This window comes from Roseomonas elaeocarpi, from assembly GCF_042433915.1.
In the GTDB taxonomy this organism is placed as follows: Bacteria; Pseudomonadota; Alphaproteobacteria; order Acetobacterales; family Acetobacteraceae; genus Roseomonas; species Roseomonas elaeocarpi.
The window spans coordinates 512,212-569,536 of record NZ_JBHLUN010000002.1; the positions used below are offsets into that span (position 1 = coordinate 512,212).

Sequence of the window (57,325 nt, forward strand, 5' to 3'; positions counted from 1 at the left end):
GCTGCGTGTCGGAGTACGACAGCGTCCGGCCCTGCAGCATCTTGTCGTCCGAGAAGTCGATGCCATCCACCAGCACGCCGGTGCCGAAGGCGGACTGCTCGGTCTCGGCGAAGAAGTTGTCGACGTTGCGGTCGAGCACCATGCGGCCGATCTTCAGCAGCGGGAACTTGTCCTCCGGCCAGCGCTTGGTGTCGTCCAGCGGGTCGAAGTCGAGTTCCGGATGCGGGCCGTCGGACATCACCTGCACGCAGAACTCCCATTCCGGGTAATCGCCGCGCTCGATGGCCTCGTACAGGTCCTTGGTGGCGTGGCCGACCTCTTCCGCCTGGATCTTGGCCGCTTCCGGCGAGGTCAGGTTCTTCACGCCCTGCTTGGGCACCCAGGAGAACTTGGCCAGCACCGCCTCGCCCTGGGCGTTCACCAGCTTGTAGGTGTTGACCGAGGAACCTTCCATGTGCCGGTAGTCGGCGGGGATGCCCCAGGGCGACTTCACCCAGGTGACCATGTGCAGCGCTTCGGGGTGATGCTGCACGAAGTCGTAGAAGCGCCAGGCTTCCTGCCGGTTGGTCACCGGGTCCGGCTTGAAGGCGTGGATCATGTCGGGGAACTTGATGGCGTCGCGGATAAAGAAGATCCGCAGGTTGTTGCCAACCAGGTCCCAGTTGCCCTCGACGGTGTAGAACTTCACCGCGAAGCCGCGCGGGTCGCGCGCCGTCTCAGGGCTGTCCTTGGAGCCGATCACGGTGGAGAAGCGCACGAAGAGCGGCGTCTTCACCCCCTTCTCCGTCAGCACCTTGGCACGGGTATACTTGGTCGCGGGCTCGTCACCGATGGTGCCGTAGGCCTCGAAGTAGCCGTGCGCGCCGGTGCCGCGGGCGTGCACCACGCGCTCGGGGATACGCTCGCGGTCGAAATGGGTGATTTTCTCGATGAACTGATAGTTCTCGAGTGTTGCCGGGCCTCTCTCGCCAACCGAGCGGAGACTCTGATTGTCACGAACTGGATGGCCCTGACGCGTGGTCAGGATCGAGTTGCCGCTGTTGGCGGTCGCATCGGCCATGGTTTCATCTCCCTCGGCTGCGTGGGCTCCGGGACTCAATGATCGACGCCGTCAACCGGTTGCCACGCGCCAGCACATGTTGGCGCGCCGCCGGCCATCGCCGCAACAAGGCGCTGTCGCCGCGATAGTTGCGAGTGCTTCGCGTTATCTTTCAGCCGGCGACCGCGACTGCTGCCGTCATCAACCGGCCTTGCGGCCACCGCGCCTGGCCTCGCTTTCCAGCCGGTCGAGGCGGGTCTGCACGCGGCGCAGCGCGGCGGCGAAGATCTGCTTGCGCTGGGTGGCGCCGCGCGCCTCCTCGGGCGTGTTGCGGTTCTGCGGGGCGTCGTCCTTGCGGCGCAGCCGGTTGCGCTCGCGCGTCAGCTCCCGCGTGGCGTCGAGCTGCGTCCGCAGCACGGCTGCCAGCGACTGCAGCGCCGCGGTGTCCAGCTCGGCCAGCGCGGGATAATGGGACGGCGCGACCTGGGCGAACTCCGCCTCGCTCAGCAGCTTCTTCTCGCCGGCGATGCTGTCGGCCATGGGGGATATCTCCGGAAGCGGTTCGGTGGGTCGGACCGGCACGGCGGCGTGCCCGCCCGACCGCGCCGCTCATGCCGTGCGGCCCCGGGAAGCACAAGGTTTCGCCCGGAGCTTGCCGCGATCGCCGCCCAAACGTTGCGCAGGGCGAAAGCGCCAGGGATATGCCCCTGGGATATGTCCTTTGCGTGATCGCGGCACGAGACCCCTTGCTTCCGGACCGGGGATGGCGGAGGCGGGGCCGGGGCCAGGAAAAGGTTGGGAAGCTTGAGTCCGAACGAGTTGCTGCAAACGGAACCGCGTCCGGAATCGTACCTCGATGACCGGACCACGCGGGCGCCGGGTTTCCGTCCCTCGCTGTTCCGCTCCTTCTTTCTCGGCGGCTTCGAGTGTTCCAGCCACCGGCGCGGCGACCGCTCGCGGATCGACATGATGGAAGCCACGCGCCACGACGTGCTGGCCGAGAACGACTACCGACAGCTCGCCGGCTACGGCATCCGCAGCGTGCGCGACGGGCTGCGCTGGCACCGCATCGAGACCTCGCCCGGCCGCTACGACTGGTCCGAGGTGCTGCCGATGCTGCGCTCGGCGGAGCGGCTGGGCACGGAGGTGAGCTGGGACCTGCTCCATTACGGCTGGCCCGACGACCTCGACGCCTGGAGCGGAGAGTTCGTGGACCGCTTCGCGCGCTACGCCGCGGCCTTCGCGCGGCTGCACGGGGAGGAAACCGGGCGGGCGCCCACGGTGTGCCCGGTCAATGAGATCTCCTTCATGGCCTTCGCGGCCGGCGACCGGGGCTGGATGAACCCTTGGGGCATCGGCCGCGGCGGCGAGTTCAAGCGCCAGATGGTCCGCACCGCGCTGGCCGGCGCGCGGGCGGTGCGCGAGGCGGCGCCGGGCGCCCGTATCCTGGCGATCGACCCCATCATCAACATCGCCCCGCGCGACGGCGACGATCCGGAGCCGGTGGAGCGCTACAACGGCGGCCAGTACGAGGCCTGGGACATGCTGTTCGGGCACATCGCCCCCGAGCTCGGCGGCGGGCCCGACGCGGCGGACGTGATCGGCTTCAACTTCTACTGGAACAACCAGTGGATCGATAATTCCCACCCGCTGTCGCCCTTCGACAAGCGCTACATCCCCCCGCGCGAGCTGTTCCGCCGCACCTGGGAACGCTACGGCCTGCCGATCTTCATGGCCGAAACCAGCATCGAGGGCGACCGCCGCCCCGGCTGGCTGCGCTTCATGGGCGAGGAAGTGCGCGCCGCCATCCGCGACGGCGTGCCGATCGAGGGCATGTGCCTCTACCCCGTGCTGTCGCATCCGGGCTGGGACGACGGCCGCTACTGCCCCAACGGATTGCTGGAAATGGCCACGGAGGGCGACGGGCGCGTGGTGGACGCGCCGCTGCTGGCCGAGCTGCGCGAGCAGCAGCGCCTTTTCGCGGCGATGTTCGGGGACTGAGGGCGCCAGGCGCCATCGCCGGCAGGGGTTCACCACCCCGCCGGCCGCTGCCCTCCCCCGCACGCGCGGCGGGGGTGTCCGGGCGAGCACGAGCCGCCGGAAAACCTCGCCCTTCCGCTCCAGCCCGGGCGCTCTCCGACAGCGCCCCGCCTGTTCTTTGAGACGAAACGATCTTGCGGCGGTCCCGTGTCCCGGATGACATGCGGGGGATGGTGCCGACTCTGGGAAGCCTGAACATGCGCCGCTTCCGCCATGGCGGAGCGGACGGCGCATCCCCTGCGCCCTCGCGTTCCGTGGTGGCGCTGGTGGCGAGCGGCGCGGTGCTGGGGCTTCTGGTGGCGCTGGGCGCCGCCTCGCTGGCCTGGAACCTGCGGCAAAGGCAGCTCCAGGAAAACGGCGAGGACCTGGCGCGGCTGTCCTTCGTGCTGGCCGAACAGACCGAGCAGTCGCTGCAATCCATCACGCTGCTGCAGCGGCGTATCCTCGAGGAGGTACGCAACGGCCAGATCGACACACCCGAAGCCTTCCGGCAGAGGTTCGGCAGCCCTGCCTTCAACCAGGCACTGCACGACCGCATCGACGGCCTGCCGCAGATCAACGAGCTGGGGATCGTCGACAACACCGGGCAGTTGGTGAACTTCTCGCGCGGGTGGCCCATCCCAGCGGTGAACGTCGGCGACCGCGACTACTTCCACCGGCTGAGCGGCGAGGCCGCACCGCCCTACGTGATCAGCCGCCCGATGCGCAGCCGAAGCTCCGGCAACTGGACGATCTTTCTTGCCCGCCGGGCCTCGGCGCCCGACGGCACGCTGCTGGGCCTGGTGCTGGGGGCGATCGAGCTGAGCTCCTTCGAGAAGCTTTACAGCCGCATCGCCACCGAGGAAGGGTTGGCCATCACGCTGGTGCGCCGCGACGGCGTGCTGCTGGCGCGCTTCCCCGCCCGGGGCGAGATCACCGGCCAGGCCGTGGGCACCGCCGAGCGCTTCCAGCAGCTGCTCGCCGGGGGCGAGCACAGCGTGACGATCCAGAACAGCCTCATCGACGACCAGAGCCGGCTGATGGCCGTGCAGGCCCTGCCGAGCTACCCGATGGGGATCAACGTCAGCCAGACCCTGCACGCGGCGCTGGCCGAATGGCGGCAGGAAGCGGCCGCGCTGGCGCTGGCGGTGCTGCTGATCGAGGGCGGGATCGCCGGTATGGTGGTGCTGGGGCTGCGGCAGCTGCGGGCCCAGGGGCGCCTCGCCGAGGCCTGGGCGGAGCGTGCCGAGGCCGGACGCGCCGCCGCGCTGGCCGAGCTGGCGCTGGCGCGCGAGCGCGAGGCCGCCGAACGGGAAGCCCGGCTGAAGGACCGGCGCTTCGCCCGCGCGCTCGACGCCATGGGCCAGGGCCTGTGCATGTTCGACGCCGCCGGGCGGCTGCTGGTGCACAACGCCACCCTCCACGCGATGCTGCAACTGCCGCCCGAGGCGCTGCAGGCGGGCATGCCCTTCGAGGCGCTGGAAGCGGCGCTGTCGCGCTCGACGATCCTGCGGCCGGGTGACGCGGCGGCGCTGGTGGCCCCGCTGCGGGAAGCGTCGCGCGGTGGCCGGCAGGGCAGCTTCGTGTGGCGCTGGGCGGACGGGCGTTCCTTCGCGGTGACGGTGCAGCCGGCGACCGAGGAAGGCAGCTGGCTCGCGAGCTTCGAGGAGGTGACGGAGCGGCTGCGCGCGGAACAGCAGATCCTGCACATGGCGCAGCACGACGCGCTGACCGGCCTGGCCAACCGCACCCTGCTGCACGAAAGGCTGCGGCAGGCTGCCGCTGCCGCGGCGGCTCGCGGCGAGCGGTGCGCGCTGCTGTGCCTCGACCTCGACCACTTCAAGGTGGTGAACGACACGCTGGGCCACCCGGTCGGCGATGCCCTGTTGCAGGAGGTGGCGCGGCGCCTCGGGTGCTGCGTGCGCGACGCCGACACGGCCGCGCGCCTCGGCGGCGACGAGTTCGCGGTGTTGCAGACCGGGATCAGCCAGCCCGGGGAGGTCGCGCAGCTGGCGCAGCGGCTGATCGAGGAGCTGTCGCGCCCCTACGAGATCGGCGGCCGGCAGCTGGCGCTGGGGGTGAGCATCGGCAGCGCCCTGGCGCCGGAGGACGGCGAGACCGGCGAGACGCTGCTGCGCCACGCCGACTTCGCGCTCTACAGCGCCAAGGCGGAAGGGCGCGGCCGGCACCGCGTCTTCGAGCCGGCGATGAACACCCGCATGCAGGCGCGCCTGGCGCTCGAGGCGGAGCTCAGGCGGGCGCTGGAGGAAGGGGAGTTCCACCTCCTCTTCCAGCCGCTGCTGAGCCTGCCGGACCGGCAGGTGGTGGGCTTCGAGGCGCTGCTGCGCTGGCGCCATCCGCGGCACGGGCTGATGGCGCCCGACAGCTTCATCCCGCTGGCCGAGGAAACCGGGCTGATCGTGCCGATCGGCCACTGGGTGCTGCGCGAGGCCTGCCGCGAGATGCGCCGCTGGCCGGGGCATTGCCGGGTGGCGGTGAACCTGTCGCCGGTGCAGCTCGCCGACGGGCCGGCGCTGTTGCGCAGCGTGGAGGACGCGCTCGCGGCCTCCGGCGAGCCGGCCGGGCGGCTGGAACTCGAGATCACGGAATCCGCCATGCTGCGCGGCACCGAGGAGGTTCTGGACACGCTGCGCCGCCTGAAGGAACGGGGCGTGCGGCTCGCCATGGATGATTTCGGGACCGGCTATTCCTCGCTGGGATACCTGCGAACCTTTCCCTTCGACAAGGTGAAGATCGACCGCTCCTTCGTGCGCGACCTGCCCCACGACGGCGAGAGCCGGGCCATCGTCCACGCGGTGATCGGGCTGTGCGGCACGCTGGGCCTGACGGTCACGGCGGAAGGGGTGGAAACCGAGGAACAGCTGGCGCAGCTGCAGCGGGAAAACTGTTCCGAGGTCCAGGGCTACCTGTTCGGCGCCCCGCAACCGGCCGAGGAAGCGCTGCGGCTCGTGCGCGGTGCCGCGGCCCGGCGGCAGGACGGCGGTGCCGCGGGCACGGCGCAGGTGGCGGGCTTGGCGGCGGACGAGGCGCGAGCCTGAACCACGCGCGCCCTCCGGCGCACCGGACCGGCACGGGGCTCCGGAAGCGGGCGGCTGCCCGCTGGAAGCGCCCGTCAGAACCCCGCTTCCTGCCGGAGTGCGGCCCGCTGCTCCCGGCCCGCACCCTTTGGGTCCCCCGGTTCAGGCCCCTGGTGCGGGACTGAAGCCGGGGGTGCGGCGGCTCAGCGCACCGGCGTCACGTTGTTGAAGCGGTCCAGCAGCGTGGCCGCGGCGTTGACGCAGGCCTCGGTGGACTCGTTCTCGGCGCAGCGGACGCGGAACTCGGTGTCGCCTCGCTCGAGCCGGAAGCTGGCGGCGCGCGACGGCGGCGGCCCCCAGCGGTGCGGCCCGCCCGGTCCGTGGAAACCGGGCATCCCGGGCCCCTGCATGCCGGCGCCCGGCATCCCGGGCCCGCCCATGACGGGTCCGTGGCCCCAGACGCCCGGACCGCCCGGCGGCCGCGGTGCTTCCGTGGGTGTGGCAGGGGGTGGGGCGGGCGGCGTGGCGGGGGCGGTTGCGGGCGGCACGGGCGCTGCCGGCGGCGTCTGGGCCAGCGCGGTTCCGGCGGCGACGGCGCCGGCGAGAAGCAGTCCGGTACCCAGCGAGAGCAGCGTTCTCATGCGGGGAGTTCTCCTTTTCCAAACCTGCGACGTCCGGACCCACGACGGACCCGCGCGGCGCGGACCCACCCGGCGGCGCCGGGTTTCGTGGCAGTCGGTGGCAGTACCGCCGCAATAGCACCAGGGAAACCGCGGTTCAGCAGGCAAGTTGCGACGGAGTGTTTCGTGCCGGCACTACGGTAATACAGGCGTGAACCCACGCCATTTTCTTGACGATTACTGCCACAATCTCGCCCCAAGCTGGGCCTTCTCTCCGCCGGGTATGGAACGGTCGTATCGAAAGGGTGGAAGCCCGAAGGCACGGCCGCCGTTATGGAGTGGCTGATGATGCGAGATCATGGGGGAGGACTGCGGTCGTGACTTCTCGATCGGTGCGGGAACCGGCGCGGAAAACCATTCCCGCCGGGGCGGCGCCGCTCCTGCGGAAGCTGGCGCTGGGCCTGGCGCTCACGGTGTCCGCGGTGGCGCCGGCACTGGCGGCGCCGGGCTTCGCCACCGGCAACGTCAATCTCCGCGCCGGCCCAGGCACGGCCTATCCGCAGGTGACGGTGCTCGGGGCGGGGCAGCCGGTGGAAATCTTCGGCTGCCTCGAGGGCTACAACTGGTGCGACGTCGGCGCCAACGGCACCCGCGGCTGGGTGGCGGGCAGCTACCTGCAATACGTCTACGAGGGGCAGCGCGTGCTGGTGCCGGACTACGGCCCCAGGATCGGCCTGCCGATCGTGGGTTTCGCCTTCGGGGATTATTGGGGGCGGTATTATCGCGGGCGTTCCTGGTACGCCGATCGCGACCGCTGGGGTGGCCCGCCGCCTCCGCCGCGTCCCGACTGGCGCGGCGGTCCTCCGGGTGGCCCCCCGGGTGGCCCGGGCTGGCATGGCGGTCCGCCGGGCGGTCCGGCTGGCGGCCCCGGATGGCGCGGTGGCCCGCCAGGTGGCCCCCCGGGCGGCGGTCCCGGCTGGGAGCACGGGCCGGGTCCCGGTGGACCGGGGCGCGGCCCCGGCCCCGCGAATTTCGGCGGTCCCGGTGGGCCCCGGGGTGAAGGTCCAGGCGGCCCACGGGGTGAAGGCCCGGGCGGCGGCCCGCGCGGTCCCGATGGTGGCCCCGGCGGGCCGCACGGTCCCGGCGAGGGCCCAGGCGGCCCGGGACGCGGGCCTGGCTGAACCACGCATTTCCGCGCGACGGATCGGGAAAGGGCGGCAGGAGCCGCCCTTTTCCATGCGCACCCCTCGAACAGCCCGCCGGAAGGGCCGGCGGGACGCAGGGCTGCCGCCCGGCGGGCCCGCGCAGCCTGGGCGCCCGGGGCCGGCCCCGCTATAGTCCGGGTGGCCCGCCGGACCGGGCGCCCCTCCCCTTCCCCGCCGCAGGACAACACCGCCGCATGACCATCGCGATCGAACTCGGCACCACGGTCGCGGGCGCCCCCGCGACGCTGGACCTGGAGGAGCTGATCGCGACCCGGCTGCTGGTGCAGGGCAATTCGGGGTCGGGCAAGTCGCACCTGCTGCGCCGCCTGATGGAGCAGAGTGCGCCCTGGGTGCAGCAGGCGGTGATCGACCCGGAAGGCGATTTCGTGTCGCTGGCCGACCGCTTCGGCCACCTGGTGATCGATGCCGCCGCGCAGACCGAGCGGCAGCTGTCACAGGCCGCCGAGCGGGTGCGCGAGCACCGCGTCTCCGTGGTGCTCAACCTCGAGGGACTCGACGCCGACGGGCAGATGCGCCGCTCCGCCGCCTTTCTCGAGGGGATGTTCGAGGTCGGGCGCGACCTGTGGTCGCCGATGCTGGTGGTGGTGGATGAGGCGCAGATCTTCGCCCCCGCCGCGGCGGGCGAGGTGTCGGACGAGGCACGCCGTGCCTCGCTGGGCGCCATGGCCAACCTGATGTCGCGCGGCCGCAAGCGCGGCCTCGCCGGCATCATCGCGACGCAGCGGCTGGCGAAGCTCGCCAAGAACGTGGCGGCCGAGGCCTCGAACTTCCTGATGGGCCGCACCTTCCTCGACATCGACATGCAGCGCGCGGCCGACCTCCTGGGCATGGACCGCCGGCAGGCGGAACAGTTCCGCGACCTGCCGCGCGGCTCCTTCGTGGCGCTGGGCCCGGCGCTGTCGCGTCGCCCCCTGCCCTTACGGATCGGTCCGGTGGAAACCGCCACGCGCTCGGCCGGGCCGAAGCTGATGCCGCTGCCCGAGCAGGTGGCGGAGGAGGTGCGCGAAGCGATCCTGGCGCCGGCACCGGAGCCAACCCGCGCCGTGCCGCGCCGCCCGCCGCCCCCGCCGCCGGTGGACATCCTGGCGCAGCTCGCCGCCCATCGCCCCGCCCCGGTGCACGAGCGCGCGGCCGAGCCCGCCGCCCCCACCGCCGAGGAGATCGAGGCGCGCGAGCGCAAGCTGGACGAGGTTCTCCGCGCGCTGCTGGAGGATCCGGAAGCCGCCTTCCGCCCGGTCAGCGTGTTGTACGGCGATTTCCTGGTGCGCTGCCGGATCCGCGCGGTGGGCGGCAAGCCGCTGGAGCTGCCGGAGTTCCGCCGCCGCCTCGCCGCCGCCAAGGCCGGCGTCGGCGCCGCCGAGGAAGGGAGCGCCGAGTGGGAAGAGATCCGCACCCGCGCGGCCGCGCTGCCCGAGGACGTGCAGGGCGTGTACCAGATGCTGGCCCGCGCGGCGCTGCTGCGTCTGCCCTGCCCCTCCGACGCCGCGGTGGCGCAGGCCTACGGCACGCGCTCGCTGGGGCGGGCGCGCCGGGTGATCACCTACCTGGAGGAACAGGGCATGGTGGTGGTGCAGCAGGGGCGCGAAGGCCGGCGCGTGGCGCTGGTGGAGCTGGGCTGGGAAACCGCGCCCGGCGACGCGGATGCCGAGGCGGCGTGACCCCGCGCCCCGCCGCCGTTCGGGCGGCGGGGGATTCTGGTACCGCTATTCCGCCGCCACCGGCACCGCGCGCTGCGGCGCGCCGGTCCGCGCGTGCGTCGCGTAGAGCATGAGCCCGGTAAAGGCGAGGCCGCCCACGATGTTGCCGAGCAGCGTCGGGATCTCGTTCCAGATCAGGTAGTCGCCGATGGTGAGATGGCCGCCCATGATGATGGCGGAGGGGAACAGGAACATGTTCACCACCGAATGCTCGAAGGTCATGTAGAAGAACACCATGATCGGCATCCACATGGCGATCACCTTGCCCGGCACGGAGGTGGAGATCATCGCCCCGATCACCCCGGTGGACACCATCCAGTTGCACATCATGGCCCGCACGAAGAGCGTCAGCATGCCCGAGGCACCGTACTGGGCGTAACCGAGGGTCCGCGCCTCGCCGATGCCGCCGATGAACTTGCCGACCGCGTTCGGTTCGGTGGCGAAGCCGAAGGTGAAGACGATCGACATCATCACCGCGACAATGAGCGCGCCGGCGAAGTTGCCGACGAAGACCAGCGCCCAGTTGCGGGCGACGCCGCCCACCGTCACGCCGGGCCTGCGGTCGAGCAACGCCAGCGGGGTGAGCACGCAAACGCCGGTGAACAGGTCGTAGCCCAGCAGGTAGAGCATCGAGAAGCCGACCGGAAACAGCAGCGCCCCGATCAGCGGCTGTCCGGTGCCCTGGTTGATGGTGACCGCGAAGGCGGCGGCCAGGGCCAGGATCGCCCCCGCCATGAAGGCGCGGATCACGGTGTCCCGGGTGGCCATGAAGACCTTTGCCTCCCCGGCATCGATGGCTTTGCGCACGAACTCGGCGGGCGGCAGGTAGGACATGGGCGGTTGCTCCGGAAAGCTCAGGGCCAGTCCTGGCCCGGCCAGTTCCGGCATCGATGCAAACCGCATGCCGCCCGCCACCCTCAGGGTTCCGCGGGTCCCTCGCTCCGCCCCCGAGGATAGTGCGGCAGCCCCGGCGGCAGCCCGACCCAGGGCAGCCGGCTCGCGGTCCAGACATGGTCGCGCGGCGGCACCCGCGCCGGGTCATCCAGCGTGGCGGTGGCGATGTCCATCTCGTCGGGCTGGTCGTCGTTGCGGAAGGTGATGGAGCTGCCACAGCTGGCGCAGAAGCCTCGTCGCCCATGCAGGCTGGAGGCGTGTTCGCGCAGACCTCCGCGGGTCAGTGCGAAGTCCCGCGGGTGGATGCTGAACCACGCCACCGCCGCGGCGCCGGCCGAGCGCCGGCAGTCGGTGCAGTGGCATACGGTGCTGTTGAAGGGCGTGCCGGCGGCGCGGTAGCGGACGGCGCCGCAAAGGCAGCCGCCTTCGAGGGGAATGGGCGTGTCCATCGGGTCCTCGCGCGAAGGTGCGCTCCTGGAAGAGCCGCCGCAGTGAAGATGGTCTGCCCGCCCCGTGGCAAGCGCGGCGTTGCGGCTCTAGCTTCCCGCCCCATGGATGGATGGCTGATCGGCGTGCCCACCCCCGGCGACACGGCGGGCGTGGGCGAGGAACGGTACTTCGCGGCCTGGGTCGCGGAGGAAGCGGCGGCGCTGCGGGCGGTGCGCGACCACGTCGCGGCGCCGGGCGGCGAGGCCGCCGGCACGCCCAGGGCGGTGGAGCCGCTGGCGGAAACGGCGCTGCGGACCTACGGCGCCGCGCCGGGCGGCGTGGTGGAGGTCTTGGCCCCCACGAGCTGAGCCGCGCCGGCCGGGGGGATCGCCGGGGCCAGCCGCCCGGTTCGATCGTCCCATCAGGCCGTTCGGCTGAGCCGTCCAGGCAGGTCGTCCCGGCGGGCCGTCAGGCCAGGCCGGGCCGGAGCCGTGCGACCGCAGCGGACCGGCTGAAAGCGCTCGGCTGAGGCGGGCCGGAACAGGGCCGACCGCCCACCCCGCAAACCCGTGCCCGCCCGTTCGTTAGCCTCCGGACTCGGTCAGGAGAGGACGGACCATGCGGGAGCTGAAGGGAGCGACGGTGGTGATCACCGGCGCGTCGAGCGGCATCGGGCGGGCGGCGGCGCAGTGCTTCGCGCGCGAAGGCGCCAACGTCGTGGTTTCGGCCCGGCGCGCCAGCGTGCTGGAGGAGGTCGTGGCCGAGTGCGAGCGGCTGGCCACCACCAAGGGCGGCGGCGTGCTGGCCGTGGCGGCCGACGTGGCGGATGCCGGCGCGATGAAGGCGCTGGCGGAACAGGCGGTCGCGCGCTTCGGGCATGTCGACGTCTGGATCAGCAATGCCGGTGTGGGCGTGGTGGGCGACTTCCCCGCCGCGCCGATCGAGACGCACGAGCAGGTGGTGCGCACCAACCTGCTGGGCGTGATGAACGGCGCGCACGCGATCCTGCCGCATTTCCGGCAGCGCCGTCAGGGCGTGCTGATCCACACCAACTCGCTCGGCGCCTGGGTGCCGGCGCCCTACGCCGCCTCCTACTCGGCCAGCAAATTCGGCATCCGCGGCTTCTCGGAAGCGCTGCGGGGCGAGCTCGGTGCCTGGCCGGGCATCCAGGTCTGCGAGGTGTATCCGGGCTTCGTGGACACGCCGGGCATCGCGCACGCGGCCAACCACGTCGGCCGGGCGCTGAGCGTGCCGCCGCCGGTGCTCAGCCCCTTCGAGGTGGCGGAGACGATGGTGGCGCTGGCCCGGCGCCCGCGCCCGGGCGTGATGGTCGGGGCCGCGGCCTGGGCCTCGCGGCTGGGCTACGCCGTGGCGCCGGGGGCCGTGCGCTGGGGCATGGGGCGCTTCATGGAACGGTATTTCCGCCAGGCCGAGCGCGTGCCGGTGACGGACGGGGCGCTGTTCGCCGCGCCCACGCGCCAGCCCGGGGTGTATGGCGGCTGGCGGCGGCAGCGCCTGGGCCGCAGCCCGGTGAAAACCGGCGCGCTGGTGCTGGGCGGCGCCGCGCTGGCGCTCTGGCTGGCGCGGCGCTCGACCCGCGCCTGAGGCGGACGCGCGCCGCCGTCCGGCACGGCGGGGTGGGCAGGCCGCCCTTTCCCGCCGCGCCGAGGCGCCTTACTCCTCGTAGGCCACGACGCGCTGCTGTTGCTCGCCCAGCCCGGCGATGCCCAGCCGCATGGTCTGGCCCGGGCGCAGAAAGACCGGCGGCTTCAGCCCCATGCCCACGCCGGGCGGGGTGCCGGTGCTGATCACGTCGCCCGGGTGCAGCGTGATGAAGTGCGACACGTAGGACACGAGGTGCTGCACCCCGAAGATCATGGTGGAGGTCGAACCGTCCTGGCGCCGCTGCCCGTCGACCTCGAGGAACAGCGACAGGTCCTGCGGATCGGGCACCTCGTCCGCGGTGACCAGCCAGGGGCCGAGCGGGCCGAAGGTGTCGGCGCCCTTGCCCTTGTCCCAGGTGCCGCCGCGCTCCGATTGCCAGGAGCGTTCGCTGACGTCGTTGCTGACGGCAAAGCCCGCGACGTGCGACAGGGCATCGTGCACCGCGACGTTCTTGGCCCTGGTGCCGATGATCACCGCGAGCTCGACCTCCCAGTCGGTCTTGCTGCTGCCCTTGGGGATCACGACGTCGTCGTTGGGGCCCTGCAGCGCGCCCAGCGACTTCAGGAAGATGATCGGCTCCTTGGGGATCGGCGCGCCGGTCTCGGCCGCGTGGTCGGCGTAGTTCAGGCCGATGCACACGAAGTTGCGCATCCCCGACACCGGCGGGCCCAGGCGCGTGCCCGGCGCGACGGCGGGCAGCGTCGCGGGATCGAGGGCGCGCAGCCGGTCGAGCCCGGCCGGCGACAGCGCCTCCCCAGCCAGGTCGGGGATCACCGCCGACAGGTCGCGGATCGTGCCGTCGGTGTCGAGCAGGCCGGGTTTCTCGGCGCCCGCGGGGCCATGTCGCAGCAGTTTCATCGCTGTTCGGTTTCCTCGTGCTTTCGCATCGCCGGGGACTCTCCGCCTCGGCCGGAGGGGTGGCAAGAGGCACCGCCACTCGGTGCGCCGGGGCACCGAACCGGCTCCCGCCCGGCGGCTCTCCCTGCTGGCCTCCTGGCGCGCCCCTGGCGCCCCCCTCGGGAACAACCGCCGCTTCCTTTCCCTCGACGAAGCGGCGGCCGATCCGGCTCAGCTCGCGCGGGCCATCACGCCGTGCGGCCCCGCCCGGCCGGTCTCGTCCGGCTCCGCGCCCGGCGGCGCGGCATCGGGGCCGCCGCTCATCTCCACGTGGCGTGCCTCGCGCCCGATCGCGGCCATCAGGCAGAAGACCACCGCGCCGATGCCGACCGTGATGCCGAGCGCCAGCCCGTAATTGCCGCCGAAGCTGTCCGCCAGCGCCGACTGGATCGTGGCGTTGGCGGCGGCCAGCATATTGCCGAACTGGTACACGAAGCCCGGGAAGGTGCCGCGGATCTCGGGCGGCGAGATCTCGTTCAGGTGCGCCGGCACCACGCCGAAGGTGCACTGCACCAGGAACTGCATCAGGAAGGCCGTGGCGGCCAGCGTCACCACGCCGCTGGCGGTGGACCAGAAGAACACCAGCACCACGGCGCAGATCGTCGCGATCATCAGCTGACGCCGCCGGCCCCAGAGCTGCGACAGCGTGCCGCCGGCGAGGCAGCCCAGGATGGCGCCGATGTTGTAGATCACGGCGACCGTGGCGACCTCGTGCACCGAAAGCCCGTGCTGCACGCGCAGGAACACGGGATACAGGTCCTGCGTGCCGTGGGAGAAGAAGGCAGCCGCGGTCATCAAGAGGATCGCGTAGCCGACGAGGCGCCCGTGCTGGCGCAGCGCGCCCAGCATCGAGAGGCCCGCCCCCGTGCCGGGCTGCCGCGCCAGCCGCTGCCGCCGCTCCCAATCCGGGCTTTCCGGCACCACGCGGCGGACATAGAGCACCAGCAGCGCCGGGATCAGCGTGACCACGAACATGCCGCGCCAGCCCAGGCTCTCGTAGAACAGCCCGTAGAGCAGCGCCGCCAGCAGGTAGCCGAAGGAATAGCCGGACTGGAGGATGCCCGACACCAGCCCGCGCCAGTGCGCCGGAACGCTTTCCATGGTCAGCGAGGCGCCCACACCCCACTCGCCGCCCATGGCCACGCCGTAAAGGGCGCGGAACAGCAGGAAGATGCCCAGCGTCGGCGCCAGCCCCGAGGCCGCGCCCAGCACAGAGAAGATCAGCACGTTGGCGATCAGCACCGGCCGCCGTCCCCAGCGGTCCGCCGCCCAGCCGAAGATCGCCGCCCCCACCACGCGCAGCGCCAGGGTCAGGGTGATGGCCCAGGTGATGTCGGTGATGCCGACGCCGAAGGTCTTGGCGACGTCGCCCACCACGAAGATCAGGATAAAGAAGTCGAAGGCATCCACGGTCCAGCCAAGGAAGCAGGCCAGCACGACATGGTAGGGATTGGTGGGGCGCGAAGCGACCGTGCCGCCGCCCCCGGAGCCGGCCGGCGGGAGGCCCCCGCCGTTGCGCTGCCCGAACGGCAGATTCGCTGGTGACCCTGACATACGACGTACCCCTCCCCCACGGCCGGGGTCTTCGCCCCTGATCCGGATCGTTTCCTAAGGAGAGGATGTCGCCCGCCGGACCTGGCGCCAAGTGAAAAGCGAACCATCCGGTTACTTATTGTGGGGATGTGGCCGGGATCCGCTGGGCAGCGGGGATGATCCAGGCCGGCGTGGCGACGACGGGTGGGGCAGCGCCGTGTCGGAACAGCGAAGCACGGCGCCGGTCCAGGCGGCACCGTTGCGGGCCGGCACGATCAAGCCTGAGGCTTATCGAACCCAGGATGGGTAACCCCGGGCCAGTCGAACGAGGTCGGTCGAACCGAGGTCAGTCGAACCGAGGTCGGTCGAACCGAAGCCGCTCCGAGATGAAAGGCACGCCGGAAAGCCTTCTCGGCGTGAAGTCCGGAAAGCAGCGCCTCCGGAAGCGGAGCCGCGGGCGGGCCATCGCGGCCCGCCCGGACTCAGTCACTCCTGCTCAGCGAGTTTGCATCAGTGGTTGTGCCGCGCCTCGCCGCGCGTCTCGATGATGTTGAGGTAGACCGTCGCCGGCTCCAGGCAGGCGCCGGTGCCGAGCTGCCCCACCATGGAGCGCTGGATTTCCTGCCAGGGCGTCTGGCTCGGCGGGATCACCGGCTTCCAGGCGTCGCGGCGGGCCTGCAGCTCCTCCTCGGGGATCAGCACGTCGACCTTGCGGGTGTTGAGGTCGATGCGGATCGGATCGCCGGACTTCAGCAGCGCCAGCCCGCCACCCACCGCCGCCTCGGGCGACACGTTGAGGATCGAGGGGCTGCCCGAGGTGCCGCTCTGCCGCCCGTCGCCCATGGTGGGCAGGTTCTCGATGCCGCGCTTAATGAGTTCCGCCGGCGGCCGCATGTTCACCACCTCCGGCGCCCCCGGGTAGCCCACCGGGCCGACGTTGCGGATCACCAGCACCGTCCTTTCGTCGATGCCCAGCGAGGGGTCGTCGATCGTCTCGTGGTACTGCTCGGGCCCCTCGAACACCACGACCTTGCCGGTGAACACGCCCGGCGGGTCGCTGAGGAAGCGGGCGCGGAAGGCCTCGTCGATCACGCTGATCTTCATCACCGCGTTGTCGAAGATGTTGCCCGACAGGATCGCGAAGCCGCCGTGATGCTTCATCGGCTGATCGAAGCGGCGGATCACCTCGTGGTCGGGCTCGGGCACCGGCTCCAGGTTCTCCGCGACCGTCTTGCCGTTCACCGTCATGGCCCCGCCGTGCAGCAGCCCGGCGCCGTGCAGTTCCTTCAGCACGCCCTGCACGCCGCCCGCGTGATAGAAGCCCTCGCCCAGGAAGCGCCCGGCCGGCTGCACGTCGCACAGCAGCGGCACGTCGTGGCCGATACGGTCCCAGTCCTCGATCTTCAGCTCCACGCCCATGTGGCGGGCGATGGCGATCAGGTGCGGCGGGCAGTTGGTGGACGCGCCCAGCGCCGAAGCCGCGACGATGGCGTTCTCAAAGGCCTGGCGCGTCAGGATGTCGGAAGGGCGCAGGTTCTCGTGCACCATGCCCACGATGCGCTTGCCGGTGGCATGGGCGATCTGCCCGCGCTCACGATGGGCTGCGGGAATGGCGGCGCAGCCGGGCAGGCTCATGCCCAGCGCTTCCGCCAGCGAGTTCATCGACAGCGCCGTGCCCATGGTGTTGCAGTGGCCGACCGAGGTGGCGGACGACGCCACGAGATCCATGAACTCCTCGTAATCGATCTCGCCCGCGGCCATGCGGCGACGGCCTTCCCAGATGATCGAGCCCGATCCGGTCAGCCGTCCCTGGTAGTGGCCATCGAGCATCGGCCCGCCCGACAGCACGATCGCCGGGATGTTCACGGTGGCGGCGCCCATCAGCATGGCGGGCGTGGTCTTGTCGCAGCCGGTGGTGAGCACGACGCCGTCCAACGGGTAGCCGTGCAGCACCTCCACCAGGCTCAGGTACTGCAGGTTGCGGTCCAGCGCCGCGGTGGGGCGCTTGCCGGTTTCCTGGATCGGGTGGACCGGAAATTCCAGCGGCACGCCGCCGGCGTCGCGGATGCCGGCCTTGACCCGGTGGGCGAGGTCGATGTGGTGGCGGTTGCAGGGCGCGATGTCGGAACCGGTCTGGGCGATGCCGATGATCGGCCGGCCATCCTGAAGCTCTTCGCGCGTCAATCCGAAGTTCAGGTAGCGCTCGGTGTAGAGGGCCGTGAGGTCCGGATAGTTACGGTCATTGAACCAGCGGCGGCTGCGCAGGGTTCGTCCGTTCTGGTCGTTCATTGTGCTTGTTTCCTCACCTCTGGTCGTGACGAAGCGTTTCGGCAACGATTGGGCAGATCCTCGGTGTAAACTTTGGGCTATACTGGGTCGGAACGCACCCTCCCGATGCTGATCTTTCGCGGAATACGAGCCATGCCGCCTGCGCTTCGTACCTCGCCCATCCTGGGCCTGCTCCTGGGTTCCCTGGCAAGCCTCGCCTCCACGGCAGGCCAGGCACAGGAGGCGGCGTCGCCCAACGGGCGCGGCGGAGGCGGCGCGGGCGGCGCACCGGCCGTGGCGGTGGCGGTGCAGCCGGCCACCGTCGGCTCGGTGCCGGTGGAGGTCACCACCAACGGCGTGGCCGAGGCGCCCTCGGTGATCTCGGTCCGCTCCCGCGTGGACGGGCAGGTCGAGCGCGTGCTGGTGAACGAGGGCGACACGGTGCAGGCGGGCCAGGTGCTGTTCACCCTCGACAGCCGGGTGACCCAGGCGCAGCTGGCGCAGCAGCAGGCGAACCTCGATCGCGACCGCGCCACCGCCGCGCGCGCCGCCAGCGACGCGCAGCGCTACGCCTCCTTGCGCTCGGGCGCCTTCGCCTCGGTGCAGCAGGCCGACCAGGCGCAGGCCGAGGCCGTGGCCGCCGCCGCCACGGTGCGCGCCGACGAGGCGATGCTGGCGCAGACGCGCCTCAACCTCGACTTCGCGACCATCCGCGCCGAGGCGCCGGGCCGGCTGGGCGCCCTGCCGGTCAAGGCCGGCAACTTCGTGCGCGCCTCCGAGGGCGTGGTGCTGGCCACCATCACCCAGACCAACCCGATCCTGGTGAGCTTCTCGGTGCCGGAAGGCTGGCTGGGCGAGCTGCGCGCGGCCCAGGCACGCGGCGAGAAGCCCAAGGTCCTGGCCAGCCGCCCGTCGCGGCAAACGGCGGAACAGGGCGGCGCCGCTGGGCCGGGACAGCCCGCGGTGGGCGAGCTGGTCTTCGTGGACAGCGCGGTGGACAGCACCACCGGCACCATCAAGCTCAAGGGCCGCTTCAGCAACGAGCCCGCGCGCCTCTGGCCCGGGCAGTTCCTCGAGGTCGCGCTGGTCCCGCGCGAGGAACCCAACACCCTGTCCGTGCCGGCCGAGGCGGTGCAGCGCGGCCAGCAGGGCGCCTTCCTGTTCACGGTGCACGACAACACCGCGCGCCGCGTCGGCGTGCGGGTGGTGCGCTACGTCAACGGCCGCGCCGTGCTGGCCGACGCGCAGGTCGCGAACGGAGAGCCGGTGGTGACCGAGGGCGCCGTGCGTCTGCAGGACGGCATGCGCGTCGCGGTGCGCAGCCCCGAGAACAAGAACGGCGGGGCCGGGGCGACCGTGACCGGCGAGGCCGCGAAACCGGACGCGCCCCGGCGGGAGGCGTCGCGATGAAGGGCCTGTCCGCACCCTTTATCCAGCGGCCGGTGATGACCTGCCTCTTGATGGCAGCCATCGTGGTGGCCGGCATCGTGGGCTACTTCAACATGCCGGTGGCGGCGGTGCCGCGGGTGGACTTCCCCGTGATCACCGTCACCGCCACGCTGTCGGGCGCCAGCCCCGAAACCATGGCCACCTCGGTCGCCCTGCCGATGGAGCGCGAGTTCTCCACCATCGCGGGCATCGACCAGATTTCCTCGACCTCCGGCCAGGGCTCGACGCAGATCACGCTGCAGTTCGTGCTCAACCGCAACATCGACGCGGCGGCGCAGGACGTGCAGGCGGCCCTCACCCGCGCGCAGCGCAAGCTGCCGGCGGAGATGACGACGCCGCCCTCGTATCGCAAATCCAACCCGGCCGACGCGCCGGTGCTGCTGCTGACGCTGCGCGGCGGCGACACGCCGCTCTACAAGCTCAACGACATCGCCTCGACCCTGGTCTCGCCCTCGCTGTCGCGGGTGCCGGGCGTGGCGCAGGTGCTGACCTTCGGCGAGCAGCTCTACGCCATCCGCGTGCAGATGCGGCCCGAGCGGCTGGCCTCGATGGGGCTGACGCTGGACCAGGTGAGCAGCGCCATCGCGACGGCCAACTCCAACACCCCGGTGGGCACGCTCAGCGGCAACCGGCAGCAGCTGGTGCTGCGTTCCAACGACCAGCCGCAGGACGCCGACGCCTTCTCGAAGCTGGTGGTGGCCGGCCGTCCGGGCGCGCCGGTGCGGCTGGGTGACCTGGCCGATGTCGAGGATGGGGTCGAGAAGGACAAGATCGCCTCCTTCCGCAACGGCGAGCGCGGGCTGACGCTGGCCGTTCAGCGCCAGCCCGACGCCAACACGGTGGACGTGGTGGACGGCGTGCGCGCCGCCCTGCCCGCCCTGCGCGCCGCCCTGCCGCCCGGCGCCTCGCTGGACGTGAACCTCGACCGCTCGCTCTCGATCCGCAGCGCGGTGCACGACGTGCAGGAAAGCCTGCTGATCGCCATCGGGCTGGTGGTGCTGGTGGTGTGGCTGTTCCTGCGCCGCCTGATGGCGACCATCATCCCGATGATCGCGGTGCCGGTCTCGCTCGCGGGCACGCTGGGGCTGATGTACCTGCTGGGCTACGGCATCGACAACGTGACGCTGCTGGGCCTGACGCTGGCCGTGGGCCTCGTGGTGGACGACGCCATCGTGATGCTGGAAGCCATCGTGCGCCATGTGGAGGAAGGGATGCGTCCCTTCGAGGCGGCGCTCAAGGGTTCGCGCGAGGTGGGCTTCACCATCATCTCGATCACCATGTCGCTGATCGCGGTGTTCCTGCCGATCCTGCTGATGGGCGGCGTGGTGGGGCGCGTGTTCAACGCCTTCGCCGCCACCGTGTCGCTGTCGGTGCTAGTGAGCTGCCTCGTCTCCCTCACGCTGACCCCGCTGATGTCTTCCTGGCTGCCGGCGCACCCGAAGCCGTCGCGGATCGACGCGATCCTGGAAGGCGGCTTCCGGGCGGTGGAACGGGCCTATGCCTGGGCGCTCAACATCGCGCTGCGCTGGAAGAGCGTGGTCTGGCTGTTCTTCGTCGCCTCGCTGGCGGCAGCCGCCTGGCTGGTGGTGGAGATCCCCAAGGGCTTCTTCCCCGTGGAGGATACGGGCCTGCTCTCGGTCAACACCGAAGGGCCGCGCGACGCCTCCTACGACGCCATGCTCGAGCTCCAGGGCGAGGCCGCGAAGATCATCGGCAACAGCCCCTACGTGACGATGGTGAACTCCTCGGTCGGCGCCACGGGCAACAGCCAGTCGGTGAACCAGGGCCGCATGTTCGTGGAGCTCAAGCCCCGCGACCAGCGCCCGCCCGTGGGGCAGGTGGTACAGGAGCTGCGCCGCGCGGTGTCGCGCGTGCCGGGTCTCGCCGTCTATCTCCAGCCGATCCAGAACCTGAGCTTCGGCGCCCGGCAGGCGCGCACGCTCTATATCTACACGCTGCAGGGCCTGCAGACCGGGCCGCTCTACGACTTTGCCGAGCGACTGGCCACGCAGCTGCGCAAGCTGCCGCAGCTGCAGGACGTGAACACCGACCTGACCATGGACGCGCCGGTGGTGTCGGTGCAGGTGGACCGTGACCGCGCGGCGGCGCTGGGCGTCACGGTGGACCAGGTGCGGCAGGCCCTCTACTCGGCCTTCGGCGACCGGCAGATCTCCACGATCTACGCCCAGGCCAACGCCTACCCGGTGATCGTGGAAGCCCTGCCGGAGGACCAGCGCGGCGAGGAGGGCCTTTCCAAGCTCTACCTGCGGGGTGCCGGCGGCAAGCTGGTGCCGCTCAGTGCGCTGGCGCACATCTCGCGCACCACGGGACCGCTGACGGTGGGCCACCAGGGGCAGCTGCCGGCGGTGACGCTGGGCTTCAACCTGGCGCCCGGCGTGTCGCTGGGCGACGCCACCGCGGCGATCCAGAAGACCCAGGACGAGATGAACATGCCGGCCGGCGTGATCGGCTCCTTCTCCGGCACGGCGCAGGTGTTCAAGCAGGCGCTGGCCGGACAGGGCGCGCTGATCATCGCCGCGATCCTGATCGTCTACGTGGTGCTGGGCATCCTCTACGAGAGCCTGGTGCACCCGCTGACGATCCTCTCAGGACTCCCGGCGGCGGCGCTGGGCGCGCTGGCGACGCTGTGGTGGTTCAAGATGGACCTGTCGGTGATCGCGGTGATCGGCATCCTCCTGCTGGTGGGGCTGGTCAAGAAGAACGCGATCATGGTGGTGGACGTGGCGCTGGCGAAGCAGCGGGAAGGCGTGGACGCGCTGACCGCCGTTCGCGACGCCTCGCTGCTGCGCTTCCGGCCGATCCTGATGACCACGCTGGCCGCCGCGGCCGGCGCGGTGCCGATCGCCGCCGGCTGGGGCGCCGCGGCCGAGCTGCGGCAGCCGCTGGGCCTGGCGGTGGTGGGCGGCCTCGCGGTCAGCCAGATGCTGACGCTGTTCGTGACGCCGGTGCTCTACCTGTTCTTCGAAGGGGTGGGGCAGATGGCCGGCCGCTGGCGCGGCGGCCCCGCCGCCAACCCGCGCATCGGCGAGATCCGGCCGCAGGCTGCGGAATAAGCGACCGAACAGCCGGCGCGAACCGCCGGCCACGACACCGCAAGGGCGGCGTGGGCAACCATGCCGCCCTTTCTCGTGTCACGGGCCCCGGGGTTCGATGGCTCGTGCCAGGAGGGGGCCGTGCCGGTGGGCTCGTGCCACACGGGGCACGGCAACATCGGGCGGAAGCGCCCTGCCCTCCGCCTCGCAGAGCATGGCATCGGGCGGTGGCGGCACCATCACGCCCTCGGCGCGGGTGCCGGCGTGCGACCGTGTTGGAGTGGAGGGATGTCCGGAGGCAGCGGCGCGCCCCCCTCCGCGCTGGGCCGGGTCAGACCGATCCGGCCGCCTCGGTACCCAGTGGCTCAGGTCCCAGTGGCTCAGGTCCCAGTGGCGTGGGGCCGAGCGGTTCGGGACCCAGTGGCTCGGGACCTAGTGGCTCGGGACCGAGCGGCGCGGGGCCCAGCGCCGCGGGGGCGAGGGCTTCGGGGCCCGGCACTTCGGAACCCACGGCCCCGGACCGCGGCGGCTGCGTGGACAGGACGTGCGGCGAGGCGGGGGAATGGAGCCACTCCCCCAGCTCCGACGCCGGGCGCGGCCGTCCGAGCAGGTAGCCCTGCCCCTGCGTGCAGCCCGCCTCGCGCACCTGGCGCAGCTGGTCCGGACGCTCGATCCCCTCGGCGGTGGTGGTCATGCCCAGCGTCCGCGCCAGCGCCGCCACCGAGTTGACGATGGCGAGCGAGTCCGGACGGCGCGACATTTCCCGCACGAAGGACTGGTCGATCTTGATCTTGTCGAAGGCGAAGGAGCGCAGGTAGCTCAGCGAGGAATAGCCGGTGCCGAAATCGTCGAGCGCCGTGCTGATGCCCAGCTCGCGCAGCTGCCCCAGCGTCGCCACCACGCGCTCGTTGTCCTGCAGCAGCGTGGATTCCGTGATCTCGAGCTCCAGCCGTGCCGGCGGCAGGCCCGACTGCTGCAACGCCTCACGCACCACGGCCACGATGTCGCCGCGCTGGAACTGCAGCGGCGACAGGTTGACCGCGACCTTGACGTGCGCCGGCCAGTCCCGGGCATCGGTGCAGGCGCGCTTGAGGACCCAGTCGCCCATCGGCACGATCAGGCCGATCTCCTCGGCGAGCGGGATGAACTCGCCGGGCGACACCATGCCGCGCTGCGGGTGGCGCCAGCGCAGCAGGCTCTCGAAGCCGCTCAGCCGGCCGGAGTTCAGGTCGAAGAAGGGCTGGTAGAAGGGCTCCAGCTCCCCCTTGAAGAGGGCGTCGCGCAGGTCGTTCTGCATCAGGGCGCGCGCCTGGATGCTTTCCTCCATCGCCGCCTCGAAGACGCGATAGGTGCCGCGGCCGCCTTCCTTGGCGCGGTACAGGGCCATGTCGGCGTTGCGCAGCATGGCCTCGGCCGTCACGCCGCCGCCGCGGGTCACGGCGATGCCGACGCTCACCCCCACCACGGCGGAGCGGCCGACGATGCTGTAGGGCGCGCTCAGCACGTCGATGATGCGCGACGCGAGCTTCTCGGCCTGTTCCGGCTCGCCCCGGGCGACGTGCAGGATGGCGAACTCGTCGCCGCTCAGCCGCGCCACGACGTCGTCCTGCCGCACGCAGCCCTGCAACCGCTGCCCCACCGCGACCAGCAGGGCATCGCCCGCGGGATGGCCCAGCGTGTCGTTGATCAGCTTGAACTGGTCGAGGTCGAGGCAGAGCAGCGCGACCTCGTCCTCGCCGGGGCGGAGCGTGGCCAGAGCCTGCTCCACGCGCTCGTGGAACAGCAGGCGGTTGGGCAGGCGCGTCAGCACGTCGTGATGCGCCAGGAAGCGGATGCTGGCCTCCGCCCGGCGGCGCTCGCTGACGTCCTCGTAGGTCGCGACCCAGCCGCCGTCGTCCATGGGCTCGTGCGCCACCTCGATGGCGGAGCCGTCGCCGTCCTCCTCCACGAACTCGGCCGCGCGGTAGCGGCTGGCCACCGCCTGCTGCCGCAGCAGGACGTTGCGCGCCAGCACCGCGCGGCGCGCCTGGCCGGTGCGGAACAGGTCGGCCACCAGGGTACCCGGCTGCGCCAGCGGCGGCGGGATCTCGAACAGCTCCAGGAAGGGCACGTTGCACACGATCAGCCGCCCGTTGGCGTCGGCCATGCACAGGCCCTGCGACATGTTGTTCAGCGCCGCGTCGAAACGGGTGTTCTGCTGGTGCATCTCCCGGTCGCGCTGCTGCAGCACGCGGTTCTGCACCTGCACCTCGCGCATCGCGGCCTGGGTGCGTTCCTGGGCGTCGCTCAGGGCCTCGCCGCTGCGGCGCAGGTCCCGCACCAGCCGCTGCACCGAGTCGTGGGCCTGCCGCAGGAGGCGGTTGCCGTAGGTCAGGGCACCGATCGGGATCAGGGCGCAGATGATGATGCCCAGCAGCAGGCGGGTGAACAGCCGGTGCAGGTCCGTCAGCTGGCGCAGGTCGCGGGCGTTCTGCTCGGAACTGTCGCGATAGGCGGCGGCGGACAGGCGCATCATCTGCGGCGGGAGCGGTGCCGTCAGCTCGAGGATGTGCTGCGCCACCCCCGGCTCATCCAGGTGGGACATCAGCGGGCGCAGCTCGGCGACCACGTGGCGCAACTCGTCCACCGGCTCTTCCATGGCGGGGTTGCGGTCCAGGAACTCGCGCACCTCGCCGCTGCCGAGCAGTTCGAGCCGGTTGTTGAGGATGTCCAGCCACAGCTGCACCGTGTCGGCGCCGACATCCGTGCCGGGAAGGGCATGCACCGCCACCACGCTCTCGAAGCGCGCGAGCTCGGGCACCACCTGCCCCACCACCCAGGTGAGGTTGTAGCGCGACACCTTCTCCAGCGTCGTTTGCCGCTTGGAGATCAGCACCGAGGCGATACAGGCGGCGACCACGAGGGCCACGCTGACGAGGGCCAGCAGCACCGCGAAGGCGCGTTGCAGCGCGCGCCCGTCCCACGGCTGCGCCCTGGTGGCGGGCTCACCCTCACGAAGGGCGCTGCGCCGCCCGGGCCAGTTCCGCAGAATCGATTTGCGGCTAGAACCCACGGCCCAGCTTACCGGACGACCAGCCTCGCAACCTGCCATGCGGAGCGTCCGTAGAAGCGCTGGCTCCGGAGTTCGGGATCGGTGTCGTAGGGGTAGACAATAAACAGCGGCCCCTTGTCGCGCACGGGCATGTAGGCGCCGTCGCGCTTGAGGGCGAGCAGGGTGCCGTAGCGCGCGAAATCCTCGATCGGGATCTCTGACACGTAGTCGTTCAGGGCGTAGGCCTGGAGGGTCGTGCCGCTGGCGCCCACGGCGGCCAGCAACCGGGTCATGGGCACACCCTCGAAGGTCACGGGCTGTTCGTACCAGGGCGTCTGGGTGCGGAAGGAGGTGGTTCCCAACGCCTCCAGCATGGGGCGGTCGAAGCGGGCGCGGTCGCCGTCGTTGAAGACGCTGATCTTGCCCGAGATGGTCAGGATCACGGTTTCCGTGGGCTTCGGCAGCTCCGCCGCCCTTGCCGGCCGCAACAGCCCGGTGGCGGAAGCACCGAGTGCTGCCGTGCTCATGAAGGAACGCCTCGTCCAGCGATTCATGGCGATCCGCCTCCTGCGATCAGAACCTGACAAGGGTCATAGAAGAAAATCCTTCCATAAACACTACCGTGAGTTGCAAATCCTGCGGCGCGTTAATGGGCCCGGGCAGGTTCGGCCGCGGAATAGGTGCAGCCCTCCGCCTGACCGTCGGCGCCACGGCGCACCACTACGCGGTCAAGGCCGGTGATTTCCTCGCCCAGCGCATCCCACAGCCAACGGGCCACGTTCTCGAGGCTGGGATTTTCCAGGCCCGGAATATCGTTGAGATAGGTGTGATCGACCCGGAGGCGAACCTTCTCGATCGACTTCTCGACCTCGTACAGGTTGTGCGACCAGCCGAAGACCGGGTCGGCCGGGCCGCGCATGAACACCTGCACCAGGAAGGAATGACCGTGCAGGCCCGAGAAAGGAGGCAACTGGTGGGCAGCCTCGAAGGTGAATTCCTTCAAAGTCTCGATCATGTAAGGTCTTCCGAAGGCTTCAATCGCCGGAATAGGCGATCTCAGGGGTTGACTTCTCCATCACGCAACGGGTTTTGCAAGCTTCGTCGAGGCACTGATCACAAAATATTCTAACACAAGTTGCAAAGCCTGCCCCCGCCCCGCGCCGCGGTCAGGCAGGTGGCAGTCCGGTAAGGCTGCCGGACGAGACGCCCGGCAGCCCCGGCCGTCGAAAGGTCAGGCCGCCATGGCGCGACAGGCTTCGGCGCAGCGGCGGCAAGCCTCGGCGCACTGACGCATGTGGTCGTCAGCATCCGGGTGGTTGGCGCAGGACTCCGCGCATTGGGTGCAGATCTCGGCGCATTCGCGGCACAGGTGCGGGGCGTGCCGCGAATCGCGCAGCATGAAGTTCAGCGAGGCCGCGCAGATCTCGGCACAATCCGTCATAATGCCGATATGGCCCGGCTCGGCATGGCTGCCGCCCTTGTGCAGGCAGTGGGTGATGCAGTGGAGCACCTCGCGGTGGCTCGTCGTGCAGGCCTCGATGCAGGCCTTCATCGCGGGCGACATGTTCATGGAAACAGGTCCTTAAAAGACGGGGTGGGTACTGGCTGGAAAGCGTCCCTCCCCCCCGTCAGGGTTTCCGGCCGGCCAGCGGAAATCCGCCAGGCGCGGGTCAGTCCCTGCCCGACGGGTCCTCAGCGGTCACGGCGCAGGACGCCCGCGGCCGCCGCGATCGCCAGGGCTGCCAGCAGCAGCACCACCATCGCCACGCGCAGGCCCGATAGCTGCGCCACGAAGCCCAGCAGCGGCGGCCCGCCCAGCAACCCGCCGTAGCCCAGCGTTGCCACCATCGCGACGCCCATACCGGGCGACACGCCGCCCAGCCGCCCGGCGGCGCTGAACAGCACCGGGAAGATATTGGCCAGGCCCAGCCCCACCAGCGCGAAGCTCGCCACCGCCACCGGCACCACCGGCACCGCGATCAGCAGCGCGAAGCCCAACGCCGCCAGCGCCGCGCCGCCGCGCAGCACGCGCACCCCGCCCCAGCGCCGCACAAGCCAGTCGCCGCCCAGCCGCCCAGCGGTCATGGTCAGGGAAAACCCGGCGAAGCCCGCGGTCGCCGCCCCCGCCGAGGCGCCGGCCTCGGCCGCGAGGTAGAGGGCCGACCAGTCGCCCACCGCGCCCTCGGCCACCAGCGCCAGGATGCCGATGGCGCCCAGCCCCAGCACGGCGCGGCTCGGCAGCGCGAAGCCGTGCCCGCCCTCGCCCGGCGCCTCGCCCATGCGGCCGCCGAGGAAGGGCGCCGCCAGGAGCACGGCGAGCGCCAGCAGCGCGCCGGCCAACGGAAGGTTCGCGCTGGCGGGCCAGCCCGCGCCCAGCAGCAGCCCCGACACCGCGGCCCCCACGAGCCCGCCCAGGCTGAAGGCCGCGTGGAAGGAGGACATGATCGCCGCCCCCCAGCCGCGCTCCACCAGCGTGGCGTGGGTGTTCATGGACACGTCCATGACGCCGGCGGTGGCGCCCAGCAGCACCAGCGACAACGCGAAGAGCGAGGGCGTTCCGGCCAGCGGGATCAGCGCCACGGCGAGCGCCATCATGCATCCCGAGATCACCGTCAGCCGGTGGCTGCCGATCCGCCCCGCGAGCCGGCCGCTGAGCGGCATGGCCGCGATCGCCCCCACCGCCACGGCCAGCAGCGCCAGGCCCAGCGCCCCGTCGCTCAAGCCCAGCGCGGCCTTGAGGGCGGGAATGTTGCTGACCCAGGAGCCGTAGCCGAAGCCGTGCGCCGCGAAGACCAGGGTGGTGGCCAGGCGGGGCGCGACGGGGCGTAGGGCAGCGGGGCGCGGGTCGCGGCGGCCGGAGGATGACGACGCCGCGGCAGGCAGCAGAACGGCTTCGGCGTCGTGGGCATCCGGCACGGGCGGGCTCCGTTCTTGTTCCGGGCGGCGGCGACGCGCGTCCCGGACCGACGCGGGTTCCGCCGGCGCGGTGGTGAAAGGCGGCCGGAGCTAGCGGCGCAGCTCCATCTGGATCGGCCCTTCGCGCTCACCGCGGGCGAACTGGTCCACCATGGCGTTGCCGGTCTCGCCCAGGCTGGCGGCGTCACCGGTCCAGACGATCCGGCCGTGGTGGATCATCGCCGCCTGGTCGCCCACGCGCCGCGCGCTGGCCATGTCGTGCGTGATGGTCAGCGCCGTGGCGCCCAGGTGCTTCACGCAGTCCACGATCAGCCCGTCGATCACCGCGCCCATGATCGGGTCGAGGCCCGTGGTGGGCTCGTCGAAGAAGATGATCGCGGGCTGGGCGGCGATGGCACGGGCCAGCGCGACCCGCTTCTGCATGCCGCCCGACAGTTCGGAGGGCTTGAGATCACATACGCTGCTGGCCAGCCCGACCTCGGCCAGCGCCTCGGCCGCCTTGTCGCGGGCCTGGGCGCGGGTGATACGCTTCTGGGCCAGCAGCTTGAAGCAGACGTTCTCCCAGACCGGCAGGCTGTCGAACAGCGCGCCGTTCTGGAACAGCATGCCCATGTCGTCGAGCACGGCGCGGCGCTCCTGCCGGCTCATGGCCAGGAGGTCGCGGCCGTCGAGCTCGATCGTGCCGGCATCGGGCTGGATCAGTCCCAGGATGCACTTCAGCGTCACGGACTTGCCCGAGCCCGAGCCGCCCAGGATCACCATGGACTCGCCCGGCATGATGTCGAGGTCCACGCCATCCAGCACCTGCTTGGCACCGAAGGCCTTGCGCAGGCCCCGCAGGCGCAGCTTGGGGGTGGCGTTGCTCATCGGGTGAAGAAGGCCTGGGTCAGCAGGTAATCCAGCGCCAGGATCAGGATCGAGGAGGACACCACCGCCGCGGTGGTGGCGCTGCCCACACCCTCGGCCCCGTTGCGCGAGGTATAGCCGTTCCAGGTGCCCATCAGCGCCACCACGAAGCCGAACACCGCGGCCTTCACCAGGCCTGAGCCGACATCCACCAGCTGCAGCGCATTGAAGGTGTCACGCAGGTAGGCGCCGGACACGAAGCCCAGGTTGTAGGTCGCCACGATCCAGCCACCCATGACGCCCAGGATATCGGCCACCAGCACCAGGATCGGCATGGCCAGCGCCGCCGCCAGCAGGCGGGGCGCCACCAGGTACTTCATCGGGTCGGTGGAAAGCGTGGTCAGCGCGTCGACCTGGTCGGTGACGCGCATGGTGCCGATCTCGGCCGCGAAGGCCGCACCGATGCGGCCCGCCACCATCAGCCCGGCCAGAACGGGGCCGAGCTCTCTGGTGAGCGAGATCACCACCAGCGAGGCCATGGCACTCTGCGCGTTGAAGCGCGAGAAGCCGGTATAGGACTGCAGCGCCAGCACCATGCCGGTGAACACCGCCGTCAGCGCCACCACCGGCAGCGAGAAATAGGCGACCTCCCGGAAGGCGCGGCCGAACTGGCGCAGGTGGAAGGGCGGCCGCACGAGGTGCGACACGGCCTCCAGCGTGAACAGCGCCAGCGCGCCGACCGACTGGCACAGGTTCAGCAGCGCCCGGCCCAGCGCCGCCACGGGATCGAGGACGAGGTTCAAGCCGGCAGCCGCTTCTGCGCGGATGGGCCGCCTGGGATGTGGCGCCCGCGGGTGGGGCGATGAACCGGGAGCAGGTGCATGAAAAACCCAGGCCCGCGAGTGGGCCAAGCCGGAGGACCGGGGCGCGGCCAGCGAGAACCGCCTCCCCGGATGGGGAACTGCCGCAGTGAGATAGCGGTCACCCCGTCCCAGGGCAACCGGTGAGGGCGCGGCCCCACGGTCACGAAGCGTTCCGGGCGGGGCGAAGCGCCGGGATGTCCCGCCGGGCCGGCGCGCCGCCGGCCGCCGCGGAACCCTGCCGGCGCCGCGGCCGGAACCGCCGCGCCGGTGGCGCCGGGCTCAGTGCGCGTCCGGATCCTCGTGCACCATGTCGAGGTCACCGAAGCGGGTGAACTCACCCTCGAAGAACAGCGGGATGGTGCCGGTGGGCCCGTGGCGCTGCTTGGAGATGATGAGCTCGGCCTTGTTGTGGGCGCGCTCCATGTCCTGCTGCCACTTGTCGGTGGCCTCGGCGTACTTGTCGGCGTTCTCGAAGTTCAGCTGCTTGGGCTGGCGCTGCGCCAGGTAGTACTCGTCGCGGTAGACGAACATCACCACGTCGGCGTCCTGCTCGATCGAGCCGGATTCGCGAAGGTCGGCCAGCTGCGGCCGCTTGTCCTCGCGCGACTCGACCTGACGCGACAGCTGCGACAGCGCGATCACCGGCACCGACAGCTCCTTGGCGATCGCCTTGAGGCCCTGGGTGATCTGCGAGATTTCCAGCACGCGGCTCTCGGGGCGCGACCCCGCGGCAGGCCGCATCAGCTGCAGGTAGTCCACCACGATCATGTCGAGGCCGCGGGTGCGCTTGAGGCGCCGGCAGCGCGTGCGCAGCGCCGAGATCGAGATGGCCGGCGTGTCGTCGATGAAGATCGGCAGCTGCGCCAGCTCGCGCGAGGTTTCCACGAAGCGGTCGAAGTCGCGCTGGCTGATCTCGCCGCGGCGGATGCGGTCGCCGGAGATGCGGGCGTTCTCGCTCAGCAGGCGGGCGGCCAGCTGGTCGGCGCTCATTTCCAGCGAGAAGATCGCGACGCCGCCCCTGGGAACGGCGTTGGGGTTCTCGGCCTGCGCCTCGCGCAGGATCGCGCGCGCGGCGCCGAAGGCCATCTTGGTGGCCAGCGCGGTCTTGCCCATGGCCGGACGTCCCGCGAGGATCAGGAGGTCCGAGGGGTGCAGGCCGCCCATCTTGGCGTCCACGTCGCGCAAGCCGCAGCTCAACCCCGACACGCCCGAGCCGTTGGTGAAGGCCTTCTCGGCCATCTCCACCGCGCGCACCAGCGCCTTGTCGAAGGTGACGACGCCGCCCTCGCTGCCGCCTTCCTTGGCCAGGTCGAACAGCGCCTGTTCCGCCGCCTCGAGCTGCTCCTTGCCGTCCAGCTCGGCCTCGACCCCGAAGGCGCGGTTCACCACCACCTCGCCCAGGTCAATCAGCTGGCGCCGCATCCAGGCGTCGTGGATGACGCGGGCGTATTCGCCGGCGTTGATGATGCCGACCATCGCGCTCAGCAGCTGCGCCAGGTAGGCCGGGCCGCCCACTTCCTCCAGCACGCCGGAATGCTCGAACTCGGCGCGCAGCGTCACCGCGTCGGCGAGCTGGCCCGCCTCGAGTCGCCGCTGGATGGAGCCGAAGATGCGGCCGTGGATCGGGTCGGCGAAGTGCTCGGGCGCCAGGAACTCCGACACCCGCTCATAGGCCTTGTTGTTGGCGAGCAGGGCGCCGAGCAGCGCCTGCTCGGCTTCCAGGTTCTGCGGTGGCAGGCGCTGGGACAGGCCCAGAAGGCCGCTGCTCTGGTCCATGGCGTTCATGGGGGGATTCTAGCGCAGCGCGGGACGGCGCGTCCTCTGCCGATCGCCTGTGGACAAGTGTGGATCGTGGGGACGAGGCCCGTAACCCCTTGCGGAGGCTCAACTTCCCGCTTCGCCACCGCTGGGGATTTCTTTTTTTGTTCCGTACGGCTCCCGCTTTCCCGGCACCCACCCGCGCCGGGCGGCTGCCGGGGCGGCCCCGTCCGCCACACCGTCGCGGCGGGCCTAGCGGCGCGGCCGGCCGCGCGTCGCCCCGCGGGCCCGGCCGCAGCGGCTGCGCCGGGTGCTCCGCCCGCCCGGCGTCAGGCGATCTGGCGCGGCGCCTCGGCCGGCACGGGCGCGTGCTCGCGCTCGTACATGTAGTCGCGGCTCAGCGGCAGGGTGTCGACGTTGCGCGTCAGCTGGATCTGCCAGTTCATGTGGCCCATCCGGCGGAAGGCCAGTTCCGAGCCCACGAGGTAGAACTCGAACATCCGGCAGAAGCGCTCGTCGTAGAGGCTCTGGATCGTGTCGCGGTTGGCGGCGAAGCGGCGCCGCCAGTGGGCCAGGGTCTTGGCGTAGTGGAGGCGCAGGATCTCGATATCGGTGGCCCAGAGCCGCTCCTTCTCCACCGCCGCCATCACCTCGCTGACCGCGGGGGAATAGCCGCCGGGGAAGATGTACTTGGCGATCCAGGGATTGGTGGAGCCCGGCCCGTCGGAGCGGCCGATCGCGTGGATCAGCGCCACGCCGTCCTCGTGCAGCAGCGAGCGCACCTTGCGGAAGAAGGTCCGGTAGTGACCGACGCCGACATGCTCGAACATGCCCACCGAGACGATGCGGTCCACCGGCCGGTCCCAGGCGCGGTAGTCGATCAGCTCGAAGCGCACCCGGTCGCTCAAGCCCGCCTCCTCGGCGCGCTTGCGGGCCTCGGCCAGCTGCTCGGTGGACAGCGTCAGCCCGGTGACGCGGGCGCCGTAGTCGCGGGCCAGGGTCAGCGCCATGCCGCCCCAGCCGCAGCCGATGTCGAGGACCTCGAGGTCCGGCCGGTCGAGTCGCAGCTTGGCGGCGATGTGACGCTTCTTGAGGACCTGCGCTTCTTCCAGAGTCTCGTCGCCCTGTGGGAAGTAGGCGCAGGAATACTGCCGGTCGCGATCGAGGAAGAGGCTGTAGAGGCGCCCGTCCAGGTCGTAGTGGTGGGCGACGTTGCGGCGGGAGCGGCCGGCGGGGTTGAGCTGGTCGATCCGCCGCTTGGCCCAGCGGAGGCGGTCGAGGATCTGCTCGGCGCCGGGGGGCGTGTCGTTGTAGTTCAGCGCCAGGACGTCGAGCATCTCGTAGAGGCTGCAGTCGACCGGCTCGAGCTCACCATCCATGTAGGCTTCGCCGACCGCCAGGCCCGGGTTTCGCAGGATGCGCCGGGCCGCGGCCTTGCTGCGTATCCGCAGGCCGGCCGCCGGGCCGTCCTCCCTTCCCTGCAGCACGCGTACCGTGCCGTCGGGGTAGTGCACTGTCAGGCGGCCGCGCCTGATCATGCGGGAAAGCATCGCGTGCAGCATCGCCGCCTGTCTCCGCTGAGATAACCAAGTGTTACGCATGCTGAAATGCCGAGGCGGAGCCGTCCAGAAGCGAGCGGGGCGATGCAACCTTCGCAGCCCTGCAGCAGGCACATAGCAAGTTGCAACGACGGCGGGTGTCCGGGCGCGTCCGGTCGCCCGCAAGGCCAGCAATTCCCTGGTTTACAAGGGCGACCAAGCCCCCGGAAACGGCGAAGGCCCCGTCCCGGCGAATTGCCGGAACGGGGCCTTCCCACACGCGAAGCTGAAGAAGATGGACTTTCGGTAGTTCAGTCCGCCTTCAAACCTTACTCGCTGGCAGCGCCCAGCTCCGACAGCTCGGCGGCCAGCTCGGCCTCCAGGCTCTCGTCCTCGGCTTCCTGCTCGGCGCGCAGGTCCTCGCCGCGGGCCTGCTTGTCGGCTTCCTCGGAGGTGCGGGCGACGTTCACGGTCACCGGCAGCTCCACCTCGGGGTGCAGCGCCACGCGGACGGTGTGCAGACCGGTCAGCTTGATCGGCTGATCGAGCAGCACCTGCTGACGGTCCACCGTCAGGCCGGCATTGGCGCAGGCATCGGCGATGTCGCGCGGCGTCACGGAACCGTACAGGTTGCCGCCCTCACCCGCCTGGCGGATCAGCACGACCGACAGGCCGTCCATACGCTCGGCGATGCGCTCGGCCTCTTCGCGACGCTTGAGGTTCTGGGCCTCGAGCTGCGCACGCTCGCTCTCGAAGCGGGCGAGGTTGGCGGCGTTGGCGCGGATCGCCTTGCCCTGGGGAAGCAGGAAGTTGCGGGCGTAGCCAGGGCGGACGGTGACGCGATCACCCATCTGGCCGAGCTTGTCGACCCGCTGCATCAGGATGACTTCGATCATCTTGGCGGTTTCTTTCAGGTTTGGTCGGGCTTGCGCCCGAACTGCTCGAACAGGCCGAGGCCGATCAACACGGCCACGACGGGGAGGAACAGGAGAACGAGAACGAGGTAGAACGGGATCAGCACCGGGCCGCGCAGCCGCCGGTGAACGACGGCCAGCCCTTGCAGGAAGACCGGGCCCAGCAGCGCCACCGCGGCGGCCAGCGTCAGCAGCCCCGGGCTGACCCAGGCCACCAGCACGGCCACGGCCAGCAGCGGCAGGTACCAGCCGGGCAGCCGCACATGGCTCCAGCGGGGCGTGGCCCGCAGCGCGAAGCCGCGCCGTGCCAGGAACCCCTGCGCCGCCATGCCGCAGACCGCCGCGGGCAGCGCCAGGAAGGCCCCGCCCATCGCGATGCCGGCCTGAACCACGCGGCGCAGCACCGCCGGATCAAGCGAGGCGGCGCCGGTGTCGCGCATCGCGGCACCCAGCGCTTCGGTCATACCCTGCTCGAGCTCCGGCCCGGTCACCCACAGCGCCACCAGCACCGTCGCGGCCGACCAGAGCCCCAGCAGCGCCAGCGGCAACCCGGCCGAGAGCGCCAGGCCCGCGGCCGCGAGCGGCGCCGCGCCACCCGGGAGCACGCCACGCAAGCCGGCCGCCACCATCGTGACCGCCGGCAGACCGGACGCCACGAGGAAGTTGCCGGCCCCGGCGAGGCCGGTGGTGGGCAGCAGCGCCGCCGCCCCCACCACGGTGCCGATCCCCGCCGCAACCGTCCCGAAGGACAGCCCGGCCAGGAACAGCGGCAGCGTCACCAGCAGGAGCAGCACCCAGCCGAGCGGCAGGCCATGCACGGCCCACAGCGTCGCCACCGCGCAGGCAAGCCCCGCCGAGGCGCCCGCGAGGATTCGCGGGTCGCTGGTCAGGCCTTGCGTGGAGCCGGCGGCAGGCACCCGATCCCGTCCTTCAATCTCGTTCCCTGATCCGGTTCGATCAGTCGTTGATGACGTAGGGGAGCAGGGCCAGGAAACGGGCGCGCTTGATGGCGTTGGCCAGCTCACGCTGCTTCTTGGCGCTCACCGCGGTGATGCGGCTCGGCACGATCTTGCCGCGCTCGCTCAGGAAGCGGCTCAGCAGGCGCACGTCCTTGTAGTCGATCTTCGGCGCGTTCGGGCCGGAGAAGGGGCAGGACTTGCGGCGGCGATAGAAGGGGCGGCGCGCGCCGACGGCCGGACGGCGGGCGGCGGGGGTCATGTCGGTGGTGTCGGACATGTGTGCTTACTCCTGGCCCATGTCGGAAGGAGGGTCGAGCTCGTCGCGCGAACGGGCGCGGAACTCTTCGCGGTCGTCGCCGCGCTCGCGGCGGCCCGAGGTGAAGCGGCCGGCCGGGCGGGGGCCACGGAAGCCACGGTCACGCTCACGGTCCTCGCCGCGGCGGGCCAGGATGGCGGAGGGCTCTTCCGAGATTTCCTCGATGCGCAGCGTCATGTGGCGCAGCACGTCCTCGTTGAGGCCCAGCTGGCGGGCGACTTCCTGCTCCGCGACGGGCGTGCAGTCGAGGCCGAGGAGCATGTAGTGCCCCTTGCGGTTCTTCTTGATGCGGTAGGCGAGGCCGCGCAGGCCCCAGTACTCGCGCTTGCGGACTTCGCCGCCGGCTTCGGTGACGATGCTGGTGACCTGGTCGGCCACCGCTTCCACCTGCTGCTGCGTGAGGTCGTTACGTGCGATCAGCACGGTTTCGTAGAGCGGCATCTTGTCTCCCTGTGGATGTGTCAGCCCAAGGCCGGTGCGACGGGTGCCGCGGGCACGAACGGGCATAGCCGCGCGCGATGCCTCGCGCCCGGCAGGGTGGCGGGCGTTTAGCGCGGGTGGGCACGGGGAGCAAGGGTTCCGTGCGGGGAGTGCAACGGAAAGCGCAGGGGCGCCGGAAGGTGGAAACGCCGCGAAGGATGCGGAAAACGGCTCGGCGTCGCGCGGGGGTGGGAGGCTAGCGTATCGCCGCGCCGGCTTCGGGACGGCAGGTCCAGCCGGTCGGTCCCGGGGCAGCCCTGCCCCGGGGCGGTCGTTCCGGGCAATTGTTCCTGGCAGTCGATTCCCAGGCAGTCATTTCCCGGGTGATCACTCCCTGAGCAATCACGCCCCGGGCCGTCACCCGGATGATGAGGGGCCGGACGCGCGCCCGGCCCCCTTCCCCTCAGAAGACCAGGCTGCCGGTGAAGAAGCCCGCGATCAGCAGCACCACGAAGATCGCGATCGCTATGAAGAACAGGATCTTGGCAATGCCCGCCGTCGCCGCGGACACGCCCGAGAAGCCCAGGAAGCCCGCGACGATCGAGATCACGAAGAAGATGAGAGCCCACTGCAGCATCGGTGCCACTCCTTTCCCAACACGGTGTTCGTGGGCCGACAACACCGCGAATCCGGCGGGAGTTTCGGGGCCGGACGCGGCAGCGGGATCAATGCTCCACCCGTCGCGCCACGCCGGTCCGGGCCGCGGTGGGAGGCATGAAAAAGGCGCCTGCCCCCGCGGGCAGGCGCCGTTCCGGCGGCAGGCGGCGGCCGCTCCGGTTCTCAGCCGTGCGGCTTGAACACCACCTTGATGCAGTCGTCCTTCTTGTCGCGGAAGGTGTTGTACAGCTCCGGCCCGTCCTCGAGCTTGGTGGAGCGGTGGGTGATGATGAAGGACGGGTCGATCTCGCCCTTCTGGATGCGCTCCAGCAGCGGCTTCATGTAGCGGTGCATGTGGGTCTGGCCGGTCTTCATGGTCAGGCCCTTGTTCATGAAGGCCCCCATCGCGACCGGGTCGAAGGCCACGTAGACGCCGGGCACCGACACGATGCCGCCCGGGCGGCAGGCCAGGATCGCCTGGTTGAGCGCGAAGGAGCGCTCCATGCTGATGGTCTTGCTCATCACCGCCGAGGTGACCTTCTGGACCAGCGTGTCGGCGCCGTGGCTTTCCATGCCCACCGCCTCGATCACCGCGTCGGGGCCCATCCCCTTGGTCAGTTCCATAATGGTTTCCTGGACCTTGCCCTCGGCGTAGTCGATCGTCTCGGCACCCGCCTCCCGCGCCATGGCGAGGCGCTCGGGCACGGTGTCGATGGCGATGACGCGCTTGGCGCCGAGCAGGAAGCAGGACTTGATCGCGAGGATGCCGACCGGGCCGCAGCCCCAGACGGCGATGGTGTCCTCGGGCTTAATCTCGCAGTGGTCGGCCGCCATGTAGGCGGTGGGAAAGATGTCGCTGAGGAACAGCACCTGCTCGTCGGTCAGCCCGTCGGGCACCTTCAGGTGCGTCACGTCGGCGTAGGGGATGCGCAGGTATTCCGCCTGTCCGCCCGGAAAGCCGCCGGTGATGTGCGAGTAGCCGAACAGGCCCGCGAGCGGGTAGCCGAACTGCTCGGCCTGCATCGCGCCGTTGGGGTTGGTGCGCTCGCAGCAGCTCCAGTTGCCCCACTTGCACTGCCGGCACTCGCCGCAGCAGATGGTGAAGGGCACCACGATGCGGTCGCCGACCTTGAGTGCCTTGTTGTCCCGGCCGACCTCGACGACCTCGCCCATGCATTCGTGGCCGAGCACGTCGCCCTTTTCCATCGTGGGCACGTAGCCGCCCATGAGGTGAAGGTCGGAGCCGCAGATGGCGCAGGCCGTGACCTTGATGATGGCGTCGCGCCCATCCTGGATGGTCGGGTCGGGAACCGTGTCGCAGCGGATATCGCCGCGGCCGTGCCAGGTAAGTGCCTTCATCGCGTGTCGCTCCCGAGGATTGCCCTGTGGCGACACAACGTCGGCGGAGGTGCGGCTGTTGCGGGCGGCTGCCGGCAAAAAGCCGTCAGATCAATGGTCTGTACGTTATAACGTTTGCTTCGGACCACGCCGCTAGGCTGCCCCGAGGGGCTTCTCAACCCGGCCTTCCCGGGGCCACGCGGCGGGGGAACCGCCACGCGTCCGGCCCCGTCAGGCGGACAGCGCCGCCCGCACCGCCGCCAGCGCCTCGGCCGCCTTGTCGGCCTCCGGTCCGCCGGCCTGGGCCATGTCGGGCCGGCCGCCGCCGCCCTTGCCGCCCACCGCGGCGGAGGCGGCGCGCACCAGCGCCACGGCATCGGCCTTGCCCTTGGCGGCCTCGCCCGCCGCGACCACGATGCTGGCCTTGCCCTCGGCGGTGGACACCAGCGCCACCACGTCGGCGGTGCCGGCCTTCAGGATGGCATCGGCGATGCCCTTGAGATCCTTGGCCGGGGTGTCGCCCATCTCCCGCAGCGCGAGGCGCAGGCCACCCACTTCCTCGACCTCGGCCGCGGCGCCGCCGGTGGCGAGCTTCTTGCGAAGCTCGGCCACGTCGCGCTCCAGCCGGCGGCGCTCCTCCAGCAGGGCGGCCACGCGGGCGGGCACCTCGGCGGGCGTGGTCTTCAGCGCGGCCGCCGCGTCGCGCAGCGTGCGCTCGGCCGTCTCGATCAGCGCCAGCGCGGCGTTGCCGGTCACCGCCTCGATGCGGCGGACGCCGGCCGAGACCGCGCCCTCGGCCACGATCTTGAACAGCCCGATATCGCCGGTGCGGCGGACATGGGTGCCGCCGCACAGCTCCAGCGAGTAAACGCCGTGCTTCTCGGTGGCGGCCGGGTCCTCGCCCATGCCGACCACCCGGACCTCGTCGCCGTACTTCTCGCCGAACAGCGCCATGGCGCCGGCCTCGACCGCCGCTTCGGGCGTCATCAGCCGGGTGGTGACCTCGCCGTTCTGGCGGATGCGGTCGTTCACCTCGCCCTCGACCCAGGCTAGGTCCTCGGGGGTGATCGGGGTGGGCTGCGACACGTCGAAGCGCAGCCGGTCGGGCGCGTTGAGCGAGCCCTTCTGCGCCACGTGGTTGCCCAGCCGCCGGCGCAGCGCCTCGTGCAGCAGGTGGGTCGCGGAATGGTGGGCGCGGATGTCGCCGCGGCGGCTGTGGTCGACCTCGGCCTGGACCGCGAGGCCGGTGCGGATCTCGCCGCCCGCCACTGTGCCGAGATGGATGAACAGGCCCAGCTTGCGCTGGGTGTCGCGCACCACGACGCGCGCGTTCTCGCCCGCCGAGATCAGGCCGGTGTCGCCCACCTGGCCGCCGCTCTCGCCGTAGAAGGGCGTCTGGTTGAGCACCACCGCCACCTCGGTGCCGGCGGGGGCGCTTTCCACCACCTGCCCGTCGGCGACGATCGCCAGGATCTCGGCCTCCGCCGTCTCGGTGGCGTAGCCCAGGAACTCGGTGGCGCCGAGCCGCTCCTTCAGGTCGAACCACACCGTGTCGGTGGCGGCCTCGCCCGAGCCGGCCCAGGCGGCGCGGGCGCGGCGGCGCTGCTCGGCCATGGCAGTCTCGAAGCCCGCGACATCCACGGCGCGGCCCTCGGCGCGCAGCGCGTCCTGCGTCAGGTCCAGCGGGAAGCCGAAGGTGTCGTAAAGGCGGAAGGCGACCTCGCCCGACAGGGGCTCCTTCTCGCCCAGGCGCCCGGTCTCATCCGCCAGCAGGCCCAGGCCGCGATCCAGCAGGGTGCGGAAGCGCGTTTCCTCCAGCCGGAAGGTTTCCTCGATCAGCGGCTGGGCGCGCACCAGCTCGCCGTAGGCCGCACCCATCTGGCGCACCAGCGCGGGCACGAGGCGGGCCAGCAGCGGCTCCTTGGCGCCCATCATCTGGGCGTGGCGCATGGCGCGGCGCAGGATGCGGCGCAGCACGTAGCCGCGGCCCTCGTTGGAGGGCAGCACGCCGTCGGCGATCAGGAAGGCGCCCGAGCGCAGGTGGTCGGCCACCACGCGGTGGCTCACCTTGAAGGGGCCGTCCGGCGCCTGGCCGGTCAGCTCGGCGCTGGCCGCGATCAGGGCGCGGAAGGTGTCGGTGTCGTAGTTGTCGTGGACGCCCTGCAGGATCGCCGCGAAGCGCTCCAGCCCCATGCCGGTGTCGATCGAGGGGCGCGGCAGCGGCGCGCGGACGCCGGGCGGGCCTTCCTCGAACTGCATGAAGACCAGGTTCCAGATCTCGATGAACCGGTCGCCATCCTCGTCCGGCGAGCCCGGGGGGCCGCCGGGGATCTTGTCGCCGTGGTCGAAGAAGATCTCGGAGCACGGGCCGCAGGGGCCGGTGTCGCCCATGCGCCAGAAGTTGTCCGAGGTCGGGATGCGGATGATGCGGCTGTCGGAAAGGCCCGCGATCTTGCGCCACAGGGCGGCGGCATCCTCGTCCTCGGAATACACCGTGACGAGGAGCTTTTCCTTCGGAAGGGCAAAATCCTTCGTCAGCAGGGTCCAGGCATGGGTGATCGCCTGTTCCTTGAAGTAGTCGCCGAAGGAGAAGTTCCCCAGCATTTCGAAGAAGGTGTGGTGGCGCGCGGTGTAGCCGACATTGTCGAGGTCGTTGTGCTTGCCGCCGGCGCGCACGCATTTCTGCGCCGTGGTGGCGGTGCTGTAGGGCCGGCGCTCCTGCCCGGTGAAGACGTTCTTGAACTGCACCATGCCGCTGTTGGTGAACATCAGCGTCGGGTCGTTGCGCGGCACGAGCGGCGAGCTCTCGACCACCTGGTGCCCGTTGCGGGCGAAGTAGTCGAGGAAGGTGGCGCGGATGTCGTTGCTGCTGGTCATCGGCCGGCGCTGGTCTTCTCGGGCAGGGAACGGAACCGGTGGGGCTTAGCGCGGGGGTCCGGCGGCGTCGAGAGGCGCGGGGGTCGCCAGGGGAACCAACTCCGCCAACACGATCCTTTTATTACGAAGTGATAATGTTATGCTGGTGTCCCGCACCCGTCGCGAGACCGGTCCGGCCCCGCCCGGCCCGTTTCGCGGCAGGTCGACGCGACGTTGCCGGCGCGGCAACGCGGCGGTCTGCGGGAACACCGCCCGCGATCCGGGACACCAGCAGGAATGGACCCGACGATGAATCCGAATCAGGCCCTTTGGGAGAAAGGCGACTTCACGCGCATCGCCGCCACCATGCGCGAGAGCGGCGAGGCGCTCGTCAACGCGATCGGCGTCACCCGCGGCATGACGGTGCTCGACCTCGGCTGCGGCGACGGCACGACCGCCCTGCCCGCCGCGCGGCTCGGCGCCGAGGTGACCGGCGTGGACATCGCCGCCAACCTCGTCCAGGCCGGGAACCGGCGGGCGCAGGAGGAAGGTCTCACTAACATCCGCTTCCAGCAGGGCGATGCCTGCGACCTGGACGGCCTCCCGGACCGCAGCTTCGACCTCGTGCTCAGCATCTTCGGCGCCATGTTCGCGCCGCGGCCCTTCGACGTCGCCCGCGCGATGGTCCGGGTGACGCGGCCCGGCGGGCGCATCGTCATGGGCAACTGGCTTCCCAACGATCCCACGCTGGTGGCGCAGATCCTGCGCATCAGCGCCGCCTACTCGCCGCCCCCGCCGGAAGGCTTCGTCAGCCCCATGACCTGGGGCGTCGAGGGCAACGTCACCGAGCGCTTCGGCGCCGCGGGCATCCCGCAGGACAACATCTCCTTCGCGCGGGACAGCTACGGCTTCCGCTATCCCGGCCCGCCAGCGGAGTTCCTGGAGCAGTTCCGCCGCTACTACGGCCCGGCCATGAACGCTTTCGAGGCCGCGGAGCGGAACGGGCGCGCCGATGACCTCCTGCGGGAACTCCGGACGCTGTTCGAGGAGCACAACACGGCCCGGGACGGCACATCGATCAGCGCGGCCTTCCTGCGCGTCACCGTCAAGGTCCCGCACTAGCGCGCCTTCCGTCCCCCTCCGCCTCCCCCCTGGCAGAGGCCGGCGTGGACCGGTATCGCAGTGATGGACGGCGCGACGGCGGCCCGACCGCCGCGCCGGCGACGGTCCCCGCCGCGCCCATCGCCGCGTCCCGTGCCGGGCGCGGCCGCAACCTGCCCCGAGGGTTCCCATGCCTGACCCCGTTCTTATCCGCGACGCGCGCATCATCGACGGCACCGGCGCGCCCTGGTTCCGCGGCGACGTGCTGCTGCGGGACGGCCGCGTCGCCGCGATGGGCGCCGGCCTGCCCGCCGGCGGCGCCACGGTGGTGGAGGCCGGCGGCCGCTTCCTGGCCCCCGGCTTCATCGACGCCCATGCCCATGACGACCTGATCTTCCTGCGCGAGCCCGACCGCCCGGAGAAGGCGCGGCAGGGCGTGACCAGCGTGGTGGTCGGCAACTGCTCCTTCTCGCTCTACCCGAAGAATCCCGGGTCGGAGGAGGCGCTGCGGGCGCATTTCGCCGGCCTGCTCGGCCCCACGGCGGCGGCGGAAACCTTCCGCGGCGTGGCGCAATACCGCGAGCGGCTGGAGGCGCAGGGCATCGCGATCAACCTCGTGTCGCTGGTGGGCCACGGCGCGCTGCGCCTGGCGGTGATGGGCGGGGCACGGCGCACCGCCACCGCCGAGGAGATCGCCGCCATGTCGGCGCTGCTGGAGACGCAGCTGCGCGACGGCGCGATCGGGCTGTCGCTGGGCCTGGTGTATCCCCCCAGCGCCTTTGCCGAGGATGCGGAACTGCTGGCGCTGGCGCATACCGTGGCGCGCTGCGGCAAGGTGCTGACCGCGCATGTGCGCAGCTACGAGGCGAAGCTGGTGGAGGCGATCGAGGAGTTCCTCGCGCTGCTGCGGGCCAGCGGCGCGCGCGGCCTCCTGTCGCACCTCCAGGCCGCCGGTCGCCCGAACTGGGGCAGCATCCCGCGCGCCCTGGCGCGGCTGGAGCAGGCGCGCGCCGAGGGCGTCGACGTCAGCTTCGACATGTACCCCTACCTCGCCGGCAGCACCTCGCTGCTGCAGCTACTGCCGCCTGCGGTGCTGGACGGCGGCATCGCGGCGCTGCTGCCCCGCCTGCGCGACGAGGCGTTCCTCGGGGAGCTGCGGCGCTACGTCGAGGGCGGCGAGCCGGACGCGGCGGGCGCCATCTCCAAGGTCGTGCTGATCGGCTGGGAGAACGTGCGCATCTCCGCCGTCGCCACCGAGGCGCTGAAGCACCTGGAAGGCCGCTCCGTGGCCGAGGCCGCCGCGCTGGAGGGTACGGAGCCCTTCGCGATGATGGTGCAGCTGATCCTGCGCGACGAGGGCCAGACCGGCGTGGTGCTGTTCCAGCTCGACGAGAATGACCTGCGCGCCGCCTTCACCCACCCGCTGCACATGGTGGGCTCCGACGGGCTGCCGCGCCCGGGCACCCGGCCGCACCCGCGCGCCTTCGGCACCTTTCCGCGCGTGGCCGGGCGGCTGGTGCGCGAGAGCGGCTGGTTCACGCTGGAGGACGCGGTGCGGCGCATGACCTCGGTGGCGGCGCAGCGCTTCGGCCTGGATGACCGCGGCCTGCTGCGGCCCGGCATGGCGGCGGACCTCGTGATGTTCGACGCGGCGGTGACGGACCACGCCAGCTTCGACGACCCGACCGCGCTACCCGGCGGCATCGTGGACGTCTGGGTGCGTGGCGAGCGCATCCTCGAGGGCGGCGCCCCCACCGGCGCCCGTCCCGGACGGCTGCTGGCGGGCGGAATGGCGCCGGATGCCGAGGGGCCGCAGACTGGACGTTCCGGAGGGGCCATGCCGTAATGTCCGGCATGGAACAAAGCGCTGATCCTTACCGCACCGCTCTGCTGGTCCTGATCGCGCATGCGGACGGCGAGGTGCTGAAGACCCTTGAAACGGTTCTCGGACCGGATGCCCCCGAGGAGATCCGGCGCGCCATCGAGGAAGGGCTGCGGCGCCACCGGGAAGACTGGGACGCGCTCCTGTAAGCGGGAGATGCGGACCGGCCGGCCATAGGGGGCAACGGCTGGTGCGGGCGCCCGCGCCCCCTTCGTGCAGCCCGACGGGAACCCTGTTGCCGGACCCGAGGGCGCCCGGGCGGCATGGCCAACGCGCGGCAACGCCGTCCACGATCCCGCCAGCCCGGCCCCGCGACCGCGCGAAGAACGCCCGCGGGTGATGGCCGAGGGCCCTGCCCGCCGCACTGGTCAGAGCAGATCCCGATCCGACGGAATCACCCGACCGGGTAAATATTACAGGCAAAACAACAGCTTGGGGCGACGCCCGTGAGCCAAGGCGAACGGAAACCGCTCTAGTCGCTGGCGGCACGCACCACGGCCTCGACGTCCACCAGCTCCGGCGACCACCGTTCCAGCCTGCCGGAGGCCGCGGCCTCCTCGACCTCGTCGAGGAAGCGTTCCGGCTCCTCGAAGCGCATCCCCCGCACGTCCGACAGCCGGTACTGCCACCACTGCACATCGAGGAAGCGCTCGATCAGCGCCTCGGAGATGCGGGTGCGGGTGCCGATCTGGCGTGCCGGCACGCCCCCGACCACCGCGTAGGGCGGCACGTCCTTGGTGACCACGGCGCGGGCGGCGATGATGGCGCCGTGTCCGATGCTGATGCCCTTGGCCAGGGTCACGCCCTCACCGATCCAGACATCGTGGCCGATCACCGGCTGCGGCTTCTGCGGCACCAGGCGGAAGCGGTAGTCGTCCACCCCGGCATCCTCCATCGCCAGCCGCACCAGCCTCGAGCTCGCCTCGTAAAGGACGTGCGACGTGGTGGCCATGTCGGTGGGATGCTGGAAGCCCATCACGCTGACGGAGCCGGCGATCGAGCAGTAGCGCCCGACCTTGATGCCGAAGGGCAGGCCCGAGATCGAGTAGGAGAAAGCGCCCATCGCCGGCATCGAGGTTCCGAACCAGAAACCGACATAGGGTTCCAGGTAGGCACCCCGGAGCGCCGTGACGGTGTAGGCCGCGTTCGGGGCGAAGCGCTGGGCGCCTTCCTTCTGGTTGAACAGGATGCGCCGGGCTTCGAGTGCGTCCAGGATGCGTGCGGTCGGCCGGAAGGTGAAGACCTGCGCGTGCTGGGCAATGATCACCGACTCGATCCGTTCTGTTTCACAGACCATGCCACGTAGCGCAGCATCCTCCAAACCGAGGCAGCGCCGCGGCTGTCACTCGGCGAGCTTCGGCGGTCCTTGCCGGCCGATGGCCTTCCGGTCACGGTGCGCGCCGGACGCGCCGGCCATCATTCCAGGATGATGGCGGCAAGCGCCACGCCAAGGCTTCGCTCATCCTCCCCCAGCCCCAGTTCGCGGGGCGTGTAGAGCCGGTCCAGCAGCAACTCGATCCGGTGCGTCGCGCCGGGCGTCAGCCGCTCCCCCGCCACGGACGTCTCGAACGGCCCCGCACGATCGATCCGTGCGGAAGCGGCAGGCACCCCGTCCACCAGCACCCGGAGGGTCCGTGGATGCAGCGCAGCGCCGAGCATCTGCGGAAAGTACAAGGTGAGCCGCCTCGCCGAGACCTCGGGCAGGAGAGTGAGAACGATCACGGCGCGCCCGCTGGAGGACCATGCCAGGCCGGGCTCGGCGGGATGCCACCCGGCCCACAACAGCGCAGGGCAGCGCTGCCCGTCAGAGGACCCGTCGAAGGGAACGAGGCGCGCCGGCAGCGACGCCACCACGGGCGCCGGAGGATGGCGCAGGCACCGGCTGGTCCGCTCGATGTAGCGCGCCACGTAGGCTTCATCGACCCGCGGGTGGAGGGCCAGCACGACCGCGGCGACGTGCACGACGGATGCCGCGGCCAGCACCAGCCCCGGCGCCAGCACGCGGCGATCAGACCAGGACCAGGGCGCCACGGTATAACATCCAGAGACCCCATCCTTGCGCGGCCGCGAGCGCCGCCATCGCCGCCGCCCGGCCCGTGGGCGGGAGGCGGCGCACGAGGTCCCAGATCGCGAGCATCAGGAAGGGGTTGGTCAGCACGTAGCGCTGCAACCCTATCAGCCCGATCGGATAGCCGGTGCTAAGCGGGACCATCGGCGTGGCGACCAGGACCGCCGCTTCCAGCCAGCGGCGTCGCCAGGCCAGCCAGCCGGCCACAAGGAAGGACGCGAGGCCGGCAAGCGAAAGAAATGTCTCGCTCCTCGTCTGCGTCACGTCGCCGGCCAGGTTGGCGAGATCCGCGGCCCGCAGCCCCCGCAGCAGCGTCGAGAACGGGTCGCCGAGCCCGTGCCCCCAGGCCACCTGCACGTGGACGAAGGCGAGGGCGTCACCCACGCGCAGGTGCAGGAAGATCATGAAGCCCGCGATCCCCAAACCACCCAGGGCGCTGAACGCCGCAGCCCGCAGCAGGGCGAGAGCGACCTCCGACCGGTCCTCAATGCTGTGGGGCGCAGCAAGGCGCAGGAGCGGTGGGATCGCCAGCGCGATGGAGGCGAGCACCACCACGATCACCCCATTTGGGCGCGTGGCCGAAAGACCGGCCGCGGCGAGTCCGGCCGGCAGCCAGAGCCCGGACCGGAGAAACAGCATCGTGGCCAGCAGCAGGGTGTTGAACAACGCCTCGGTCAGGGGAGCGGAAAGGTAGAAGCCGGCGGGCCAGACCAGGAGAAAGACAACCAGCCCAGCCCGTCCCGCGCTGCCGGCCTCCTGTGGCCAGCTCCGCTCGAACCAGAGAATGGCGAGCACCACGAAGACACCCAGCAGGGCGAGGTTAAGCGCGACTCCGGCCGCAACGGGACTTGCCCCGGTCAGGCCGATCACGATCCGGGTCAGCGCCGGAAAGGCGGGAAAGAAGGCCCAGTTCGCCTGATCCTCCGCCCCGGGCAGGGGGTCCAGCTCGTAGCCCTCGGCGGCAACGTAGGCGTACCAGGCGCAGTCCCAACGGCAGAGCGCGGTGACGAGCCCGCCGAACGGCCGTGCCGCCGCGGTGTAGATCGCGTAGCGGAGCACCAGCAGCGATGCGAGGAGCGCCAAGGGCATGACCCGGTCGACGCCGGCCCAGGTCGGCCGGACATCGTTCACGCGGAGGCTGCGCTGGCAGGCCGCCACTAATCCAAGGCAGGCGCCCCGGCCCGTCCAGTCCCTCATGCGGCGTCGAAGCGCTTCCCTCGCGCCGCAGGGAGCTGCTTCTTCGGAGCAGTCGCTCGATGCTTCTCTCAAGCGACGCCCTGCCTCGATCAACTCGGCGTCTTTAGGTCGGTGCCGTCAGGACGCCAAGCGCCGGGGAAATGCCCGGAGCGCGACGATGAGTTCACCCGCACCGCCGAGAACGAGGCATTTGGCACCGGGGAGAAGGGATGAACGGCACCTCGGCAGCCTGCGGTGTTGCTCAGCGTAAGAAGATCTAAATCTTCGGCAACACAACTGGAGGTGGGTGGAGACCACACCGCTTTATGTTTCAATATAGTAATGAATTTGACCACAGTTCCGCTAAACGGAGAAAACAACGCCATGGACCGGCACTCGACCGTTTTGCTTACGTCCATCGGCGAAGCAGAGGACACAGCCCTGCTGATGAGCCAGATCAAGGCCTCCGCGGAGATCGAGTTCCTGGCGCAACGCTTCAGAGATGCGGTACGCGCTTTCAACGAGGATGCGGAAGAGTTGCTGAAGCGCGGGCTGAAGATCGATGTGCACCTGCAGCGTGGAAACGTATTCCCGGTGGGAAGCGCTGAACCGATCCACCAGACGTTGCACCTGCTGGCGACAATACGCTGAGGCACGGAAGAAGCTTCCGCGCTCACCACGTCACAGCCTTCGCTCCGCCGGCCACGACGCGATGCGCAGCCGAGGTCAGCGGCACGCGCAACAGAGCCCGGCCATCACCAGTCACAGAGGGTCCAAGAAACATCGGGCAGCACAGCGGGGCGGCCAGGCAAGTCCGGGGAACGACCGATGATGTTGGCCGGCTGGAGAACGTTCCGAAGGAACCAAGGCCGTGAGGATGTGTAGAACGACGGCCTGCCGTTCTGACGCGTCGAGCGGCAGGAAACGGGAGGATCCACAGCACTGTCGCGGGAATGGTGGAGCTGAGGGGAAGTTCCACCAGCTTTCACACCGGTCCCCGTAGATCAACGACTGCGCCCATAACGGAAGGCTAGCAAAGCGGTGTGTAGCACCTTGTGGTACAACGCGGAAGCTAGCCATACTGCCGGAGTCAAAAGAGCAGCTGGAACGTATTACGAGCTTGAACAGCAGTTTCTGAACAGGGGCTGGTTACACCCAGCCATCACGGCCCTCGCAAGCCAAATCCCTCCCCGTTGGCCATCTCTCTGTCCCCTTCTAGTATGGGCTGGCATTCTGCGCAGTATGACGACTCCGACGCAGCGGACACACCGATGGCCGTAACAAAGAAGCTGAGCAGCCAGATGACCACCAGCTCGCCCAGAACTATCTTGACCATCAGCCGAGAGTCGGCGGTGCCTCTGCTGCAAGTCCGCGTCTCCAAATCTTCTGAGCTTGGATGCACGGGCTCGGAGCATCGTCTCACTACTTCGCTCAATGGGGTGCAGAGGAGCCCGAAGATCGAAACGCCGAGCTCACCGACGGCTTTGGGTGGAAGCAGTGTCCGTCCGACCTGAAGAAAATCATTGGTCAGCATTTCCGGAACGATATTGCTCGCATCTACACCCGGTCCACCGACTTGCAGCGCGAGGCCAACTTCTTCACGTTCAGGAAAAACACCGGTCGTGAGAAATACCCTGAGCAAGCCCAGCTTGGGCCGACTTCGGAGAAGGGCCAGCACCGTAACTGCCGGTTCTTTCGTATTAGCAGCCGAACGTTCTCGTACTTCTACGGACTAACAGGCAAAATCCGACACGCAATCTAAAGCAGACCTTGGCTGCCAGCCGAAGATAGCAGCTGATACAAGCTCAAAGCTGCATGGCCCAAGTCCATCCAAGCCACGAGAGAATGCTCCCGTTTTGAGAAGCAATGTGGAGAATGACCATGGCACAAGCGCCGAAGCCCGATGCGCAAAAGGCACCGCAACCGTCAGTCGACCGCGTCGAAGAACTCGCATCTCGAATTCTGAGTGGCGACATAATTCTCCCCAAATTCCAGCGGGATTTTGTCTGGTCGAAAAAGCAGGTTGTAGATCTATGGGACTCTATTTCGAAGAATTATCCTATCGGCAGCGTTCTTCTTTGGCGAAGCCGCGAAAGGCTGAAAGCTGAGCGGAATATTGCTGACCTTGAAATCGGCCAAGCGGGCTACGATTACCCAGTCAACTACTTACTCGACGGGCAACAGCGACTCTCCTCCGTTTGTGGCGCACTCTACTGGCACGGCGATGATCCAGATAGTCAGTGGAACCTTGCTTACGATCTTCGCACAGATCGTTTTTTCCACATGGACACCCTCGTTAGTCCACCCAATCATCAAGTTCGCATCAACTGGCTGTCCGACTCCTTTCTCTACATCACGCAGCTAAATCGCGTAAAGTCCGAACCCGATGCAGATGCATTAGAAGATCGCGGAAAAAAGCTGTTTGCGCGCCTGAAAGACTACAAAATCGCAACGGTTACGCTTCTCGAAATGTCAATTGAAGACGTGGGCCCAATCTTTGAGCGAATTAATAGCCGGGGCACACCACTCACAATCGTGGATTTGATGCGAGCCGCTACTTGGAGCGACAAGTTTGATTTATTCGAACAGATCGACGAACTGCTTAAGTCAATCGCCGACAAGGACTTTAGCAGAATTGACAGAAAAGTAATATTGCGGAGCCTGTCTGCTGCTGCAGGTGGCGGTTTTTCAGAGGGCAGCATTGACAATCTTCGCCGGTTCGACGCCGACGCTCTCATCAAAGCGAGCGGCGCAATCAAAGACGCTTACAAGCGGGTGGTAGATTTCCTGTCAACAGATCTTTCGATCCCTTCGGATCGGCACATTCCGTATACAAACCAAATCGTTGTGTTGGCCGAAGTCTTCCGGCTTCTGCCACATCCAGACGCAGCACAGAGGCTTGCACTAAAGCAATGGTTTTGGCGCACAGCTGTGACTGGCTACTTCGGCGGTTGGAACACCGGCAACATGGCATCAGATCAACAAGCAGTTAGCAAATTCGCGTCTCAAATTACGAGAGAGCTCGAAGCCCCGGTAACTGACACCGGGCCAGCTGTGTGGCTCACCCAGCAATTCCGTCTAAATACGGCGCACGCTAAAATTCTATCACTGCTACTCGCCTTCAATCGTCCAGTTGACCTACTAACGGGACAGAATGTGGACATTGACCGTGCCTTGCACCACGCCAATGCAAGGGAATATCACCACTTCTTTCCTCGCGACTACTTGACCGGGAAGGGAGTGCCGGCACGCAAAGCTAATTTGCTAGCCAATTTCGTTATGCTTACAGCCGACAGCAACAAAAAATTCTCGAACAGGGCACCGTCTGCTTATCTGAAGGACGTTGAAGAAAAGCTCGGAAGCAACTTGAAAGCCGCGTTGGATGCAAATCTAATCTCGGATGCGGCATACGCTGCCGCGATGGCGGACGATTATGACGATTTTCTCCGCGAACGCGCCAAAACAATCCATCAGCGCTGCAGAGAGCTGACGGGTTGGTGATGGACAGTACTTTTTTTGCTCTCCGTCAATCTGGCGAAAGGTGGAATGACGGCACACCTTCCGGCCAGTAACCTCGATGACCCTCCGTCTAAAATGATCGGCGGTGTTGAGCCGCGTACCGCAGGAAAGTGGAGTGATTGTTTTCATGCTGGAACACGAAGGCATTGAGACTGCAATTTCTACTGGGCATCTCCCTACCTCCCCTCAAATCCTTTTCGGTGAGCTGTTGGACTTCGCCGAAAATCGTTTACGCATGCAAGAAGGATACTACCTTGACTACAAACATGATGTTCCGAAATCCTTTTCAGACGCTCACGGTCAAGCAGTACTCAGGCTTGCTCTAGGGTTCTATAACGCATTTGGTGGATTGATTATCTTTGGCGTTCAGGACAAGACACTTTCAATCTTAGGAACGTCCGGCCCGTTCCCTATAGAAGCGTTCAATCGCATATTCACCGATTTTACCAATGCGAGCATCGAAGCGAAACATGCTCGGTACTTGATAAAATCTGCAGATGGCGCTGAGAGCGGAAGGTTCATTGATGTCGTTCTCATCAGTCGACGTGGATTGCAGAAGCCCGTGCGATTGACTACGGAGCTTGCTGGCTACGGTGAAGGAACAATCTTTGTTCGAGAGAGGCATGAAGTAGTACAGGCAAAAGCCAGACACTGGCCAATGCTCTATTCGGCTAATCGCGCCCCTCCCTCGCTGCAACCTGATTTTGCCTCGACTGGGATCCATCGATCGCTACCACCGTCTCCTTCAACGATGAAGGAATTCATTGCTCGTGACTCCCTGACAGAGAATCTCTGGGACTGGTTTGTCTTCGGGAAAAAGCTGCGCCTTTATCTGTATGGACCTGGCGGTTCGGGGAAAAGCACCCTCGCTTTCGAGTTTGCAACGGCAGTGGCAGAACACGGCAACGAGCTGTTGTTCAGCAACAATAAGAAACTGGATTATGTGATTTATCTTAGCGGTAAGGAGACGGAACTCAATGTTCTTTACCGCTCGCAGCAGTATTTCGACAGCAAACAATTTTCATCTGCAATTGAACAATTTGTCGAAATTTTGTATCACTCGGGTGCATGCACACGGTTGGAGTGCGTAGGCCTTAATGAAGATGCTTTGCTCCAGCGGCTTTCCGATCTTTTCAAATCTTTCAATGGCCTTATCGTATTAGACGATATTGACGCACTCAGCCGGCGAAAAGTTGATACAGGAGAGGAGGCACTCTTCACAGAACTTGTGTCGACGAATTGCAGAACACGCCTGTTGTACACTCTGCGCCATCCTCCGGGCCATGCGCTTAGCTCGTCGGTTCAAGTTCCAGGTTTGCATCCAGTCACGGAGTTCGAGCCATTCGTAACGGCATGCGCAGTGCAGTTTGCAACACTTCCACCTTCAGAGCATGAGCGCGAAACGATTTTCGAGGAAAGTGGTGGACTTCCGTTGCTAATCGAAAGCATTGTCGGCTTACGCAAGTATTCCGGAAATTATCAACTTGCCATTAAGAGTTTCAAAGACAAAGGCGGGGATGAGGCGCGCCGTTATCTCTATCAACGCGAATACGATAGGCTGGATAAGAACGGCCGAGGACGGCAGGTCCTGGCCGCACTTTCTCTTGTGCCTGCAGGTTTTCACGTTGATGCATTACTAGCCGTAGTTGGAACATCTACGCAGCAAATCGCCGACGCACTCAGTGAATGCGGCAGTATATTCCTCTCAATAATAAACGATGCAAATTCTGGCACACTCTACCAGATTTCCCCGCCGGCTCTTCCTTTCGTGTCGGATATCTCCCGCAAAGCTCCGTTTTTTCCGACGCTTGAGCAGAAAGTGCAGAGATTTAATGCCGAATATTTCAGAATTTCTCCGCGAGAGCAAACTATAGTTCAGGAGATGGAACGGCTCTTCTTAATGCGTGATTTTGTACGGGCAAGTCAGCTGGGTGAGGCGGTTGTACATGAAGGAAGCGAAGCGTCCGCAAGCCCACAAGTCCGCGCTCTAACGGGCAGAGCATTCACTGAGCTTGGTTCATCCTATGTAGAAAAAGCACGCGAACATTTTAAATGGGCCCACCAAATGCGCTATCGCAATATCGAGATGCTAAGAAGTTGGTTTCACATTGAGATGAACTCTGAGTATGGCTTAGAGGATGCCGAGCACATATGTCAAATTGTGCTACAGGATGAACGTTTCCAAGGCTTGTTAAAAGGCGAGTTTTACAGCAAATTGGGCTATGTATATCACTCGCGGGCAATGAAGGTGCTCGGGGTACGCCGGGACAGCGCGTTTGAATGGCTTCGAAAGGCTGTAGACGCATATATGGAGGCGCTTTGGCTCGGTGAGAAAGCGGATCGCCGAAGCATCGATACCACACTTAGCTGGCTTGAGCGGCCGCTGAATCGCCTGGAGGCAGCTTGTCGTAACGACTTTGAGCAGTTCCTGCTTCTAATCGAGCTTCTTGCCGATCGCAAGCACGACGCCCACGTGGAAGGTGCGCGTATTATTGCGGCTTCTCTCACGCGATGGGGTACATCTGCGTCACCCGATTCGAGGCAACGAGCAGCAGGTCGGGCGAGCAAAACAATAATCAAAATACGCCGAAACTTTGCAGACTTGGACCAGAACGTTGGCTTCAAGATACTTTTTGTGGCAGTCACATCTGTAAAAGAGCATCTTGAGGCAATCGAACAAGCAGCTTCATTGAGATCTTAGAATTCTTAATGGGGATGAGTTAATGAACGTTTGAAGCGAAGGACTGGCTCACTAGACCTTCGCGACAATCTTCTTCGCATTGTGCCGCACGCAGCGGAACTATTCAGCCAGAATTTGTGAAGTTGCTTCGCCCTTCTCAATTCACCCAGGGAGGCCATGCCGGCTGTGGCTCTGAGATCGCCATTCAAGCCAATGCTGCGCTCTAAGCTTTCGCTCATTGTATTTAACCGCCTTTTGGAGGGCGACAGCAGCTTTTTCAGTGGCGGCACAGTGCTTGCTATGAGCAGTTACACCTCTTGGCTTGACGGCCACATCGAGGAGGAAGTCCTAGAAGAACCATAAAGTTCGCGATCCGGTAGCAGCAAACTCCGGGCGCCATTTACATCACTCTTGGAGAACCAAGCTTGCCGCCAGACCTGCTTATCAGATCACTTTGGCGTACATTATCGTTTTACATCAATAGGTTACAATAGAAAATGCAACTAGATGCGACGGTTTTAGCGTTTCGTTGGGCGGCGTTATCTTTACGCATTAAGAAAATTGACAGAATTCTGCCGATGGATAGCAATTCTGCATACTTCTACTCAGAAACAATCGTTGCACGAAATTGCAAAAACTCAGCAACAACTGCAAATTTTTGCGTCAATGCTGATTTAGCCCGACAAGCTGGTGCGGCTCCACCATAATCATGAACACCAAGTAGGTTCCAGGGAAATGACCTCAGCTCTCGTTGTCAAAGAGCCTTATTGCAATTTAATTTTGCGCGGGGAGAAAACGCTGGAACTCCGTACATCTCGGTTGAAAAAGCGCGGCAGGATTTTGCTAGTTCGGAAAGGTTCTGGCTTGATCGTTGGAGCGGTGGAATTGATTGGCTGCATCGGACCACTCCAGCACTCCGAACTTCTAATGCTTGGAGCAAGGCACAAAGCTGATCCCGAAGTGCTGCTTTCAAATCCGCAGTGGAACTACTGTTGGGAGCTAGGCAACGCCACGTCGCTAAGGCATCCAGTTCGGTACCGTCATCCGAAAGGTGCACAAAGCTGGGTGACCCTGGATGATCAACCGCAAGTTCTGGACGAGGTAAACCGCCAACTACTGCCAGCCGACTAGAACTAGCCCAGTCCGCCGTAAGTCACGGAACGAGAGAGGGTTTCTGAGGGCTTGATCGGGCTGTGCTTCACTCGGCACTAAGAAGTAGTTGCAAGGAAATCAATGAACTAGCATCGGAAGCGTGGCTTCGCTCCTCACAAATCGCTGCCTCCGAAGAGCGTGGCTAGTAAGTAACACCTATAGCACCCCTTACATCCCTTTAGAGTTTCCCATGAAACATCCCACCAACGACAACAGCGTCTCAAAACGAGGCCCGACAGCAGGAACACCGCTCACTGCTCACTCCGATCCGTCTCGACACCTCTTGCGCACCCAAGCAATCGAGCTTCGCAACTCCTTTCTCTTCGCACAGAAGCTTGGCAAGCCCCTGAACACCTTCGTCACCGTTGATCTCGTTGGCGCCAAAGGCTGGAGCACTGACCTTCCCAGCCGTGATCAAGCTGGCAAGATCGCAGAAAGCTTTCGCAAGGCCATCAAGGACTGGTGCGCAAGGCACGGTCTAACGCCAGCGTTCATCTACGTGCTCGAAAACCCACCGAGCGGCGGTCCTGGCATCCATATGCACCTTCTGATGCATCTTCCTGAAGGCCCTGAATGGCTCAGCCTCCGTAACAGCTTGGAGCGGTGCCTTCAAATGGCAGGCGGCTGGAGCTTTTCAACTTCATCTTCGGCGCCAGTCGCAGGCGCAGCCTTGCCGAAAAGCAGAAGGACACCGCTGGAGCTTGGGGGAAGCCCCCTTTCGGTGGCGGATCAACTCATCAAGTTGCGTTACCTGAGCAAGGGGATCTCGCCACGGGAGGTTGTGGTAGTCGACGGCGTGAGAAAAACGCTGAACCAGTTAGCAGGTGACAGCATCGATCCACATGTGACGCTTAGACCCCAAGGCGACGTTTTCACTACCAAGCGTGCTGGAGGAACGTCATCACTCGGAAAGACCAGCCGCAGGAAAGCAGGGTGGGTAGAACAGAATGACCTGCTTTGGCTCAGCCGAAAGCTGGAGCGTGATGCCTTGCGGAAGGAAACTGAGAATAAGTTGAAGGCTTGGCACAAGAAAAAAGGCACCACCCCTTAAAATCCCCACAGAAGCTCGTCAGCGGGTTTTTCTGTTTTCCGGCATATTCCCCCATAGATTGGCAGGAAGTGCCTCAGACGCCGTCTAAACAGCTCCTAGACAGCACTCATCTAGTACACCAGTTCTCGTCAATACCGTGGAGGAATCTTTGCAATCTCCTCCGGCACTTTCATACGGTCCAAGCTAGCTTTCAGAGCAGTTTTAGGGAAATGCCCGTATGAGGCTCCTACCTTCGATGAAGATCGCCCCTGAATTACGTCACCGGTATCCTGATCAACTCCGGCACTACGCAGCTCCGTCATCATGCTATGCCGAAACGAATGGAAGCCTAACCCTGGTCTCTTCCTCAGCTTCAGGTGTGGAAGGAATTTTTCGGACATCCATTTGCTGAGCTGCTTTCCAGAATCTCCACCCACGGGTGCTGGAATTTCAGGCAACAGCCGGGCTCTCTTGAGCTTCTGCTGTTCCTCAGCGAGCTTCAGTATACCGAGACGGATTAGTTCGTCGTGAATTGGAGTATGTCTAACCGATGCGGCTGTTTTGACCGTGCGGCCTTCCCCTTCTCGAAACGCGAAGCACCACACGCCCTCTCGTTGGCATACGTCCTCAGGTGCCAACTGCGCTATTTCACTCACCCTCGCGCCCGACAGGAGAGCAATAAGCGGCGCCCAGAACCGCCAGTCAGCGATTAGGAAGTTCCCTGCCGTGTGGGGGCGACTATGGCTTTGCGCGCCAGTGAAAAGCGGTTTGCTGAACATTTGCGACATTTCGGTTTGATCGAAAGCTCTGTCACTCTCGCCCGCAGCACGAACCGCCACTTCCAGTCTATCGAAAGGATTGCTTGTGAGATGCCCAGCATCCACCTCTTGCCCGCACAAGCCCCGAAATGTTTGAGCGTGCCCGTTCACAGTTCTCGGGTTCAGAGCTTTCAGACCCAAGCGGCGCGCTTCTTCGGATGCTTCGAGGAAAGCAAGTCCCTTCAAAGCGGGCTTTTCGCGCCAGCGAGGCGGCAGGAACCGCAGGGCCTCCATGACCTTCCCAGCATCCTTCTTCGTGATATCGGCGGTGGGTTTGTCCTGTCCGAACGCATCGAGAAGAATGCTCAACTCAGCGGCTTTCTGAGACACGCTTCGAGGCTTGGCGCCAGCGCCGCGCTGAAGATCGAGGTAGAGCTGAACTGCGTCTCCCAGCGTGCGCCCTCCTGTCGGTGGGGACACCGGTACTGGAGCGGCCACCGTGACGGGAGCAACCATCGTTGCTGGTGTATGTGACACGAGGGATGGGCGATACGCCACGTCCCCTTCTGCCCAACGAAGACGGGCCTCTTCTACTTCCCCCTGAGCTTCCATCAGCGTTTTAAGAAGCACGTGGAAGGCTTGGCTGTTCTCAGGAAGCGGTGGGGTAAGGCCAGCTGCTATCTTCCGAGCAACGGGCCTCATGGCGTCGAAGCTCCCGTTCCGGAACTCCTCGCTGAGCTGTTCTAGTCTACTCTGCGCGTGAGCTGCGATCAGTGCTTGGCTCTCTCCGTGTGCCTCAGGCGTCTTTGGCGATGCTGCGGAGCTAGAGCGACCGAAGGTTCCACTCGTCAGAGAACGGAACTGTGTGTCCAACTCCTCTTCGAACCAGCTGCTGATGAGCGAATCGAGATCGTGCTTGGTCGCAGCCATTTTCGCCCACAACTCGGGAAGCTTCAGCAGTATGGCGGACGAGACACAGCGAGCAAGCAGCACGTCGCCAGTGCCCAACGAGCGAACCAGTTCACGCCTCCCAACCAAGGAAAGATGTTCCCGAGGCACGCGCACACGGAAGTACCACCGCTTGGAACGCAACAGCATGTAGGAGGAGGACGATAAGCTCATCAGTGTGGCACCCTGTGTAGCAGGGCCTACCGCAACGGAGCTAAGTCATTGATTCGCGGGCAAGGTGGTGGAGCTGAGGGGAATCGAACCCCTGACCTCCTCATTGCGAACGAGGCGCTCTCCCAACTGAGCTACAGCCCCATGCCCGCGTGGGCGAGGCGGCTTATCTCTCGGCTCTCCGGCCGCGTCAAGCACCCCCTGGCACCTGCCATTAAGCTTGCCGCAGGACTCCCCCGCCCATACATCCAACACCCAGGACGCACACGTCAGGAAGGATGGAATGGCGGCACTCTTCTGGTTGGTTGACCAGCTCATCGGCATCTACATCTGGGTCCTGATCGCTGCCGCCGTGTTCAGCATGCTGACCTCCTTCGGGGTGCTCGACACCCGCTCGCGCCTCGTGTGGACGGTGGGGGATTTCCTGTACCGGATCACCGAGCCGGCGCTGCGGCCGATCCGGCGCTTCCTGCCGAACCTCGGCGGCATCGACATCTCGCCGGTGATCCTGATCCTGCTGCTGCAGGCGCTGCGCATCTTCATTTCCACCACCCTGGTAAGGCTGGTCTTCTACTGACGGAGCGGCCGTGGCGGGCCGTGC

General features: G+C 67.9%; 47 protein-coding genes and 1 tRNA gene (2 of these 48 running past the window's edge). 18 read left to right on the top strand and 30 right to left on the bottom strand.

From position 1 onward, the window contains the following. Together ACFFGY_RS04040 and ACFFGY_RS04045 are read right to left on the bottom strand one after the other, a co-directional pair. Positions 1 to 1,060, bottom strand: the 5' portion of a protein-coding gene (locus ACFFGY_RS04040; protein WP_377043101.1) for a catalase. Its footprint begins 569 nt before the window's first position; the window shows 1,060 of its 1,629 coding nt (coding positions 1-1,060); the start codon lies at positions 1,058 to 1,060; its stop codon lies off the left edge, out of view. Between the two features lie 180 nt (positions 1,061 to 1,240). Next, complete coding sequence (locus ACFFGY_RS04045) at positions 1,241 to 1,579, bottom strand: hypothetical protein (RefSeq protein WP_377043103.1); 339 nt, start codon at positions 1,577 to 1,579, stop codon at positions 1,241 to 1,243. A gap of 264 nt (positions 1,580 to 1,843) precedes the next feature. Here ACFFGY_RS04045 and ACFFGY_RS04050 point away from each other — a divergent pair, with 264 nt between their 5' ends. Continuing rightward, positions 1,844 to 3,040, top strand: a complete 1,197-nt coding sequence (locus tag ACFFGY_RS04050) for a glycoside hydrolase family 1 protein (protein WP_377043104.1) — start codon at positions 1,844 to 1,846, stop codon at positions 3,038 to 3,040. Between the two features lie 236 nt (positions 3,041 to 3,276). Continuing rightward, positions 3,277 to 6,117: a bifunctional diguanylate cyclase/phosphodiesterase gene (locus ACFFGY_RS04055; protein ID WP_377043105.1), complete on the top strand. Its 2,841-nt coding sequence runs from the start codon at positions 3,277 to 3,279 to the stop codon at positions 6,115 to 6,117. Positions 6,118 to 6,299: 182 nt separating this feature from the next. On the opposite strand, the gene ACFFGY_RS04060 is transcribed toward ACFFGY_RS04055, so the two are convergent. Further along, positions 6,300 to 6,737, bottom strand: a complete 438-nt coding sequence (locus tag ACFFGY_RS04060) for a hypothetical protein (RefSeq protein ID WP_377043107.1) — start codon at positions 6,735 to 6,737, stop codon at positions 6,300 to 6,302. Between the two features lie 356 nt (positions 6,738 to 7,093). On the opposite strand from ACFFGY_RS04060, the gene ACFFGY_RS04065 reads away from it, so the two are divergent. Together ACFFGY_RS04065 and ACFFGY_RS04070 are read left to right on the top strand one after the other, a co-directional pair. Beyond that, positions 7,094 to 7,897, top strand: a complete 804-nt coding sequence (locus tag ACFFGY_RS04065) for an SH3 domain-containing protein (RefSeq protein ID WP_377043109.1) — start codon at positions 7,094 to 7,096, stop codon at positions 7,895 to 7,897. A gap of 218 nt (positions 7,898 to 8,115) precedes the next feature. Continuing rightward, positions 8,116 to 9,600 (top strand): helicase HerA domain-containing protein, encoded by a 1,485-nt coding sequence (locus ACFFGY_RS04070; RefSeq protein WP_377043110.1) that lies wholly within the window; start codon positions 8,116 to 8,118, stop codon positions 9,598 to 9,600. A 45-nt stretch (positions 9,601 to 9,645) separates the two neighbouring features. Here ACFFGY_RS04070 and ACFFGY_RS04075 read toward each other — a convergent pair whose 3' ends face one another. Both ACFFGY_RS04075 and ACFFGY_RS04080 read right to left on the bottom strand, forming a co-directional pair. Further along, positions 9,646 to 10,473, bottom strand: coding sequence for a formate/nitrite transporter family protein (locus ACFFGY_RS04075; RefSeq protein WP_377043111.1), 828 nt, complete (start codon positions 10,471 to 10,473; stop codon positions 9,646 to 9,648). Positions 10,474 to 10,556: 83 nt separating this feature from the next. Next, positions 10,557 to 10,982 (bottom strand): GFA family protein, encoded by a 426-nt coding sequence (locus tag ACFFGY_RS04080; RefSeq protein WP_377043113.1) that lies wholly within the window; start codon positions 10,980 to 10,982, stop codon positions 10,557 to 10,559. A 102-nt stretch (positions 10,983 to 11,084) separates the two neighbouring features. Between ACFFGY_RS04080 and ACFFGY_RS04085 the strand changes: the two genes are divergently transcribed. Then, on the top strand, positions 11,085 to 11,330 hold the full coding sequence (locus tag ACFFGY_RS04085; protein WP_377043114.1) for a hypothetical protein: 246 nt from the start codon (positions 11,085 to 11,087) through the stop codon (positions 11,328 to 11,330). A gap of 250 nt (positions 11,331 to 11,580) precedes the next feature. Next, positions 11,581 to 12,567 (top strand): SDR family oxidoreductase, encoded by a 987-nt coding sequence (locus ACFFGY_RS04090; protein WP_377043115.1) that lies wholly within the window; start codon positions 11,581 to 11,583, stop codon positions 12,565 to 12,567. Between the two features lie 69 nt (positions 12,568 to 12,636). Here ACFFGY_RS04090 and ACFFGY_RS04095 read toward each other — a convergent pair whose 3' ends face one another. The 3 genes from ACFFGY_RS04095 to ACFFGY_RS04105 form a co-directional block, all read right to left on the bottom strand. After that, entirely contained in the window at positions 12,637 to 13,485 is an 849-nt protein-coding gene (locus ACFFGY_RS04095; protein WP_377043116.1) for a fumarylacetoacetate hydrolase family protein, read from the bottom strand. 210 nt (positions 13,486 to 13,695) lie between these two features. Further along, entirely contained in the window at positions 13,696 to 15,078 is a 1,383-nt protein-coding gene (locus tag ACFFGY_RS04100) for an MFS transporter (protein WP_377043117.1), read from the bottom strand. Between the two features lie 489 nt (positions 15,079 to 15,567). After that, positions 15,568 to 17,346 (bottom strand): IlvD/Edd family dehydratase, encoded by a 1,779-nt coding sequence (locus ACFFGY_RS04105; RefSeq protein WP_377043118.1) that lies wholly within the window; start codon positions 17,344 to 17,346, stop codon positions 15,568 to 15,570. Between the two features lie 132 nt (positions 17,347 to 17,478). Here ACFFGY_RS04105 and ACFFGY_RS04110 point away from each other — a divergent pair, with 132 nt between their 5' ends. Further along, on the top strand, positions 17,479 to 18,735 hold the full coding sequence (locus ACFFGY_RS04110) for an efflux RND transporter periplasmic adaptor subunit (protein ID WP_377043119.1): 1,257 nt from the start codon (positions 17,479 to 17,481) through the stop codon (positions 18,733 to 18,735). After that, entirely contained in the window at positions 18,732 to 21,848 is a 3,117-nt protein-coding gene (locus tag ACFFGY_RS04115; protein WP_377043120.1) for an efflux RND transporter permease subunit, read from the top strand. The genes ACFFGY_RS04110 and ACFFGY_RS04115 overlap by 4 nt, the downstream gene beginning before the upstream one ends. A gap of 310 nt (positions 21,849 to 22,158) precedes the next feature. On the opposite strand, the gene ACFFGY_RS04120 is transcribed toward ACFFGY_RS04115, so the two are convergent. From ACFFGY_RS04120 to alaS, 16 genes are all read right to left on the bottom strand, one after another. Further along, on the bottom strand, positions 22,159 to 24,879 hold the full coding sequence (locus ACFFGY_RS04120; RefSeq protein ID WP_377043121.1) for a putative bifunctional diguanylate cyclase/phosphodiesterase: 2,721 nt from the start codon (positions 24,877 to 24,879) through the stop codon (positions 22,159 to 22,161). An 8-nt stretch (positions 24,880 to 24,887) separates the two neighbouring features. Continuing rightward, positions 24,888 to 25,412 carry an oxidoreductase gene (locus tag ACFFGY_RS04125; RefSeq protein WP_377043122.1) on the bottom strand — a complete coding sequence of 175 codons (525 nt, stop codon included), beginning with the start codon at positions 25,410 to 25,412 and terminating at the stop codon, positions 24,888 to 24,890. 92 nt (positions 25,413 to 25,504) lie between these two features. Continuing rightward, the gene (locus ACFFGY_RS04130; RefSeq protein WP_377043123.1) at positions 25,505 to 25,873 is read right to left on the bottom strand and encodes a 6-pyruvoyl trahydropterin synthase family protein; all 369 of its coding nucleotides are present in this window, start codon (positions 25,871 to 25,873) and stop codon (positions 25,505 to 25,507) included. 216 nt (positions 25,874 to 26,089) lie between these two features. After that, on the bottom strand, positions 26,090 to 26,428 hold the full coding sequence (locus ACFFGY_RS04135; RefSeq protein ID WP_377043124.1) for a four-helix bundle copper-binding protein: 339 nt from the start codon (positions 26,426 to 26,428) through the stop codon (positions 26,090 to 26,092). Between the two features lie 122 nt (positions 26,429 to 26,550). Beyond that, the gene (locus tag ACFFGY_RS04140) at positions 26,551 to 27,774 is read right to left on the bottom strand and encodes an MFS transporter (RefSeq protein WP_377043125.1); all 1,224 of its coding nucleotides are present in this window, start codon (positions 27,772 to 27,774) and stop codon (positions 26,551 to 26,553) included. Positions 27,775 to 27,864: 90 nt separating this feature from the next. Then, entirely contained in the window at positions 27,865 to 28,641 is a 777-nt protein-coding gene (locus ACFFGY_RS04145; protein WP_377043126.1) for an ABC transporter ATP-binding protein, read from the bottom strand. Then, on the bottom strand, positions 28,638 to 29,423 hold the full coding sequence (locus tag ACFFGY_RS04150; protein ID WP_377043127.1) for an MlaE family ABC transporter permease: 786 nt from the start codon (positions 29,421 to 29,423) through the stop codon (positions 28,638 to 28,640). Before ACFFGY_RS04150 ends, ACFFGY_RS04145 begins: the two co-directional genes overlap by 4 nt. Before the next feature lie 339 nt (positions 29,424 to 29,762). Next, positions 29,763 to 31,268 carry a replicative DNA helicase gene (locus ACFFGY_RS04155; protein WP_377043128.1) on the bottom strand — a complete coding sequence of 502 codons (1,506 nt, stop codon included), beginning with the start codon at positions 31,266 to 31,268 and terminating at the stop codon, positions 29,763 to 29,765. A gap of 302 nt (positions 31,269 to 31,570) precedes the next feature. Beyond that, positions 31,571 to 32,803: a class I SAM-dependent methyltransferase gene (locus tag ACFFGY_RS04160; protein WP_377043129.1), complete on the bottom strand. Its 1,233-nt coding sequence runs from the start codon at positions 32,801 to 32,803 to the stop codon at positions 31,571 to 31,573. A gap of 305 nt (positions 32,804 to 33,108) precedes the next feature. Continuing rightward, positions 33,109 to 33,675 (bottom strand): 50S ribosomal protein L9, encoded by a 567-nt coding sequence (rplI, locus tag ACFFGY_RS04165; RefSeq protein ID WP_377043130.1) that lies wholly within the window; start codon positions 33,673 to 33,675, stop codon positions 33,109 to 33,111. A 14-nt stretch (positions 33,676 to 33,689) separates the two neighbouring features. Beyond that, the gene (locus ACFFGY_RS04170) at positions 33,690 to 34,610 is read right to left on the bottom strand and encodes a hypothetical protein (protein ID WP_377043131.1); all 921 of its coding nucleotides are present in this window, start codon (positions 34,608 to 34,610) and stop codon (positions 33,690 to 33,692) included. A gap of 40 nt (positions 34,611 to 34,650) precedes the next feature. Continuing rightward, positions 34,651 to 34,929: a 30S ribosomal protein S18 gene (gene rpsR, locus ACFFGY_RS04175; protein WP_377043132.1), complete on the bottom strand. Its 279-nt coding sequence runs from the start codon at positions 34,927 to 34,929 to the stop codon at positions 34,651 to 34,653. A 6-nt stretch (positions 34,930 to 34,935) separates the two neighbouring features. Continuing rightward, positions 34,936 to 35,409 (bottom strand): 30S ribosomal protein S6, encoded by a 474-nt coding sequence (rpsF, locus tag ACFFGY_RS04180; protein WP_377043133.1) that lies wholly within the window; start codon positions 35,407 to 35,409, stop codon positions 34,936 to 34,938. Positions 35,410 to 35,851: 442 nt separating this feature from the next. Continuing rightward, positions 35,852 to 36,025, bottom strand: a complete 174-nt coding sequence (locus tag ACFFGY_RS04185; RefSeq protein WP_377043134.1) for a DUF1328 domain-containing protein — start codon at positions 36,023 to 36,025, stop codon at positions 35,852 to 35,854. 203 nt (positions 36,026 to 36,228) lie between these two features. Next, positions 36,229 to 37,404: a zinc-dependent alcohol dehydrogenase gene (locus ACFFGY_RS04190; RefSeq protein WP_377043135.1), complete on the bottom strand. Its 1,176-nt coding sequence runs from the start codon at positions 37,402 to 37,404 to the stop codon at positions 36,229 to 36,231. 210 nt (positions 37,405 to 37,614) lie between these two features. After that, complete coding sequence (gene alaS, locus ACFFGY_RS04195; RefSeq protein ID WP_377043136.1) at positions 37,615 to 40,260, bottom strand: alanine--tRNA ligase; 2,646 nt, start codon at positions 40,258 to 40,260, stop codon at positions 37,615 to 37,617. A 288-nt stretch (positions 40,261 to 40,548) separates the two neighbouring features. Between alaS and ACFFGY_RS04200 the strand changes: the two genes are divergently transcribed. The 3 genes from ACFFGY_RS04200 (at position 40,549) to ACFFGY_RS04210 (ending at position 43,371) form a co-directional block, all read left to right on the top strand. Continuing rightward, on the top strand, positions 40,549 to 41,361 hold the full coding sequence (locus ACFFGY_RS04200) for a class I SAM-dependent methyltransferase (RefSeq protein WP_377043137.1): 813 nt from the start codon (positions 40,549 to 40,551) through the stop codon (positions 41,359 to 41,361). 169 nt (positions 41,362 to 41,530) lie between these two features. Further along, positions 41,531 to 43,186 carry an N-acyl-D-amino-acid deacylase family protein gene (locus ACFFGY_RS04205; protein ID WP_377043138.1) on the top strand — a complete coding sequence of 552 codons (1,656 nt, stop codon included), beginning with the start codon at positions 41,531 to 41,533 and terminating at the stop codon, positions 43,184 to 43,186. Between the two features lie 8 nt (positions 43,187 to 43,194). Next, positions 43,195 to 43,371, top strand: a complete 177-nt coding sequence (locus ACFFGY_RS04210; protein ID WP_377043139.1) for a hypothetical protein — start codon at positions 43,195 to 43,197, stop codon at positions 43,369 to 43,371. A 323-nt stretch (positions 43,372 to 43,694) separates the two neighbouring features. On the opposite strand, the gene ACFFGY_RS04215 is transcribed toward ACFFGY_RS04210, so the two are convergent. From ACFFGY_RS04215 to ACFFGY_RS04225, 3 genes are all read right to left on the bottom strand, one after another. Then, entirely contained in the window at positions 43,695 to 44,519 is an 825-nt protein-coding gene (locus ACFFGY_RS04215) for a CatB-related O-acetyltransferase (protein ID WP_377043140.1), read from the bottom strand. A gap of 119 nt (positions 44,520 to 44,638) precedes the next feature. Beyond that, complete coding sequence (locus ACFFGY_RS04220) at positions 44,639 to 45,253, bottom strand: hypothetical protein (protein WP_377043141.1); 615 nt, start codon at positions 45,251 to 45,253, stop codon at positions 44,639 to 44,641. After that, positions 45,231 to 46,487, bottom strand: coding sequence for a hypothetical protein (locus ACFFGY_RS04225; RefSeq protein WP_377043142.1), 1,257 nt, complete (start codon positions 46,485 to 46,487; stop codon positions 45,231 to 45,233). The genes ACFFGY_RS04220 and ACFFGY_RS04225 overlap by 23 nt, the downstream gene beginning before the upstream one ends. A 363-nt stretch (positions 46,488 to 46,850) precedes the next feature. Here ACFFGY_RS04225 and ACFFGY_RS04230 point away from each other — a divergent pair, with 363 nt between their 5' ends. After that, positions 46,851 to 47,117, top strand: a complete 267-nt coding sequence (locus tag ACFFGY_RS04230) for a hypothetical protein (protein ID WP_377043143.1) — start codon at positions 46,851 to 46,853, stop codon at positions 47,115 to 47,117. A 511-nt stretch (positions 47,118 to 47,628) separates the two neighbouring features. On the opposite strand, the gene ACFFGY_RS04235 is transcribed toward ACFFGY_RS04230, so the two are convergent. Then, positions 47,629 to 48,144 (bottom strand): hypothetical protein, encoded by a 516-nt coding sequence (locus tag ACFFGY_RS04235; protein ID WP_377043144.1) that lies wholly within the window; start codon positions 48,142 to 48,144, stop codon positions 47,629 to 47,631. A gap of 203 nt (positions 48,145 to 48,347) precedes the next feature. On the opposite strand from ACFFGY_RS04235, the gene ACFFGY_RS04240 reads away from it, so the two are divergent. The 4 genes from ACFFGY_RS04240 (at position 48,348) to ACFFGY_RS04255 (ending at position 54,868) form a co-directional block, all read left to right on the top strand. Continuing rightward, positions 48,348 to 49,967 (top strand): GmrSD restriction endonuclease domain-containing protein, encoded by a 1,620-nt coding sequence (locus ACFFGY_RS04240; protein WP_377043145.1) that lies wholly within the window; start codon positions 48,348 to 48,350, stop codon positions 49,965 to 49,967. Between the two features lie 106 nt (positions 49,968 to 50,073). Next, positions 50,074 to 52,686 carry a hypothetical protein gene (locus ACFFGY_RS04245; RefSeq protein WP_377043146.1) on the top strand — a complete coding sequence of 871 codons (2,613 nt, stop codon included), beginning with the start codon at positions 50,074 to 50,076 and terminating at the stop codon, positions 52,684 to 52,686. 714 nt (positions 52,687 to 53,400) lie between these two features. Then, the gene (locus tag ACFFGY_RS04250) at positions 53,401 to 53,796 is read left to right on the top strand and encodes an ASCH domain-containing protein (RefSeq protein WP_377043147.1); all 396 of its coding nucleotides are present in this window, start codon (positions 53,401 to 53,403) and stop codon (positions 53,794 to 53,796) included. 211 nt (positions 53,797 to 54,007) lie between these two features. After that, a complete protein-coding gene (locus tag ACFFGY_RS04255) occupies positions 54,008 to 54,868 on the top strand; it encodes a hypothetical protein (RefSeq protein ID WP_377043148.1) in 861 nt (286 codons plus the stop codon). A 128-nt stretch (positions 54,869 to 54,996) separates the two neighbouring features. On the opposite strand, the gene ACFFGY_RS04260 is transcribed toward ACFFGY_RS04255, so the two are convergent. Further along, positions 54,997 to 56,727 carry a DUF6538 domain-containing protein gene (locus ACFFGY_RS04260; protein ID WP_377043149.1) on the bottom strand — a complete coding sequence of 577 codons (1,731 nt, stop codon included), beginning with the start codon at positions 56,725 to 56,727 and terminating at the stop codon, positions 54,997 to 54,999. Between the two features lie 65 nt (positions 56,728 to 56,792). After that, a tRNA-Ala gene (locus ACFFGY_RS04265) sits at positions 56,793 to 56,868 on the bottom strand. A 139-nt stretch (positions 56,869 to 57,007) separates the two neighbouring features. On the opposite strand from ACFFGY_RS04265, the gene ACFFGY_RS04270 reads away from it, so the two are divergent. Together ACFFGY_RS04270 and ACFFGY_RS04275 are read left to right on the top strand one after the other, a co-directional pair. Then, positions 57,008 to 57,301, top strand: a complete 294-nt coding sequence (locus tag ACFFGY_RS04270) for a YggT family protein (RefSeq protein ID WP_377043150.1) — start codon at positions 57,008 to 57,010, stop codon at positions 57,299 to 57,301. A 20-nt stretch (positions 57,302 to 57,321) separates the two neighbouring features. Next, positions 57,322 to 57,325, top strand: partial view of a DUF167 domain-containing protein gene (locus tag ACFFGY_RS04275; RefSeq protein ID WP_377043151.1) — the start only. The gene runs 368 nt beyond the window's last position; the window shows 4 of its 372 coding nt (coding positions 1-4); it begins with the start codon at positions 57,322 to 57,324; its stop codon lies beyond the right edge, outside the window.

Coding starts and splice junctions, on each gene's coding strand:
- ACFFGY_RS04185 (WP_377043134.1), bottom strand. CDS start 36,025: ATGCTGCAGTGGGCTCTCATCTTCTTCGTGATCTCGATCGTCGCGGGC.
- ACFFGY_RS04205 (WP_377043138.1), top strand. CDS start 41,531: ATGCCTGACCCCGTTCTTATCCGCGACGCGCGCATCATCGACGGCACC.
- ACFFGY_RS04260 (WP_377043149.1), bottom strand. CDS start 56,727: ATGAGCTTATCGTCCTCCTCCTACATGCTGTTGCGTTCCAAGCGGTGG.
- ACFFGY_RS04225 (WP_377043142.1), bottom strand. CDS start 46,487: ATGAGGGACTGGACGGGCCGGGGCGCCTGCCTTGGATTAGTGGCGGCC.
- ACFFGY_RS04255 (WP_377043148.1), top strand. CDS start 54,008: ATGAAACATCCCACCAACGACAACAGCGTCTCAAAACGAGGCCCGACA.
- ACFFGY_RS04200 (WP_377043137.1), top strand. CDS start 40,549: ATGAATCCGAATCAGGCCCTTTGGGAGAAAGGCGACTTCACGCGCATC.
- ACFFGY_RS04145 (WP_377043126.1), bottom strand. CDS start 28,641: ATGAGCAACGCCACCCCCAAGCTGCGCCTGCGGGGCCTGCGCAAGGCC.
- ACFFGY_RS04110 (WP_377043119.1), top strand. CDS start 17,479: ATGCCGCCTGCGCTTCGTACCTCGCCCATCCTGGGCCTGCTCCTGGGT.
- ACFFGY_RS04100 (WP_377043117.1), bottom strand. CDS start 15,078: ATGTCAGGGTCACCAGCGAATCTGCCGTTCGGGCAGCGCAACGGCGGG.
- ACFFGY_RS04190 (WP_377043135.1), bottom strand. CDS start 37,404: ATGAAGGCACTTACCTGGCACGGCCGCGGCGATATCCGCTGCGACACG.
- ACFFGY_RS04160 (WP_377043129.1), bottom strand. CDS start 32,803: ATGCTGCACGCGATGCTTTCCCGCATGATCAGGCGCGGCCGCCTGACA.
- ACFFGY_RS04105 (WP_377043118.1), bottom strand. CDS start 17,346: ATGAACGACCAGAACGGACGAACCCTGCGCAGCCGCCGCTGGTTCAAT.
- ACFFGY_RS04095 (WP_377043116.1), bottom strand. CDS start 13,485: ATGAAACTGCTGCGACATGGCCCCGCGGGCGCCGAGAAACCCGGCCTG.
- ACFFGY_RS04045 (WP_377043103.1), bottom strand. CDS start 1,579: ATGGCCGACAGCATCGCCGGCGAGAAGAAGCTGCTGAGCGAGGCGGAG.
- ACFFGY_RS04115 (WP_377043120.1), top strand. CDS start 18,732: ATGAAGGGCCTGTCCGCACCCTTTATCCAGCGGCCGGTGATGACCTGC.
- ACFFGY_RS04270 (WP_377043150.1), top strand. CDS start 57,008: ATGGCGGCACTCTTCTGGTTGGTTGACCAGCTCATCGGCATCTACATC.
- ACFFGY_RS04230 (WP_377043143.1), top strand. CDS start 46,851: ATGGACCGGCACTCGACCGTTTTGCTTACGTCCATCGGCGAAGCAGAG.
- rplI (WP_377043130.1), bottom strand. CDS start 33,675: ATGATCGAAGTCATCCTGATGCAGCGGGTCGACAAGCTCGGCCAGATG.
- ACFFGY_RS04085 (WP_377043114.1), top strand. CDS start 11,085: ATGGATGGATGGCTGATCGGCGTGCCCACCCCCGGCGACACGGCGGGC.
- ACFFGY_RS04070 (WP_377043110.1), top strand. CDS start 8,116: ATGACCATCGCGATCGAACTCGGCACCACGGTCGCGGGCGCCCCCGCG.
- ACFFGY_RS04155 (WP_377043128.1), bottom strand. CDS start 31,268: ATGAACGCCATGGACCAGAGCAGCGGCCTTCTGGGCCTGTCCCAGCGC.
- rpsR (WP_377043132.1), bottom strand. CDS start 34,929: ATGTCCGACACCACCGACATGACCCCCGCCGCCCGCCGTCCGGCCGTC.
- alaS (WP_377043136.1), bottom strand. CDS start 40,260: ATGACCAGCAGCAACGACATCCGCGCCACCTTCCTCGACTACTTCGCC.
- ACFFGY_RS04210 (WP_377043139.1), top strand. CDS start 43,195: ATGGAACAAAGCGCTGATCCTTACCGCACCGCTCTGCTGGTCCTGATC.
- ACFFGY_RS04135 (WP_377043124.1), bottom strand. CDS start 26,428: ATGAACATGTCGCCCGCGATGAAGGCCTGCATCGAGGCCTGCACGACG.
- ACFFGY_RS04080 (WP_377043113.1), bottom strand. CDS start 10,982: ATGGACACGCCCATTCCCCTCGAAGGCGGCTGCCTTTGCGGCGCCGTC.
- ACFFGY_RS04240 (WP_377043145.1), top strand. CDS start 48,348: ATGGCACAAGCGCCGAAGCCCGATGCGCAAAAGGCACCGCAACCGTCA.
- ACFFGY_RS04125 (WP_377043122.1), bottom strand. CDS start 25,412: ATGAATCGCTGGACGAGGCGTTCCTTCATGAGCACGGCAGCACTCGGT.
- ACFFGY_RS04130 (WP_377043123.1), bottom strand. CDS start 25,873: ATGATCGAGACTTTGAAGGAATTCACCTTCGAGGCTGCCCACCAGTTG.
- ACFFGY_RS04075 (WP_377043111.1), bottom strand. CDS start 10,473: ATGTCCTACCTGCCGCCCGCCGAGTTCGTGCGCAAAGCCATCGATGCC.
- ACFFGY_RS04250 (WP_377043147.1), top strand. CDS start 53,401: ATGACCTCAGCTCTCGTTGTCAAAGAGCCTTATTGCAATTTAATTTTG.
- ACFFGY_RS04055 (WP_377043105.1), top strand. CDS start 3,277: ATGCGCCGCTTCCGCCATGGCGGAGCGGACGGCGCATCCCCTGCGCCC.
- ACFFGY_RS04060 (WP_377043107.1), bottom strand. CDS start 6,737: ATGAGAACGCTGCTCTCGCTGGGTACCGGACTGCTTCTCGCCGGCGCC.
- ACFFGY_RS04215 (WP_377043140.1), bottom strand. CDS start 44,519: ATGGTCTGTGAAACAGAACGGATCGAGTCGGTGATCATTGCCCAGCAC.
- rpsF (WP_377043133.1), bottom strand. CDS start 35,409: ATGCCGCTCTACGAAACCGTGCTGATCGCACGTAACGACCTCACGCAG.
- ACFFGY_RS04090 (WP_377043115.1), top strand. CDS start 11,581: ATGCGGGAGCTGAAGGGAGCGACGGTGGTGATCACCGGCGCGTCGAGC.